Source organism: Nonomuraea polychroma (assembly GCF_004011505.1).
Taxonomy (GTDB): Bacteria; Actinomycetota; Actinomycetes; order Streptosporangiales; family Streptosporangiaceae; genus Nonomuraea; species Nonomuraea polychroma.
In genome coordinates this window covers 4,036,855-4,091,304 of record NZ_SAUN01000001.1, presented here as the reverse complement: position 1 = coordinate 4,091,304, position 54,450 = coordinate 4,036,855, and the positions used below count along the sequence as shown (strand labels likewise).

The following is a 54,450-nucleotide window of genomic DNA, read 5'->3' as shown; positions in this document are numbered from 1 at the left end:
TCTCGTCCTGTTCTACCTGGAGGATCTGCCGGTGGAGGACTGCGCGCAGATCTGCCAGGTGCCTGTCGGCACGGTCAAGTCGAGGCTCAATCGTGCCCGTCGGCTGCTGCGTGAGCGTCTGGAGGAGAAGGGGTACCGGTCATGACTGAGGAGGAGCCGCGTCTGTCGGCGCAGGAGATGATCGAGCGGCTGTCGCCGGTGTTGTCGCTGGGGTTGCGGGTGCGGGCGGTGGCGGCGTTGGTGGTGGGGCTTGCCGGTGCGGTGTTCGTGGCCGCGTTGTGGTGGTCGGAGCCGGGTCCGCTGCCTGGCCGCACGCATGTGGCGTTTGCGCTGTTCACGGTGTTCTGCCTGGCCTGGGCGGGGTATGGCGGGTGGCTGCTGACGCGGCGGGTGCCGTTGTTCGCCGGCGAGCAGGTGGTCGCCGCCTGGATCGCCCTGGTGGCCTCGGTGGTCACTGCGGTGGTCGTGGGTGTCGTTGCGGTCCAGCGTGGGACGGGCTTGGGTCTCGCGGTGGCGGTCGGTGGCGTGTTCGTCGCGGCGGCGTTGGTGCTGGCCGTGCGTGCTCATGCTCGCCGGGCGGCGTTGCTGCGTCGCAGGCGTGAGCTGACCGGCGGGCGGGAGGAGGTGTGAAGCCGCGGTTGCGTTGGCCGCCCGGGCCGTCGCGCTTCTGCTGTTCTGCATCACCTTCCTGGCGATACGACGCCGGGGTGACATGAAAGGGGACCGTGATGGTGCACAACGCGAAGCTCATCCGCCGTCGATTCGGCAAGACGCCTCTGGTCGTGGTGGTCGTTCTCGTGGCCGCGCTTCTGGGGGCGGGCGTGATCATGCTGTTGGCGTGAGGCGCCTCTCCGGCGAGGGGCGGGCCTGGTTCCACTCGCGGGCGACCGCCCAGCTGTCCGCCACCGGACCGATGTGTCTGAGTTTGTCGGGGTTGATGACGGCGCGGATCGTCTGGATCCGTCCGTCGAGGATGTCGAGTGCGAAGGTGTTGAGCACCTTGCCGTCCCGGTCGCGGAAGATCGCGCCCGGCTGGCCGTTCACCTCGTGTGGTTCCACGACGATGCCGATCCGGACGAGCGGCGCGGCGACCGCGGCGAGCACTTGCGCCACCTTGTCGGCGCCGATGATGGGCTTGGTCCCTGCGGGGGCCTTGCCGCCGCCGTCGCCGACCATGTGAACGTCGCCGGCCAGCAGTTCCCGCAGCCCGTCGGCGTCGCCTTCCCTGAAGGCGTCGAAGAATCGTCCGGCGAGCTCCTCGCGCTCTCTCCGGCCGGCCTCGAACCGGGGCCGGCCGGTGTCCATGTGGCGGCGGGCTCGCACCGCGAGCTGGCGGCACGCCGCTTCCGACCGCCCCACGGTCGACGCGATCTCCGGGAAGCCGAACCCGAACACCTCCCGCAGGACGAAGACCGCGCGCTCGATCGGGGTCAGTCGTTCGAGCAGAGCAGTGCCGCCATCGACAGCGAGTCGGCCAGCTCCGCCGACCGCTCGGGGTCCTCGTAGGGGTCGCTCAGCAGCGGCGGCTCGGGAAACCACGGCCCGACGTACTCCTCCCGCCGGCGGCGGGCCGACCGCAGGACGTCGATCGAGATCCGGGTGACCACGGCCGAGAGGAAGGCCTTGGGTGAGGTGGGTTGTGTCGAGGAGACCTCGTTGCGCAGCCAGGTTTCCTGGACCGCGTCCTCGGCCTCGCTCACGCTGCCGAAGGATCCGGTTGGCGATCGCGAACAGCAGCCGGTTCGTCGCGGACGATGGTGGACTGTTGCGTGGTCAGGAGGGTGGCGCTGGCCGCGTCGTGGAGGTGCGCCCGCGAGCTGTAGCCGGTGCCGCCCTCGTCGAGCGGGAGAGGGTGGATCGGCAGTGCCCGCGTGCGCGTTGTCGTCTCCTCGTGCGGATTCAGCGGATTCAGCGGGTCCTCCTTGGTCTTCACCCATCCGCCCTGGCGGATTCCGTTCCTGTTGGTGTAGCTGTGTGTGGCGAAGGCGATTGCGGTCATCTGGTGCATGATCGTGGCCGCCGCCTCACTGGCCGACACCGTATGGATCTTGCCGGCGTGCGTGGCGTTCTTGGAGATCGGTGGAGCAGGCAGGGCCACAAGGCGGCGTATAGCTTTCGTCAATGATCTGTTTGCGGGCCGGTGCTAGCTTCGTGCGCCATGTCCAGACACGAGATCTCGGTAGAACGAACGTATATACCCGGGCACTCCGAGGCTGACACCTCGCGTTCCGAAAGCGCCGCGTCCGCCTCCCCGGAAGAAGAGAGCGACAGCGGCGTTCTCGGACTGCTCGAGCGCATCGGCTCCGTCATCATCCCGATCGGCGTGGCGCTCTACGCGGTGCTCTATCTCGGCGTCGAAGAGATGTATGGCATCTTCGGCATCAGTCCGCAACAAGCGGGGATCGACCAGTCCGTCCTTCTCGGCCGGCTCATGGGCACCCTGATCCTGGTGCTCCTGATCGGCATCCCGACGCTCGGCCTCATCGTCGGATGCTGCTGGGTGGCCGACAAGCTGACCCGCGGCGCTCTCGGCAGGCTGGTCCAGGCCATCCGGCGGCGGCCCTGGATCTCCGCCCTGATCGCCGCGCTGTGGTCCGGCGCGACCTACTGGGGGCTGTTCGATATCCTCGGCGACCTCGACATCGCCATCATGGTCGTCACTGCGGTGGGGCTGGGTGTGTTGACGTTCCTTGTCCCGTTCCGGCTGTTGCGCCGCAGACCGGTCGGCCGCGCCGGGACGAAGATCCTGGTCGGTGGCCTGACCGGCGTCGGCCTGGGTTTCCTGCTGATTCTGGCGATGGTCCGGGGCGCGGTCGAGGTCCAGGAGACCGGGCAGGCCAACGAGCTGCTCGGCTATGTCGGCTTCCAGGACCAGTGGACCGTCATCAAGAACGCCGAGGACGACAAGCCGCTCTACGACGGCCGCTGGATGATGTTGCTCGGCGAGAGCGACGGCACGTACGTCTTCTACGACTGCGACAAGCTCGAAACCTTCCGCCGGCCCATGGAGACCACCAACCTCAGCGACATCCAGCTCGACCCGGAACGGGAGAAGGGCTTTACCTGCGGCAGCCTCGCGGAGGAGAACTCGTAGCCACGCCGGGGGAGCCTCAGCGGGACGGCGCAGCCTGGACTTCGTGCATCGAATGCTCCGGTGTGGCGGCCGAGGGCGCACACGTGTTCATCACCGGCCGGCGCAAGACCGAACTCGACGCGGCCGTCGAAGTGATCGGCTCAGCGGCTACCGCGGTGATCGGCGACATCTCGGACCTGGCCGACCTGGACCGGCTCTACGAGACGATCCGCAGCCGGGGACGGGGCCTGGACGTACTGTTCGCGAATGCCTCCGTCGCCGCGTTCGTGACGCTTGAGCAGGTCACCGAGGAGCACTTCGACCCCCTCTTCGGCATCAACGTCCGGGGCACGCTGTTCACTGTTCAAAAGGCGCTGCCCCTGCTCAACGACGGCGCCTCGGTGATTTTGAACGGTTCCACCGACGTGGACGTCGGCGCGGAGGCGTTCGGCGTGTACGCGGCGGCCAAGGCCGCCACCCGATCGTTCTCCCGGACCTGGGCCAACGAACTCAAGGGACGCGGCATCCGGGTCAACACCATCACGCCCGGCCCGACCGATACCCCTGGTTTGTCGGGGCTCGCTCCCGACCCGGAGCAGGCCGCCGGCCTCAGGCAGCACGTGGCTGCGCAGGTGCCGCTGGGCCGGCTCGGGCGCCCGGAGGAAATCGCCGCCGCCGTGACCTTCCTCGCCTCCGCGCTGAGCAGCTTCATCACCGGTTCGCATCGGCCCACCCTGGAGCGGCTCAAGCGAGAGGCGGCGTCGTCGGGCCGATCCCTGGAGGAGGTCGTCAAGCGGTACGCGACCCGGGTGGCTGCTACCTCGTCGCCCAAGCCGACGGACTTCGAGGGGTACGACCCTGCGGTGACCGACCCGGACGTGGTGATCGACGGCATTCCCTACGCCGAGCTGGTCGACCTCGGGGCCATCGCCAAATCGGAGGGCATCTCCTACGAGGAGGCCATCGACTGCTTCGGCTCACAGTCGTCCAACAGCCGGGTGATCGACAAACTTGATGCGGAGTTCCCTGACGAGATCTCCGGCGTCAGATACGTCGACGACCAGCGGGGGCTGCGCGTCGGTTTCAAGGGTCCCATCCCGACTCGCGCGATCGAGCTGGCCAGGACCCTCCCCATGGAGGTCACCCTGATCGGCGGCAAGGGATTCTCGGCCTCGGAGCTCCGGCGGGCCCAGGACAGGGTCGTCTCCTGGCTCCGATCCCGTCCTGAGGTGGCCACGATGACGGCGCACTCAGATGAGGAGACTGGCCAAGTCAAGGTCACAGTTCAGCCGAAGGTGATGCCGGACGATGCCGAGGAGTTCAAGCGTGGGCTTCAGCTCCCGCAGCTGGACAATCCGCACATCACCGTCGAGGTCACGCTCTCCGCCGATTCGGTCGCCGTTCGGCCGCAGTGAGAGCTACCGAAGCGCCCGGCGCGCACACGGCCCGAACTCAAGCTTGATCCTTCACTCCGCTACCTGGCGGCTGGGTACATGTTCGGGAGCGGAGGGCCGTTATGCCGTCACCGCAACATCACCGGGCCTGCGGCTATGGTCGGAAACGCTCGCCCGACTTACCGACTGACATTTCATGCCCAGCCGTAGGCACCCTGAGGTGCGGGTGATCGACCCGGTGATGTTGCCCGGTGTCGCCGGCGATGCGCACGGCTTCGGTGGCCGATGCCTTCGCATCCTGGAACCGGCCCAGGTAGAGCCGGCTGGTGGCGAGGTTCTGCAGCGCGTGCGGCAGCCAGCCGATCATCGCCTGTGCCCGGCAGTTGTCGGCCAGCCGGACGGACAGGTCCATGGACGTCTCGTCGTCGCCTGCCATGAAGGCCATCGACGCGATGATGAGCCTTTCTCCGGGGTCCGCGAACACTGGGATCGCCTGGCGTCGGCGAGTGCCCGTGGATGGGCGTCAGCCCGCGGGCGGCATCGCCTGCAAGCGGGGCGGCCAGTCCGGTCATCGCGGTGATGACCGGTCGGAGGGGTCCCTGTGGTCCCGGGGAAATGTCGGTCGGATCTGCCTGACCTGCGCTGAGACAGGGAGGTTCCGGTTGTTGATCACTTCCGCTACCGTTCGTACGGTCCTAACCGGGCCGATGCCGGCGCGCTCGCGCGGGCCGGGAGCGAGGGCGCACTACCGCAGCGAGGGCACCGAGAACGCGATCATGGGGACGGTCGGGGGAGTCCTGTCGTGGTGCTGCCTGCAGGGACGGGTGCCACCGACGGCGGCGGGCGCGCTGAGCCGGTCGAAGGGTCTGTGATTCCTGCCTGTGGGGTTCGATGCCGGTGGGGACGGCCGGAACCGGACGGTGATGGCCCCACGATCAAGTCCCGGGTCGCGGTCCGGGGCTATGAGCGGCTGACGGATGAGGAGATCGGAGAGCGCGCCCGGGTGGGCGATCGGCGGGACAGCAGGCATCCAGCCAGCGCGGCGGCGAGGCCGGCCAGCCCGGCCGCCGCGAACCCGCCCGCCGGCACGGAGACGTCGATCGCCACCCCGACGATCGGGGATCCGAGCGCGAAACCTGCGCTCTGCGCCGAGGATTGCAGACCTGTCGCCTCACCCCGCACACTGGCCGGAGCCAGCCGGCTCACCGCGTCGGCCACCGCGGAAAGAGTCGGCGCGGCGAGCAGCCCTGCACCGACACCGGCCACGCACAACCAGGGCCAATCGTGGGCCAGCCCAGCGGGAATGGTCGACAGCCCGAGCAGACCGAGCAGCAGCCACGTGGGCAGCGGCCGGGGGAGCGCACCGTACACCAGCCCGCCGACGATGGAGGCCACGCCGTACACTGCCACGACCACGGCGGCCCAGGACACCTGGCCGGCTTCTTCGAGGGTGGCGACGATGGCCAGGTCGGTACCGCTGAGCAGCATCGTGGTGCCGAACGCCATCACCAGCACGGCGATCATGCCCGGGCCCAGCCACTCCCGGCGACGGGGGTGGCCGACCGTGTCGGCATCCGCCTCGTTCTCGGCACGCAGCGGCGGGTTGAGCAAGGCGATGCCCGCTCCACCCGCGACGATCGCGGCGCCGACGCTCCATGCCACCATGCCAGGGGACACCTTTGCCGCGTACAGGATAACGATGGGCGGGCCCACGATGTACGACAGCTCGCCCTGCACCGATTCCAGCGCGAACGCGGCCCGGCGCTGTCCCGCCGTCGTCATCGCGGCGATCGCCTGCCTGGTCACCGGCTGGGCCGGCACCATCAGCAGACCCGCCGCGAAGGCGGCGCCCATCAGGATCCCGTACGGCAGGATCGGCACGCTCAGCCAGAACACGGCCTGCAGCACGACAGTCACCAGCAGCACGGTGCGCAGGCCCCGCCGGTCGATCATGCGGCCGAGCAGCGGCCCACCCAGCGCCATCCCGGCGGTCAGAGCCGCCGCGACACCACCCGCTGCCGCGTAGCTCATGTCCAGGCCCAGCACGACATGCATCGTCAGCGCCATCACGCTAGCCGTGATGGCGGCACGGGCGAGCAGCGAAACGCCCAGCAGCGATGCCATCCCTGGCACGGCGAGTAGCTGCCGGTATCTGGTCACCTGCGTGACGCTAGATCATCCGTCACGCCATAGGAAGTGGTTAATTCGTTGGAGCTAGCATAATGAATTGTTATGGCCAGGGATCTTGAGACCGCGTTGCTGCGGTCGTTCGTCACCGCCGTGCGGGCGGGCAGCATCAGCCGCGCCGCGACCGCGCTCGGACATACCCAGCCTGCGCTCAGCCAGCAGTTGCGCAAGCTCGAGAGCGTTGTCGGCCGTCCGCTGCTTCACCGTTCGCCGTCTGGCGTCTCGCCGACCCGGGCGGGTGAGGAGCTCCTGCCGTACGCCGAACGCATTCTCTCGCTCTCCGCACAGGCACTGACCGAAACCGGGCGCGCGCTTACCGGCCACTGCGGCGTCGGATTGCTCGAAGACCTCGCCGCGTCCCGGCTCCCGCAGGCCCTCGCCGACCTCGCCCGGCTGCACCCCGGCGCGACACTGGAGGTGCTCAGCCTCTCCAACGCCGCGATGCAGGAGGCCTACGACGCGGGCCGCGTCCACCTCGTGCTCGACGCGGTGCCAGACGTTCCCGGGCCGCCGCGCTGGACGGTACGCCGCTCGCTGGTCTGGGCGATCGGCCAGGGTGTGGACGTGGCTGCCGATCCGCTGCCGGTGGTGCTGTTCTCGAACCCGTGCTCGTGGCGTACGTCAGTGCTGGAAACCCTGGAACGTACCGATCGGCGCTGGCAGGTGGCGTTCGAAAGCAACAGCCTGGTCGGTGTGCTCGCCGCAATACGGGCCGGGCTCGGCGTCGCGGCGCTCATGCCCGCCAACCTCGAACCGGCCATGGCCTGCCACGACACGGACGCCCTGCCCACCCTGCCGGACGTCGAGCTCGGTCTCGCACGACACCCACGGACCGAAGGCGATCCGCTGATCGATGCCGTGGAGACCGCTCTACGACGCATGATCTGAGTTTCACGGCTGGTCAGCGCGCCGCTCGCCGAGCCGGTGGCAGGTTGACCAGGGCCCATCGCTCCTCAACGACCCCCGCCGGCCATACCCTGCGCGCCGTGCGTGGCAAGCAGGACGCCGGGGCCAGGTTCCAGCGCGCCCAGCGTTGCAGCGTTGCAGCGTTGCTCGCTCCTCGTCAGTGAGCGTCACCGGAGTCTTCGGTCGTCCCGTCCGCGCCATAGGGGGTCCCGGTAGCAATGAAGAAATTTTCAACGAAGTAGCGTCTGAGCTGCGGTAACGGAGGAGTTTGACCGCCTGTGGCGGGTTGATGATCACTGCCGCTACGTTCGTTCCGGTTTTGTCCGGTACGGCACGTGGAGTGATGCGTTGTCAGAGAAGATGTTCTCCGAGGAGCAGTTGGAGCAGCTGCGCTCGTTCCCGGAGATCAGCGCAGATGAGTTGATCCGGTATTTCACGCCGACGGCGGCTGACGCGGCGTTCGTGAGTCCCGGTGGGCGGGGCCCTGTCGATCGGCTGGGCATGCTGGTCCAGCTCTGCACGCTGCCGTGGCTCGGGTTCGTGCCCGACGATGTGGCCTCGGCACCGCCGGCGGCCGTGGCCCGGGTCGCGGAGCGGCTGGGCGTGGCGCCGGCGGCGCTGCGGCTGTACGGCAAGCGCGATCAGACCCGCTCGGACCATCTGGGCCTGATCGCCAAGTATCTGGAGTGGCAGACCGCTCCGGCGGGCAGCCAGGCGATGAAGGAGCTGGAGCAGTTCCTACTGGACCGGGCGATGGAGCACGACTCGCCCACGTTGCTGTTTAACCTGGCGCGCGAGTATCTGATGGCGGCCAAGGTGATCCGGCCCGGCGCGCTCATCTTGGCCAAGATGGTCGGCACGGCCCGCAAGGCGGCCTCCGATCTGACCTCGCAGCTGGTGGGGCACCTGCTCACGGCGGAGGTCCGCACCGATCTGGAGCGGATGCTGCTGGTGGATGCGGGGCTGGGGATGACCCGGCTGGAGTGGCTGGTCAGCCCGGCACGGGATGCCTCGGCGACCTCGGTGAAGACCGCGATCGACAAGCTGACGTGGCTGCGCGCGATCGACGCCCACCAGATGGATGTGTCGGTGCTGCCGAACGAACGCCGCCGGTTCCTGGCCCAGGTTGCGCGCCGCTCGACCAACCAAGGGCTGGAGCGGCGCAAGGAGCGTAAGTTCCCGATCCTGCTGGCGTTCGTGGCCCAGGCCGCGGTCGACCAATTGGATGAGGTGGTGGCCCTGTTCGACCAAGCGGTGTCGGCGCGGGAGTCGCGGGCGAAGTCCAAAACGGATGAGGCGCTGGTCGAGCGGGCCAAGAAGGGCGAGGCCCGGCAGCTGGTGATGGAGATGATCCTGCCGGTGCTGGCCGACCCGTCGATCCCCGACGATGAAGTGGGCGGGATGCTGCGCGAGCGGATCGGCATGCAGCGCCTGCGGGAGATCACATCCGATGCGTGGAAGCCGCTGCCCCGAGATCACGGCCGGCTATCGGAGCTGGAATCCTCCTACACCTACCTGCGCCAGTTCACGCCGAACGTACTGGCCGCGATCGACTTCCAGGGCGGGCCGGGCACAGCCGAGCTGATGGAGGCGGTGGCCGTCTTGAAGGAGATGAACCGGCTCGGTGGCCGGAAGGTGCCCGCGGGGGCGCCGAGCGGCTTCATGCCCGCCAAGTACGCCGACTATCTGGCCACGGCTCGCAGGTCCGGGGAGGACACCGCCTACCGCCACTACTGGGAGCTGTGCGTGATCTTGTGCCTGCGGGACAGGCTGCGCAGCGGGGATGTCTTCGTGCCGGGCTCGCGCCGCTACGCCGACCCGGCCACCTACCTGTACACGCCCGAGCAGTGGGCGCCCCGGCGAGGAGAGTACTGCCGCCTGGTGGGCAAGCCGCCGAACGCGGCCGAGGCGCTGGAGCAGGGCAAGGAGGAACTGCACGCCGCCCTGCAGGAGCTGGAGACGACCCTGGCCGGCGCCGCTCCCGACGACACCGGCATGGTCCGGCTGGATGAGGACGAGCATCTGGTGGTGCCGCCGCTGTCGGCCGAGGACGTACCGGCCGAGGCCAAGGCGCTGAGGGACGAGCTGGCCGCGATGCTGCCGTTCGCGCCGATCGCCTCGCTGCTGATCGAACTGGACGCCCGCACGCACTTCCTGGACTGCTTCACCCACGCCGGCGGCCGCAAGCTCACCACGTCCGTGGAGACCAAATGCAACATCCTGGCCGTGCTCATCGCGATGTCCACCAACCTGGGCCTGGCCCGCATGTCGGAGGCCTGCGGGGTGTCCTACGACGTACTGGCCTGGCCCATGGAGTGGTACGTGCGGGAGGAGACGCTGCGCGAGGCCAACACGGTCATCGTCGACCACCACTACGGCCTGGAACCGGCCAAGGTGTTCGGCGGTGGCACCATGAGCTCATCGGATGGCCAGCGGCTCCCCGTCCGCGGCAAGACCCTGACCGGCCGGACCATGGTCATTCACGGCGGTCAGGTGCTCTCCACGTACACCCATGTCTCCGATCAGTGGTCGACGTACGGCACGAAGGTCATCGTGCCGACGGCGCGGGAGGCGCACTTCGTCCTGGACGACTTCCTCGGCAACGCAACCGACCTCCCGATCGCCGAGCACGCGACCGACAGTCACGGAGCCACACTCATCAACTTTGCGTTGTTCGACCTGGTCGGCAAGGCGTTGACTCCGCGATTGCGGGACCTGACCCGGGTCACCCTGGTACGGGACGACACCCCGACCGAGATCGCCAAGCGCTACCCGCACGCCGGGCCGCTGCTAGGCGCGCGCTGGAATGAGAACCTCATCGCCGACTGCTGGCCGGACCTGCTGCGCATGGCCGGATCGCTGAAATACGGCCAGCCCACCGCCTCGCTGATCGTCGGCAAGTGGTCGGCCGCCTCCCGGCAGAACACCCTGGCGGCCGCCTTGAAGGAATGGGGCGTGCTGCGCAGGACCGTCCACCTGGCCAAATACCTGTCGGACCCGGCCTTCAGAAGGAAGATCTCGCGGCAACTGAACAAGGGGGAAAGCCTGCACGCACTGCGCCGCGACCTGCACTACGCCCAGCAGGGCACCATCACCCGCCCGCATCTGGAACAGCAGACCGAGCAGGCGTGGTGCCTGACGCTGCTGACCAACTCGGTGGTCGCATGGACGACCGAATATTATTCTAGGGCGGTGCTGGAGCTGCGTTCCCAGGGCCGGGAGGTGAGCGACGAGATCCTGTCGCACATCTCGCCCGGCCACAGCGACAACATCAACTTCTTCGGCGTCATCAACGTGGACGTCGAGGCGGAACTGGCCAAGCTCGACACCAGCGGATGGCGACCGCTTCGGCCCGTCCAACTGCGCCAGCTGGGGCTGACCCCGTGACCTGAGTCCCTCGAAGAGGGGCAAAAGCCCCGCACCTGCCCGGACGGAGCGAGGCCGGCGGGCCAACGGCGCGGGGTTATCGGTTTGTCGGTTGGCCCGCGGTCAAGGGCGCGGTGGACTTGCGGTGGTGAGAGGCGCGGGCTTTGGCGCGGTTGCCGCAGATGTCCATGGAGCACCAGGTCCGGCGCCGATTGCGGGAGTGGTCATAGTAGGCCCATCGGCAGCTCGGCTCCCGGCAGGCCTTCAGCCGCGTCCACGTGCCTTCCGCCACGGCCTCGGCCACGACGGCGAGCAGCCTGGCCAGCGCCGCCTCCACCGGCACCCGGGCGCGGGCGACCAACCGGGGCGGGGAAACGGTCACGTCGAGCATCAGCGGGAAGTCGCGGGTGAGATCGGCGAGTTCGGCGCGAGCGGCGGGGTTGAGGCCGTCCGGGCGCGGGCTGGAGACCGGCTCGGTGTTGTTCTCGGCGATCAGCGCGCGTAGTCCCTCGCGGATCCGTTCGGCACGGTCGCGCTGCTCGTCGTTCACCACCGTGTCGGCTGACATGAGGCCGCGGGCGTGCAACCACGTCGCCAGCTGTTGCGGGGTTGCGATCTCATCGCCGTCCCGGCGGCGGGTGTTGATGAACTCCTCGATCACGCGCAGCGGCATCGGCGCCGTCCCGGCTGCGAGGTTGTCCGGCACAGGCTCGGCAGCACGCTCATCCATCACGCCTCGAAGCCTACCCGGCTATCAGCGATGGTAGGGTACTTAACCGACGTAATTGGTACGTCAGTTAGATCAAAAGGGGTCGCTGGTGAGCATCAGCATTGGCAACATCTGCATCGACACGAACGACCTGGCCGGCAGCACCGCCTTCTGGCAGGCGGTCACCGGATACCAGGTCGCGTCCTCGGACGAAGGCGCCACCTACCTGGAGGACGCGAACAAGAGGGGCGTGGGCCTGTCCCTGCAGGCCGTGCCCGAGGGCCGGGAGGGCAAGAACCGGCTGCACCTGGACTTGTCCACTGATGACCTGGCAGGCGAGGTCGGCCGGATTCGGGCCCTTGGCGCGAGTGAAGTGCGGCGCTTCGACGGCTGGGTCGTGCTGGCCGACCCCGAGGGTAACCAGTTCTGCGTCGTCGCCGCATAGACGCACCCGCCACCGCGCGACACCAGTTCCCACCACTACAGAAGAGACAGATATGGCCTCCGTGCACAAAGAGATCATCATCGATGCCGACCCCACGGCCGTGTGGGCGATCATCAGTGACTTCACCGACGGGCCCGTCCGGATGGCGCCGGGCTTCGTCACCGACAGCCGGCTCGACGAAGACGAACCGGACGTCAGGGTCGTCACGTTCGCTGACGGAATGGTGCTGCGGGAGCGGCTCATCGCGCTCGACGATGAGCCGCGCCGGCTCGTCTTCTCGGTCATCGGCGGCACCATGCAGCCGGAACACGACAACGCCTCGATGCAGGTCGTCCCGCATGGTGACGGCGGCAGCCGGTTCGTCTGGATCCACGACGTGCGACCGGACGACCTCGCCATCCCGATGGGCGCCGGAATGGACCACGGCCTGAGCATCTTCAAGCAGACGGTGGAGTCCTCCAGCGAGCACCTCGGCTAGGTCAGCCGCGTCATTGCTGGTCGCGGTCCTCCCCGTGAGGACTGTGACCAGCTGCGTGACCGGACGGGGCTGCCCCGCCATTCGGCGGCAGGCGGCTCTTGCCTGCTCCGGCGGCCAGCCGCCCCCGCCAACTCGTGGCCGGTTGCCCGATGGCTTCCGGAGCCCGGCGGGGAGCCGGCGGTGTTGTGGTCATGCGGCGGCGGGCGCTCACCCGGTCCGATCACCTGGTGCAGACGAGGTGATCGTGCGGATGTATCGGTGGGCGAGACGGTGCAGGTGCGTGAGAAGTTCCGGCGGCCCGGTGACGTCGAAGTCTGCGCCGAGCAGGCCCAGATGGACGGCGAGGGTCTCGACGGTGTCCGCGCCGGTGTGCAGGACGCAGGTGCGTTCGTCGAGGCGTTCGACCGTGCCGGCGGCCGGGCCGATGCGATCGGCGATGATCTCGGCCGGCGCGTGCACGGTGACCTGCGCCCGGTAGCGCCAGGCGGCGGCGGACACCCGGCGTGACACGTACGCGGCGACGTCGTCGGGCAGGTCGCGCGGTGTGAAGCGGGGGCCGGTCGGGGTGCGGGGTCGTATCCGGTCGACGCGGAAGGTACGCCAGTCGCTCCGCTCGACGTCCCATGCCAGCAGGTACCAGCGGCGGCCCCAGATGACGAGCCGGTACGGCTCGACGGCGCGCACGGTGGCCGCGCCGGCGTGGTCGTGGTAGTCGAAGCGGAGCCGTTCCCGGTCGCGGCAGACCGCGCTCAAGGCGGCCAGGACCGCCGGGTCGACGCTGGGGCCGGCGTCGTCGCGGGGCACCGGCACCGTGTAGGCCTGCAGGGTGTTGACCCGACGCCGCAACCGGGACGGCAGCACCTGCTCCAGCTTCGCCAGCGCCCGCAACGACGCCTCCTCGATCCCCGCGATGGCGCCACCGGTCGCGGTCCGCAGGCCGACGGTGACGGCAACCGCCTCCTCGTCGTCGAGCAGCAACGGCGGCAGCACGGCACCGGCGCCGAGCCGATAGCCGCCGGCAGAACCGCGGGTGGCCAGCACCGGGTAGCCGAGGGTGCGCAGGCGCTCCACGTCGGTACGCACGGTCCGCCCGCTCACCCCGAGGCGCTCGGCGAGCTCGGCGCCGGTCCACTCGCGCGGGGTTTGCAGGAGAGAGAGCAGCCGCAGGAGGCGGGCCGAGGTGTCCAGCATTCGTCAAGCATGCCGGACCATTAGGAGCGGTATCGTCCTAATGGTCCGGCAGGGTCGACGCCATGACCGAGATCGACACGGCCGAGATCCGTGATTTCCGTATCGATATCCCGCAGGCCGACCTGGACGACCTGGCCGAGCGCCTGGCCCGGGTCCGCTGGACCGACGAACTGCCCGGCGCCGGCAACGACTACGGCGTGCCGCTGCACTACGTGCAGAGTCTGGTGCAGCGGTGGCGCGACGGCTACGACTGGCGCGCGTGGGAGGCGAAGCTTAACTCGTACCCGCAGTTCACCACGGGCATCGACGGGCAGAACGTGCACTTCCTGCACGTGCGCTCGCCCGAGCCGGACGCCACGCCGCTGCTGCTCACGCACGGCTGGCCGACCACCGTCGTGGAGTTCCTGGATGTGATCGGCCCGCTGAGCGATCCGCGCGCCCATGACGGCGACCCGGCCGACGCCTTCCACCTGATAATCCCGTCCATCCCCGGTTTCGGCTTCTCCGGTCCCACCGCCGAGCGGGGCTGGAACCGGTACCGGATCGCCAGGGCGTGGGCCGAGCTGATGCGCCGCCTCGGGTACGAGCGGTACGGCGCGCATGGCAACGATTGCGGCTCGGAGATCTCACCGGAGGTGGGCCGTTGCGATCCCGGGCACGTGATCGGCGTGCACGTCACCCAGGTCTTCTCGTTCCCGTCCGGCGACCCGGCCGAGCTGGCCGGCCTGTCGGAGGAGGACCGGAAGAAGGTCCAGTTCCTGCAGTGGTGGACGGACAACAGCGGTGCCTACGACAAGCTGCAGTCCACCGCGCCGCAGACGCTGGCCCATGCGCTGGCCGACTCGCCGGTGGGGCAGCTGGGCTGGAACGTGCAGCTGCTCGGCCCGAACCTCGACCCGGACTATGTGCTGACCAACACCATGATCTACTGGCTCACCAACACCGCCGCGTCGGCCGCGCGCCTGTACTACGAGGACTTCCACGCCACCGACAAGCCGGCCGAACCCACCACCGTGCCGCTCGGGCTGGCGAACTTCGCCTGGGACTTCCAGTCGATCCGCCCGTTCGCCGAACGCGACCACAAGAACATCCTGTCCTGGAACGCCTACGACACGGGCAGCCACTTCGCCGCGCACGACGTGCCCGGCCTGCTGGTCGACGACATCCGCGGCTTCTTCCGCCAGCTGCGCTGAACCGTGCCGACCGGGTGGTACGCGCGGCGGGCACCCTGCCGCGCGCACCCCTGAATTGAACTTCCAGGAGTACCGTCATGCAGATCCTGACCCGCCGAGCCCTCAACCGCGCCACCCTCGATCGGCAACTGCTCCTGCGCCGCGCCGACCTCACCCCGCTGCAGGCCATTGATCACCTGGTGGGCCTGCAGGCGCAGACCCCGCACACCTGGTACGTGGGACTGTGGAGCCGGCTCGCCGCGTGCCGGCCCGAGGATGTCGCGGCGCTGCTCACCCAGCGCCGGGCCGTGCGGATCGCCCTCATGCGCTCGACGATCCACCTCGTCGGCACGGCCGACGCGCTCGCGCTGCGTCCGCTTGTGCAGCCGGTGCTGGACCGCGACCTGTTCGCCAACCACACGCACGGCCGGGCGATGCGCGGGCTGGACACCGGCCAGGTAGTGGCCGCGGGCCGGGAGCTGCTCGACGAGCGGCCCCGCACGCCGGGCGAGCTCGGTCGGCTGCTGGCTCAGCGGTGGCCGGACCGCAACCCGGCGAGCCTGGCCTACGCGGTGCGCAACCTCCTGCCGGTCGTACAGACCCCGCCACGCGGGGTGTGGGGCGCCGGCGGCCGGACCGTCCACGCGCCTCTCGAGTCGTGGGCAGGCGCGCCGCTGCGCGCCGACCACACGATCGACCAGATGGTCCTGCGCTACCTGGCCGCGTTCGGCCCGGCGACCGTACGCGACGTGCAGACCTGGTGCGGCCTGACCCGGCTGGCGGAGGTGCTCGACCGGCTCCGGCCCCGCCTGGCCACGTTCCGCGACGAGAACGGCGCGGAACTGTTCGACCTGCCCGACGCGCCCCGGCCCGATCCGCAGGTCAGTGCGCCCGCCCGGTTCCTGTACGACTTCGACAACCTGCTGCTGTCACACCACGACCGCTCCAGGGTGATCACAGACGGCCTCCGCCGGCAGAACTTCAAACCGCACGGCCCCGTCCCTCGCCTGGTGCTCCTCGACGGCTTCACGGCAGCGACTTGGACGTTCGGCACCGCACACGACACGGCGACACTGACCGTGCACCCGTTCGCACCGCTGTCCGCGCGCGACCGCGACGCGTTGACCGTCGAGGGCGGCGGCCTGCTGGACTTCCTCGCTGCCAAAGCGTCACACGAGATCCGCTTCACCGCCCCAGGTCACCGAGACCATAGTGATCCCAGCAGCCGGTAGCCGGAGGAGTCCTCGCTGCCTCGGAACTCGCCCCCTTGCCATGGCTTGCTCCGCCGCGTCCTCCGCGACCACGACACCAGCATCGCCGAGCTGGGCGCCGGAGCCGACGATGCGAAGCAACGGCCGTAGTCCCTGGCCGGTACCCGAGCCGCGAACTGTCCGTGGCGTCATGATCCAACACCGTGATCAAACCGAGACGCCAGTCGGAGGCTCCTGCGTTATTGCAGGTCAGACGCTACTTCGTTGAAAATTTCTTCATTGCTACCGGGACCCCCATAGAGGCCGCTCTAGACTTAGCTGACGAATTTCAAGCGCAGGACACTAGTGCGGTGACCACCGAGGTTCGCCGAATCTGATGATCATGCGTTTGCTGATGGGCGGCCCAGCGACGGGGGCGCGGGGTCAAGAAACGCAGAGGCAAGCCAAGCGGCGGACGTCGGCGCGGATAGACCGCCGCAGCAACCACCTCAGCGCCGGCTCCAGCAACCTCTCGGAGGTCGCGCGTGGGGTGACGCGCACGTGGAAGGTGAAGCGGCACCGGTCCTCGCCGAGCGGCTCGACGAGCCTGCCGCCCTCGGCGTCGATCCCCGAGGTGGTGCGCCAGGCGAACGAGCGCCCCGGCTCCACCTGGATGACCTCGCCGCCGTTGCGGTAGGTCCGGCCCGCGAACCGCATCACCTCGGCGGTGGTGGTGCCCACTTGGACGATGCCTTCAGGGCGCGGCGCCATCGTCTCGACGCCCTTGCGCCAGCGTGGGTCCTGGCCGTAGTCGGCGACGACCGCCCACACACGCGCGGCCGGGCAGGCGATCTCCCCGTCCTCCTGAAGCTCGATCACTCAGCGATGATATGGGTGGGTCGCGAGATCGGCTTCGCCTCCCTGCACGAACGGATCGACACCACTACCCCGGGCGGCGGCGTCTATCTCTTCGACGGCACGATCGAGGAGCACGTGCGTCTCGGCCGTCCCGGCGCAGGCGTTGCCGAGGTGCGGGCGGCAGCGACCGCGGCGCGGCTGGACGAGGTGACCTCCGCACTGGACCCGGCGAACGAGGCGGCCGTCCACGACGGTATCGAGCGCCTGATGGCGGGCCGGACGGTGGTGATGGTGGCGCAACGGATGCGGACCGTCCAACGCGCCGACCGCATCGTCTTCGTGGACGAGGGCCGGATCGTGGAGGAAGGCAGCCACGACGAGCCGCTGCGCCACGACGGCCGCTACGCCGATTTCTGAAACATGTCCCTGACACCGGCAGCGAGTGAATGAGCCGGCATGTCGTTCGACACTGCGGTACGACCGGCGCCGGCCGTACCGCAGCGCTCTCACCTTGGTGAGAGCCACAAGCCCCTCTCAGGCCCTCAGCCGGTGACGCGACATAGTCCGGTCGAGCAGGATGGGCACCGTTGTGAGCACTGCCAGGCCCGCACCGAGCCACGGAATGGCGGTGATCCCGGCGTCGGCGTCGAGCACGACGGCGGCCAGCCCGGGGACGAGGCTGATGCCGAGCTGGAATGCGGAGACGGTGGTGGCCCCGGCGAGGGTGGGCGCGTGGGCCGCGATGGCGAACACCCGCCCGTAGATGGCCGGATTCAACACGAATCCAGCGATCCCCAGAAGCAACACCAGGGGGACGACGGCCAGCGCGTGCCGGGCGAAGACTCCGAGCAGGACGGAGCTCGCCAGGATCCCGAGAGCGCCGGCCAGGAGCGCGTGGGTGGGCAGCCGGTCGGCGATCCTGCCCCCGATGGACAGGCCGATGAAGGCGCCGGCGCCGAACAAGGTCAGGATCGCGGGAATCCAGATCCCGGGGATTCGGGTGACGTCGGTCAGGAACGCGGCGAGATAGTTGAACGTGATCATGTAGGCGGCCGTGCTCAGGAGGGTGGCGGCGTAGACGACCCACAGCTGGGGTCGCCTCATGGTGCGAAGCTCACTTCTCACGCTGGTCTCGCCGCGCGCGCTCGTGGCGGGCAGCGCCACGAACGTCAGGACCGCCCCCGCGACGGTGAGGCCGGCCACGGCCCAGAAGCCGCCCCGCCACCCGGTGAAGTAGCCGATCAGCGTACCGGCTGGGCCACCAGCCACCATCGCGAGGCTGAGGCCGCTGACGACGACGCCGGAGGCGCGCGCGGCGCGTTCGGGCGGGACCAGGCTGATCGCGGTGACCGCGGCGACCGCCCAGAACCCGGCGTAGGCGAGGCCGCTGAGGAAGCGAGTGACCAGGAGCACCGCGTAGCTGTCCGTGAGGACGCCGATCACCACGCAGGCGGCGAAGATCGCCTGCGTGATCACCAGCGTCGTCCGCCGTGGCCAGCGGAGGGTCACGATGGCCAGCGGCGGGCCGCCGACGACGACGGCGACGGCGAACGCCGAGATCAGCGCTCCGGCGGAGGACAGCGTGATCTCCAGGTCATCGGCGATGGCCGGAAGGACGCCGGCGAGCAGGAACTCCGCGCTTCCCATCGCGAACAGGCTCAATGACAGCAGGTAGACCGCCAGGGGCAGTCTGCCGCGAGTGGCCCGCTCCTGCTGCCGGGCGGTGTTGACGCTCATCGGCTCTCACGCCCGTCCCGCAGGGTCGTGGTCAGCTGGTGGTCCAGAACGTGCTGAGGGGCCGCGCCGGTCCAGGAGCCGATGGACCGGCCACCGGCGTAGACGACGAAGGCGGGAACGGCGGTGATGCCGTGGCGGGCCGCCAGCTCGGGCTCCTCGTCGAGGTCGATCTTGACGACGTCCACCTCACCGGAGCGTTGTGCGGCCAGGCTCTCGACGATCGGGGTGACCATCCGGCACGGAGGGCACCATGTGGCCCAGAACTGGATCAGGACGGGCCGTTTCGCCTGCAGGACGCGTTCGGCGAAGGTCTGCTCGGTGACACTGTCCACCGAGCCCGGAGCATGCGCGGGCATGGGTGAGTCTCCTTGGTGGGGATGAGAGGGTGTGCTGGCGTTTGTGCGGGTTCCGGATGGCTACCTGTCCGCGGCACCCGTAGCGCGGCGTTGCTCGATGGCGTGCTGGACGTCCTCGTCCACCAGGTCGGCGTTGATGGCGAAGGCGGCGGCCGACCCCATGCCCGCCGCGGTGACGACCTGGGCGCGTGGGTCGATGACGTTGCCGGCGGCCCAGACACCCGGCACGCCGGTACGGCCCGTGCGGTCGGCGACGATCCAGCCGGTGTCGTTCTTGGCGCAGCCCAGGCGGGTCAGCAACTCGTCTCGCGGCACCATACGCGGGAAGAGGAAGACGGCGGCGCGGGGGACGGCACGGCCGTCGGCAAGCTCGATGCCACGGACCCGATCGCCCTCTACGACGATGTGGCCGATCGCCCCCTCGACGATGCGCACACCGCGGCCCTCAAGGCGTTCCCGATCTTCCGCCGTCAGGCTCAGCGTGTGCTGGAGGAAGATCACGTCGTCGCTCCACTGGCGCAGCAGCAGGGCCTGGTGCACCGCCCCGGGATGCGTGCCGAGGACGGCGAGGGGCTGGTCGCGGACCTCGTAGCCATGGCAGTAGGGACAGTGCAGCACGTCCTTGCCCCACCGCTCGCGTATCCCGGGGAGGTCCGGCAACTCGTCGCGCAGGCCGGTCGTGACCAGGACGCGGCGGGCGTCGATCACCTCGCCGCCCTCGAGACGCACGGAGAAGCCGTGATCGATCTCTTCCACCCGGCGCCGGAGGAACCGCACGCCGTACCGGGCGATCTCGGCCCGTCCGAGTTCGAGCAGCGTCGCAGGGGGCAGGCCGTCGCGGGACAGGAAGCCGTGCATGTGCTGGGCCGGGGCGTTGCGCGGCTCGCCGGCATCGATCACGACCACCTTGCGCCGCGCCCGCCCCAAGAGCAGGGCGGCGTTCAGACCGGCCGCTCCGGCACCGACTACCACAACGTCGTGACCCTGGTCATCGGCCATGTGCCGCGCGCCGGCGTCATCCCTGTTCATCGCCTTCATCATGACGATCACCTCCGGGCCCGATGGTGCGCCTGCCGGGTGCCGGCTGACAACTTCTGTTGCCATTTCTGGAACAGTGGAGGTGAGCAGTCTTTCGAACATTGACGACGGGATGGGAACCATGGAGCAGCAATCCTCAATAGCCGAGACGCTGGCGCAGATCGGCCCCCGGCTCAGACGCATCCGTACCGGGCGTGATGTGAGCCTGTCGGCACTGGCCGAGGCCACCGGCATTTCCAAGAGCACGCTCTCGCGGCTGGAGTCGGGCCAGCGCCGCCCCAGCCTGGATCTCCTCCTGCCGATCGCGCAGGCGCACCAGGTGCCGCTCGACGAGCTGGTCGGCGCACCGGAGATCGGCGACCCGCGCATCCGCTGCAAACCCCTGGTCCGCAACGGGCGGACCGTGATTCCCTTGACCACCCAGCCGGGGCCCCTGCAGGCGTGGAAGTCGATCATCCCTGCCGAGCAGAACCAGCCGCAGCCGTGCACGCACGAAGGCTACGAGTGGATGTACGTCCTGTCCGGACGCGTGCGGCTCATCGTGGCCGACCACGATCTGACCTTGGGACCGGGAGAGGCAGCCGAATTCGACACCCGCCTGCCGCACTGGTTCGGCCCTGTCGGCGACTCTCCGGTGGAGGTCCTCAACCTGTTCGGCCGCCAGGGCGAACGCATACACGTGCGCGCCAAGCCCCGCCCTCGCGAGGACCCGGCCTCCTGACCGGAGACCGGCAGCCCGTCAGCCGGCCCGGTCGTGGCGCCGGGCGCGTGCTCGCGGCAGTCGAAGTGTACGTCCGGTACGCGGACAGGCGACCGGCTCCCATGCCTGCCGCTGACATGTGACTGCTCTGAACCCGCTAATCCTGCGGGCTCTCAGGCGAAACAGGCGCAAGGCGTGATCGTGTCAGGAGCCCTCAGGACAGGTTCGAGCGGCCGTGTTGCGTTTGCCGTGGTGCAGGGCTTTTGTGGTGATATGGTCGCGCGGAAATGATTCTCGTTTTCTGGAGTGGAGTCCTTGAGATCGTTGTCCGAGTCAGGGCCTCCGGCCCCTGACGTGCATGCCCCAGCGGCTGTCCCCGCGACCGAAGGCTTGCGATCGTCAAAGACGTTGCCCATGGTTTTGATCGTGTCTTTGCTGGTCGGTGTCCTTGCGGTGTCGGTGCTGCTGGCGATCGGTTCAGGCGCCGCGGCCGTGCCTCCGGGTGAGACGCTTCGCTTTCTGTGGGCGGCTGTCAGCGGCGGGCCGATCACAGCTGAGGAGGTGACCGCGTACCAGATCATCTGGCAGGTCCGTACCCCGCGCGTGCTCCTGGCGGTGCTGGTGGGGGCCGGGCTCAGCGTGGTCGGTGTGGCGATTCAGGCGATGGTGCGCAATGCGCTGGCCGATCCGTTCGTCTTGGGCGTGTCGTCGGGGGCATCGGCTGGGGCGGTGCTGGTCAGTGTCTCCGGCGCGCTCACCGTGATGGGGATCTATGCGGTCTCGGCCGGCGCCTTTCTCGGGGCGCTGCTGGTCTCCGCCCTGGTCTATCTGGCCTCGCGCGGTGCCGGAGGTCTGATGCCACTGCGGCTGGTGCTCACAGGGGTGGCGATGGCGTTCGGCTTCCAGGCGGTGATGAGCCTGATCGTGTACTTCGTCCCGGACGGAGAGTCGACCAGCACGGTGCTGTTCTGGTCGATGGGCGGCTTCGGCGCGGCGACGTGGGGAGCCCTGCCGGTTGTAGCGGCCGTCACGACCGTCACCGTCGTGGTGCTGCGCCGGCTCGGCCGGAGCTTGGACGTGCTCGCTCTGGGCGATGAGGCGTCGGTGAGCCTGGGTGTGGACACGGTCAGGCTACGCCGGGGCCTGTTCGTGCTGACGTCGCTCGCGACGGGCGCGATGGTGGCGGTCAGCGGCGCGATCGGATTCGTCGGGCTGGTAATGCCGCATCTGGTGCGTCTGTGGGTGGGAGCGGCGCATGTGCGCGTGCTCACGGTCGCCCCGCTGGTCGGCGCCATCTTCATGGTATGGGCCGATCTTGTGGCCAGGACCCTGGTGGCACCGCGGGAGCTCCCGCTGGGTGTGATCACCGCGCTGGTGGGCGTCCCGGTGTTCGTCACGCTGCTGCGACGCCGCAGCTACCTGTTCGGAGGCCGATGACGATGAGCCTGCTGCTGGATGACATCTCGCTCTCCATCGACGGCGCTACGATCGTCCAGGACTTGGCACTTGCTGTCGAGCCCCGTCAAGTCGTGGGTCTGATCGGTCCCAACGGCTCGGGCAAGACGACGGCCTTGCGATGCGTGTACCGGGCGTTGCGGCCCACGGGCGGCGCCGTCTGGATCGACGGCAAGGAGCTGACGCGGATTCCCCTGCGTGACAGCGCACGCGTGATCGCCGCGCTCACCCAGGACGGGCGGGCAGATCTCGACTTCACGGTCGAGGAGATCGTCGCCCTGGGCCGCGCTCCGCACTTGCGCGGCAATCAGGCGCTCAGCGCGCGTGAGCTGGAGCTGTGCCGCCAGGCCATGGCGCAGATGCAGGTCCTGCACCTGGCACACCGTGGCGTGCTGTCGCTGTCCGGCGGGGAACGCCAGCGGGTGCTGGTGGCCCGGGCTCTCGTCCAGGAGCCGCAGGTGCTGGTCCTGGACGAGCCGACCAACCATCTCGATCTCCACCACCAGATCCGGCTGCTGTCGATGCTCAAGGACTCCGGGTTGAGCGTGCTGGTCACCCTGCACGATCTCAACCTCGCCGCCTCCGCCTGCGACCGGCTGGCGGTGCTGTCCCAGGGGAGCCTTGTGGCCTCCGGACCGCCTCAGGAGGTCCTCACCGAAGCACTCCTGCGCGATGTCTTCGGCGTCGAGGCAAGCATCGTTCCGCATCCGCTCACCGCAGTCCCTCAGATCCTCTACGACCTGGGCTCGGCCACCCCTAGGGAAGGAACCCCTGCGTGATCACGCGTTCTCCGTCCTTCTCCCGCCCGCTGGTCGCCTCTGTCGTGGTGGGGATGCTGCTGCTCGCCGGTTGCGGCGCGCAGGTGGAGGAGGGCGCCGCCGCCGTGCGAAAGGTGACGGTCAAGAGGTGCGGGCAGGAGGTCGAATACATCACGCCACGCCGAGCCGTCGTCTACGAGGGCGGCAGCGCGGACAAGATGTTCGCCCTCGGGCTCACCCAGCACGTCCACGGCTACGTGATGCCGCCTGCCAATCCGCCGGTCCAGGAATCGCCCTGGGCGGCCGAGTACGCCAAGGTCAAGTTCCTCAGCGACGACCTGCTCAACCGCGAGCTGGTCGTCGAGGCCAAGGCCGACTTCGTGCTCGCCGGATGGCGCTCGGGCTTCAGCGACCAGCGCGGCATCACCCCGGCCATCCTTGACGGCCTCAAGATCCAGAGCTTCATGCACACCGAATCGTGCTTCAACTACCCCGGCTACCCAGAACGGGTCCCCCCTTTCGAAGGCCTCTACACCGACCTCGAACGGCTCGGGAAGATCTTCGGGGTCGAGGACAGAGCCCGTTCCCTGATCGCCGATTACCGCAAGCGCGTCGAGGCGGTGCAGGCCCGGGCGCCCAAGGGAGATCCGACCCCCGTCTTCCTCTACGACTCTGGCACCGACAAACCCTTCACCGCCGGCAGCCAGGTGCCGCCCAACGACATCGTCCGCTTGTCCGGCGGCAGGAACATCTTCGGCGACCTGGACGCCCGCTGGAGCGAGGTCACCTGGGAGGCCGTCGTCCAAGCCAAGCCGGAGGTCATCATCATCCTCGACTACGGCGACAAGCCCGCCCGGGAAAAGATCAAGTTCCTGAAGGAATTCCCCACCACCAGCAAGCTGCCCGCCGTCGTCAACAACCGCTTCCACATCCTCGACTACAACGAGGGCATCAGCAGTCCACGCAACATCGACGGCCTGGAAGGCTTCGCCGCCTATCTGCGCGAGCTCAGGAAATGACCGGCTGAAGCCACGAGAGCAACCTCTCATGACCCCGTCCTCCCGGGCGCGAGCCGTGCACCAGGTGCTTGATCGCGGCCTGCCGGGGGCGCTCGTTCCCGCCCTCCGGGAGCGCCTGCTCGAACTGGGGGTGTTCGGCGGCGTCCGGCCCATCCCCGCTGGACCTGCTGGCCGCCCCTGTGGTGGGAGACGGCCGGCCTGTCGCGCGCGGAGGCCGAGCACGCGCTGACCGAGCTGGGCGAGCGCGGCCTGCTCGCCCGCGCCCCTGATCGGGACGCGGTCCTGATCCCCGACGCCGTACGCGCCCACCTCCGGGCGGCCATGGTGCCGGACCTCGCCCGCCGCGCGAACCGCGCCATGGTGGAGATCGGCCCGCCGGGCGACGCCTTCTCCGACGAGGCCGTGACGTACTACTTCGAGCACTTCGCCGACCACCTCAAGGCGGTCGGCCGCAGGCTCGGAGAGCTGGTGTGCCAGGCGTCGTGGCTGGCCGCGAAGCTCCTGGAGAATGGCCCGGCCCTGGTCCAGCGGGAGCTGGAGAGAGCCGGCACGGAGGAGGCGGAGCAACTGCACCGCACCCTGTCGCAGAGCCTGCACCTGCTGGGCGAGCCGCCCTGCTCCGACCTTTCCGTGCTGGCCACGCTCGCCGGCCGGCTGCACCACCTGCCGAGGCTGGGGGAGGAGCTGCGCGACTTCCTCAACGCCTTGGGGGTGCCGTGGCTGGAGTGCATGTGGACGCCGCCCGACCTGCCGCATCCGTCGTTGCGGCGTACGTGGACGGCGCACGAGGACGAGGCGTCCAGCGTCGCGATCAGCCCGGACGGCACATGGCTGGCCACCGCGGGCATGGACGGCCCGGTGCGGCTCTGGAACCGCGACGGCACCCCGCGGGCGACGTTGGAGGCGCACGTCGGTTCGGTCGACGCGACCCCAGTGCGCACACGAAACCGCCTCGGGACACTCCCATGAAACGATCGGGGGGTGAGCGACGGCGACTTCCAGCGCGTGGAAGCCTCCGACTGCCCGATGTCCTCCTGTGCCGCCCCGGCTGGCTCGCCGTGCCGCACCGGCCGGGGCAAGGTGGCCGCCCAGTACCACACCGCGCGCTTCCGGCTGGTGCCCTCCCTGGCCAGGGCGCTCAACGTGCCGACGCCCGCGCTGCGCAAACCAGGCTCGGCCTGGATCGAGCTGCCCCGCCTCGCCGCATCCGGCACCACCTCCGGGCACGCCAAGATCGGCTACGCCCGGGCCTCGACACTCCGCCAATCGCTGGATACCCAGCTCGACTCCCTCAAGGCGGCCGGGGTCAGCCTCCACGCCGACTGACCAGCCATCACACGGCGTGACCGCCTCACAATAATCGGATTGGAACCGCTTCTTCATGGCCGCGGTCAGGAGCCCGCGCCTACGACGCCTCGACAGTGCTGGTGGTCGCGGTATCGCGTGTTCGGCGCTGTGCGCTCAGTACAGAGTCGAGCAGGCCGGGGAACAGTGCGTCGAGGTCCTCTCGGCGCAGCCGTACCAGCCGGGATCGGCCCTGCACCTTCGTCCACGTCACGCCGGCCTCGCGCAACACCCGGTAGTGGTGCGACAGCGTCGTCTGATGCACGTCGATTTCGGCGCCGATCGCGTTGCAGAAGTCCTCGCCCATCCGGTCGAGCCGCAGGACGAGGTCCAGCCGCACCGGATCGGCCAGAGCGCGCAGCACCTCCACCAGCCGGATGGCCTCGGTCGCCGGCTGTGACACCTCACGCATCGCCGCCCCCTGTGTTCCGCACACCCGCCACGCTACCAACCTATGGATATATGGACAAGCATCCATATATTGCCTAGGGTTCCCCTCTGTACTTCTCAGGTTCCTCTGGAAAGGCGGCACCACCCGGTGTTGAAACGACTTCTTCCGCTGGCCCTGGCGACCTTCGCTGTCGGCACCGACAGCTACGTCATCGCGGGCTTGCTCCCGGCCATCGCCACCGACCTGCAGGTCTCCACGCCCGCCGCCGGGCAGCTGGTGACGGTGTTCGCCCTGGTGATGGCCCTTTCGGCGCCCGTCATGGGCGCGCTCACCAGTGGACTGGACAGGCGGACCGCGCTGCTGATCGCGTTGAGTATCTTCGTGGTCGGCAACGCTGTCACCGCCCTGGGCACCAGCTACGAGGTGGTGATGATCGCCCGCATCGTCACCGCGGTCGGGGCCGGGATGATCAACTCCGCCGCCTCCAGCACTGCGGGGGCCATCGCACCCCCGGAACGCCGAGGCAGGGCCCTGGCCTTCGTGATGGGCGGCCTCACGTTGGCGACGGCGTTGGGCCTTCCTCTCGGCACGCTGATCGGCCGGACCGACTGGCACATCACCCTGTGGGCCGTCGCCGGGATCGGCCTCGCCGCGGCCCTCGGAATCGCCGCCGGCCTGCCCAAGGTGACGCTCCCCGCCGCCTCACTGGGCGACCGGCTGCGCCCGCTCGAGCAGGGCCGGGTCCTCGCGCTACTGGCCGTCACCACGCTGGTCTTCCTCGGCGCCTACACCCTCTACACCTACATCGGCCCGGCCCTGCAGGATGCGACCGGCGGCTCCGAATCGCTGCTCGCCGTCATACTGCTGGCCTGGGGAATCGGCGTCCTGGCCGGAAACATGATCGCTGGACGGCTGGTCGACCGGCACGACCCCGCGCACGTGTTGACCGGGCCCCTCACCATCGCCGCCGTCGCCCTTGCCCTCACTTCGGTGGCGACCGCCACGCTCGTGTCCACCCTGGCATGGGCCGCGATCTGGGGCGCGACTCTGGGTGTCATCGTCGTGCCCCAACAGCACCGGCTCATCGCCCTCAGCCCGGCCGCGGCACCGATTCTGCTCGGCCTCAACTCCTCGGCCATCTACGTCGGGATTGCCCTCGGCGGCGGACTGGGCGGACTGGCCCAAGAATGGTTTGCCATCGTGCCGGCCGCGCTGGGGCTGCCGGCCGCCGGTGTCACGACCCTGGCGCTGCTCTACCACCTGACAACCGCACGCCACCGTGCGCCCGCAGCACCCCAGCCGACTCCCTCCCCCGCAGAGAAGGCCGAGGCGTAACGCCGTGGGTTCGCGCCCCAACCCTGAACACGCCGCCCGCAACGGCAGGCACGGCGGCCGCCCACCCGTCATCACCGACGACATGCTGCACACCGTGCTCCGCCGCCGCGCCGCCGGTGAGTCCGTGGAGTCGATCCAGCCCAATCTGATCATCCCCACCGGCAAGCGCAAGGGCCACAACCCCAGCCTGGCCAGCATCTACCGCGCCCTCGCCGAACACGACAAACGCCAGGCATACTCCGAGGCCGTCGAGGCCGCCCGCGCCGAGTTCGGTGCCCTGGGCACGTCCCCGTGATCAGCCGCGTTCACGGCGCCCGCCGGTCAGTCCGCCCGGTTCGACCATGACGAATAGCGATCCCAAAATCACGTCATCATGCGATCCAAGTCACAGACGTGGGTGATGTAGGGCGAGATGGTGGCCAGGTCATCGAGGTCGACGGGGTGGCCGTCGGCGGCGATGGCGTTGGCCGCGTCCGTGATGTCCTGGGCGGTCGAGTAAATGACGCAGTCGGCCAGCAGCTCGTTGAACTTGATGATCTCCTCTTGGTAGTCGGGGTCGTTGTGGCCGATGAGCTTGCCGGCGGACATCAGCCAGCCGGCGAAGTTGTGGAAGGACTCGTTGCGGTTGGTGACCTGGGTGATCTGCTCGCGAAGGTCTGGATCCGACGAATACCGCAAGAGCGTGATCGTCCTGACCGCGCGGCCGAGCTCGCGAAAGGCTCGGAAGAGCCGGTTCTTGCGAGAGTGGTTGCCCAGGCGGCGCAGCAGAGTCACTGAGGACAGCCGGTTCTCCCGGATCGAGATCGCGGTACGGAGCAGGTCCGTCCAGTGGGTCTCGATGAGAGTCGTTCTTCAGCCGCAGGACCACACCGGCGCCTACTCCTTCAGCCGGGCCGACCTCGGCCTCACCGGCATCCGCCGGCATCATGATCCCGACCAGGGCGACTGGGGCGAGGACACGCTGGAGAGCGGGCAAGGCCGAGCGCGCGGCGGGGATCGGCTGTTCTGGCCTGTCTCATCCGGAGCTGACGGCAGCGCCGAACCACTGGGGCAGCCGGCTGAGCAGATCCCGCTGGTCGTCACCGATCCACGCCACATGGCCGTCCGGCCGCAGCAGCGCCGCGGGGACGTCCAGCTCCTCGCTGCCGTCGACGACATGGTCGACCCGATCCGCCCAGCCCTCCACCGAAAGCCGGCCGGTCTGGTCGAGCAGCAGTCCGCGGCCGCCGTGCATCAGCTCGTAGAGGCGCCCTCGCTTCAGCCTGACGTCCCGCAGCCGCCGGCCGAGCAGGTCATGCCCCTCACCGAAGTCGTAGCGGACCCCGATCGCAGTGATCTTCTCGATCAGGTACCGCTTCACGTCCTCGAAGTCCATCAGTTCCGACACCAGCCGGCGCACCGCCTGCGGCCCCGGATCGAGGGACATCAGCTCGGCCTGCGCGCGGGTGTTGTTCAGCACGTCGGCGGCCACCGGGTGCCGTTCGGTGTGGTAGCTGTCCAGCAGCCCCTCCGGTGCCCAGCCGCCGACCGCGGCGGCCAGTTTCCAGCCGAGGTTGAACGCGTCCTGGATGCCGAGGTTGAGCCCCTGCCCGCCCATCGGCGGGTGGATGTGCGCCGCGTCGCCGGCCAGGAGCACCCGGCCGACCCGGTAGCGCTCGGCCAGCCGGGTGGCGTCGCCGAAGCGGGAGAGCCAGCGCGGTGAGTGCACGCCGAAGTCGGTGCCGGCGATCACCCGAATCTGCTGCTTCAGCTCGTCCAGGGTCGGCGGGACCGTGCGGTCCTCGGCCACCCCCTCGGCGGGCACGACAACGCGGTACGCCCCGTCCCCGAGGGGCCCGGCGCCGAACCCTTTATGGGTCTTGCGGAGTTCGGCCACCACGGCCGCCAACTCCTCCGGCAGCACGGCCACCTCCACCTCGCCCAGCAGCCACTCGACCCGGGCGGACTCACCGGGGAAGCCGACGCCGACCAGCTTGCGCACCGTGCTGCGGCCGCCGTCGCAGCCGACGAGGTAGCGCGAGCGCAACTGCGTGCCGTCGGCCAGCTCGGCGCTCACCCCGTCCTCGTCCTGGCTCAGCCCGACCAGTTCACAGCCGCGCCGGATCTCGGCGCCGAGCTCGGCGGCATGCTCGGTCAGCAGCCGCTCGGTGGTGGTCTGCGGGATGGCGAGGACGTACGGATGCGCGGTGTCCAGCCGGTCCGGCGCCGGCTTGCTGATGCCGGCGAAGAAACCACCGACCGGGTACTGCTGGCCGAGCGCGAGGAACCGGTCCAGCAGACCCCGCTGGTCCATCACCTCGATGCTGCGCGCGTGCAGGCCGAGCCCGCGGACGATCCTGCTCGGCTCCGCGTCCTTCTCCAGCACGAGCGCGTGCACGCCGTGCAGCCGCAACTCGCCGGCCAGCATCATGCCGGTCGGTCCGCCGCCGGCAATGATCACGTCAATCATGGAACCCCATTCAACGAGTGACTTTGGGCCACCTGCTCCGCTCAGTCCGGCGGCTCACACACCCCCACCTCCGTGCGGAGTCCCCGCTACCGCACCGCCAGCCACAGCGGCGGTTCGACGTCTCCCGAGACCCATGGATCCGACAGCGCACGTACGTCGCGATCCCTGAATTCCCCAGGTTCTGGCCTCGGCCGACGATTCTGCAGCACGACCCGGGTCTTGCCGCAAGCCCCCCGGTCCGCTATACGTTGAGAGTGGCAAGGAGTGAGCAATCTCCTTGCCTTTGCCTTTTGGGCCCCGGCGTTGATGGTCCGCTTGGGGACGACGAACCGCAGCCCGTCCACCGAGGCCCTTCGCCCCCGAGGCGCCGACTCGGTCGCCCCATGATCGGCCCGGCGGGTCGAACCGGTGTGCTGAATCGAACGATGCTCAACATCCCCACAGCAGTGTCCATCGACTCCGGCAGCGCAGCCTCCCCGACGGCCAATCCACTCCTCCCTATGCCAAGATGGCGACAATGGTTTTCATTCTGACATTGGGAAGGGGAAGCCCGTGTCCGTTCCTGTCGTCCTGGTCGCCGGCCTGCATGGGACCGCCCGCGCGGCCGTCGTCGACCGGCTGCTGGCCGACCACCCCGGAGCGGTGGTGATCCGCCACGAGCCGCGGGCCGGCCTCGATGAGCTGGTGGCCGGGCTGCGGCGCCTGGCTCCGGCGGCGGCGCTGCTGGTGGTGGAGGTGGGGGACGCCGGCGAGCCGCGGGTGGTCGCCGAGGCGGTCATCGGGGGCGGGCTGCGGCTGACCGGCGTGCTCGCCGCGCTGGACGCCCGGCACATGCCCATCGACATCATCCGGGGCGACCGCCTCGACCCGGTGCAAGCCGGGCAAGGGCTCGGGCCTCACGTGGCCGAGGTGCTGGCACGGCAGATCGAGTACGCCACCTGCCTCGCGCTGGCGGGCGGCGATGCCGAGGACGTGGAGCTGGCGGCGGCGGTGCTCGCCCACCTGGCCCCCTGCACCCCTGTCCATCACCTGCGTGACGGCCTTCCCCGCCTGACCGGGCCGGCGCTGTGCCCGCGGGAGCTGGCCGCCCGGGTCGATCCCGGCACCGCCTTGCTGCCCTGCGACGCCCAGACCGGCGCGGTCACCACGGTCGTGTGGCGGCGGCTGCGCCCCCTGCACCCGGCGCGCCTGTACGCCGCCGCCGGGGAGCTGGCCGCCTGCACGGTACGCGGCCGGGGCCGTTTCTGGCTGGCCAGCCGGCACGAGCGGATGCTGGCGTGGGACGCCGTCGCGGGCCAGGTGACGGTACGTGACGCCGGCCTGTGGATGGCGGTGTTGCCCGAGGCCGCCTGGGACGCGCTCGACCCGGCCCGCCGCGCGGGCGCAGCCCTCGACTGGAATCCGATCATCGGCGACCGCGTCCAGCACCTCGTCTTCACCGGCCCTGACCTGGATCGCGACCGCATTCACGCCCTGCTGGACGCCTGCCTGCTCACACCGCCGGAGGCGCTGGCGGGTTCGGCGGCCTGGCGCGCCTACGACGACCCGTTCGCCCGCGCGTACGGCACGGAGGCCGTCGTGTCGCGCTGACCGGGGGAGATCCCTCGGCAGGCGGCCGGGTGCCGCGGCCTCGCTGGCACCGGCTCCGGAGTGATGGAGCCGGCCGGCCGGCCCAGCTCAGTCCTGCGGCTTGCGCCAGACGATGCTTTGACGCGCGCCCCGGCGTGAACGCCGGGGATTCAGCCTGTGCTGCGTGGTGTCACGCGGCACTTCTGTGGCTTCCTGTTTCATCGACCGTGCCTTCGCGCTCGCCCCGAGGAGCGGGCGCAGGGGTCTTACCGGTCTCCGCAGGCGTTTTCCGTCTCCGCTTCCCGCCCATCTCAGGCACGGGTTTCCGTCCAGCGGCGACGATCCGGCGCCCTTCGGCCCGGATGTTGATCTCGGCGTTGACATCCCGGTCGTGGGTGACCCCACACGGGCAGGTCCACCGGCGTACGGCCAGCGGCATCTGTTCGGCCAGCGCCCCGCAGGCCGAACAGAGCTTGGAGGAGGGGAAGAACCTGCCGATCTTCACGAACGTCCGGCCGTACAGCTTCGCCTTGTACTCCACCATGCCGATGAACGACGCCCAGCCCGAATCGTGCACACTCTTGGCCAGCCCGGTGCGTGCCAGTCCCTTGACCGCCAGATCCTCCACATAGATCGCTGGGTTTTCGCGGATCAGCTTCGTGGACAACTGGTGGTGGAACTCGCGGCGCGCGTCGGCGACCTTGGCATGCCGGCCGGCGACCCTCACCCGGGCCTTGGCCCGATTCTTGCTGCCTCTCTCCTTACGTGACAGGGCTTTGTGTGCCCGCTTGAGATTCTTCTCCGCTCGGCGCAGGAACCGCGGGCTGTCGATCTTCCGTCCGCCCGACAGCACCGCGAAATGCGTCAGGCCGAGGTCGATCCCGGTCTCGGCCTCCGTCGCAGGCAAGGGGGCTTCCGCGGCTTCGACCACGAACGAGGCGAAATACCTCCCGGCGGCATCCTTGACCACGGTGACGGAAGAGGGCTCGGACGGCAAGCGCCGTGACCAGCGCACCGCCACATCGCCGATCTTCGGCAGCCGCAACTTGCCGACCGCGGTGATGGCGAAACGGGCGTTGCGCGTGAAGCGGATCGCCTGCCGGTTGTCCTTGCGGGACCGCAAACGCGGCGGCCCCAGCTTGGGCCCCTTGCGGGTCCCGGCCAGGGAGGCGAAGAAGTTCCGGAACGCCACGCACGCGTCGGCCGGCGCCTGCTGGAGCACCACCGCCGACACCTCGCCCAGCCAGCAGCGTTCCGGTGTCTGCTTCGCCTGGGTGATCACCAGACAGGACAGTTCCGCGTCGGTGATGAACGGCAAGCCCTGCTGGCGGGCGTGGTTACGCAGTGCGACCGCGTCGTTGAACACCACCCGGGCGCACCCGAACGCCCGCGCGAGCGCGATGCGCTGGCCGGGGGTCGGGTCAATGCGGAAGGCGTACCGCAACTGCACACGATCATCCTACGGTTCGGGTCATGGCCGAGTACGGCGATATCAGGACCGGCAGACATGGCGTTTTCGTGCTGCACACACATGTGGTTTTCGTGACGAAGTTCCGGCATCGGCCTTTCACCGGCGAACACCTGACCCGGCTGCAAGAGATCACGAGATCCGTGTGCGCCGACTTCGAAAACCGAGCTGCGCCAGTTCAACGGCGAAGACAACCACGTCCACCCGCTGGTCAACTTCCCACCCACGGTGGCCCTGTCCAAGCTGGCCGAAGCCGCGATGAAGGGCCACCGCGTCCGCTACACCGCGGCCACCAAGGAGGTCATCGATGTGGCTATCGTTCTTTGCCGTGACCGAATCGACCTACCTGCATGCCACCCGAGTGGCCTACGACACCGTCGCTGCCGACTACGCCGAGCTCCTCCGCGACGAACTGGACACCAAACCGTTCGATCGGGCCATGCTGGCGGCGTTCGCCGAACTCGTGCAGACCCCCGATGCCGGGGAAGTCGCCGACCTCGGCTGCGGCCCGGGCCGCATCACCGCCCACCTGCAGTCTCTCGGGGTGAACGCCTTCGGCATCGACCTGTCTCCGCAGATGGTCGCCGTCGCGCGCCGAAGCCATCCGGATCTGCGCTTCGAAGTGGGATCGATGACCGCTTTGGACCTGGCGGACGAGGCTGTCGGTGGCGTCGTCGCCTGGTACTCGACCGTCCACACACCGCCGGAGCTGTTGCCGACCGTGTTCGCCGAAATTCATCGGGTGCTGGCCCCCGGCGGCCATCTGCTGATTGCGTTCAAGGTCGGCAATGAGCGTCGCCACCTGGACAAAGGCTACGGCCACGAGCTGTCGCTCGATGTCTACTGGATGCCCCCCGAGCACATCGCCGAACTGGTGAGCACAGCCGGGCTGGTCCTGGACGCTCAGCTGATCCGCGAGCCCGATGAGAGCGAAAGGCCCCGCTCAGGCCGACAAGCCTTCTTCCTCGCCCACAAGCCCCGCGCGTCCTAGCCCGGAAGGTCTCACTTCGGGGAGCGTTTCCGTCGATCACATCGATTCATCCAGACGCCGGTGGGCCGGGCGCCCGTCGGCGAACGCTGGTGAGGCGGATGAGGTCTCTGCGGGGTTGTGCGGGCCTCGGTCCGCTGAGCGCCGCTGCCGCCGGCTCCTGCTGAGCGGGACCGGTCACGCTGTTTCGGCGCTGAGGGTCTGTGCCACGGGTCGGCGCGCCGCCAGGCGTGCGGGCAGGGCGGTGAGTGCCGCCGTCGCCGCGAGAGTCGCGAGTGCGGTGCCGAGCAGCCAGGAGGAGGGGGGTTCCGCCGCATTCCTGGCGGCGAAGAGCGAGAGCAGGCCGATGCCCAGAGGGAGGCCGATGATGGCGCCGGGCAGGCTGGGCAGGAGCTGGGCGGTGGACAGTCCCGCGGCGATCTGTCCGGGGGTGGCGCCGAGCGTACGGGCGATGGCCATGTTCGCCCGGGCCTCTATGGCAGTGGTCCAGGTGAACGTGATGGTGTTCACGACGGCGAGTGCGATCAGCAGGATGGTGACGGCGAGCATCAGCTGGCGGTCGTGCTCGCCCCGCAGGTTGGGCAGGGCGGAGGAGCCATCCAGGCCGTAGCCCCTCTCCGGCTGGGCGTAGAGGGTCAGCAGGGCGACGATCGCGATCACCGTGGTGGCGGTGGAGCACGCCTGCAGCACGGCGCGGCCCGGCCGGCGGGCGGTCAGCCGCAGCCCGAGCAGCAGCGGCGTGGGCAGCAGCGCGGACAGCGCGGTGAGCAAGGGTCGGTGACGGGGCTGGTGCGCGGTGGCGGACAGCGCCGTGACGGTCGCCGTACGCATGGCCCGCAGCGTGGGACGCAGCGTGGACAGCACCGCCACCGCCACGGCGAGGACGGTCGCCGCGGCAACGGTGGCGCCGGTCAGCTCGGCGGCGTCGCCGATCCGGCTGGCGGTGGGGCTGGCGATGGCGGGCACGGTCAGGCGGGCGATCATCATCCCCAGCGCGTCGCCGACGAGCGCCAGCGCCAGGTACTCGGTGAGCAGGACGGCGGCGATCAGACCCGGGGTGGCGCCGACGGCCTTGAGCAGCCCGGCCCGGCGCGTCTGCTCGACGGCGCGTCCCGCGGCCAGCGCCGCCACTCCGGTGATGGCCAGGAAGCTGAGCAGCCAGCTGCCGACGACCAGGATCGGCTGGCTGTTCCTGAGGATGACCATGTCCTGTTCGGCTTTGAACTGCCAGGAGTGGAAGGTGATCCTGATGGTGGGGTCGCTGTGAGCGTCGAGAAAGGCCTCGGTCGCGGCGGGATCGCGCAGCTTGAGGTCCAGGGCCAAGGTCACCGGGAGATCGTGGGACGACGCCAGTGTCCGGGCATCTGATCGGGTCATCCACGCCAGGCCGCTGTAGTCGCTGGGGCCGCCGCCCGGGCCGATCTGCGCCGCCCAGGGGTAGATGGAGGTGGCCGCGGTGACGGCGATCCCGACGACGGGGTACGGCCGGCCGGCGATGGTGACGTGGTCGCCGACGCCGACGCCCAGCGCGGTGGCGAAGCCGCGTTCGAGGACCGTGCCGCCGGAGCGTACCCACTGACCCGAGGTCACCAGCGGCCGGTTGACCGCGCCGGGCGTCTCGGCGAAGCCGTGCACGACCACTGGGGACGACGTGGAATCGCGCGTGGTGAGGCCGGCGTAGACGATGCGATAGGGGCCATGGTGGGCGACTACTTCGGGAGCGTCCGCCAGCGAGGCCAGGGCCGAGGTCACGGCGGGGCCCGTGTCGCCGGAGAGTGCCACCACGTCCGGCCCGGCGGTGGCCGCGCGGGTCTGCTCGTACAGCGCGTCGCTCACGTCGCGCAGGGACAGTCCCAGCGCCATCGTGGCGGTGGCCACGGTCACCGCGAGCAGGAGCATCGCGGCCTGGTTCTTGTGCCGCCGCACGTCAGCCAGCACCAGGCGCACGACGAGCACGATGGAGCCCATGACGTTCAGCCCTCCAGCCCGATCAGCCCGCCGAGCCCGCGCGTGTGGGAGCCGGCCAGCCGGGTGTCGTCGACGAACATCCCGTCGCGCATCGAGATCAGCCGGTCGGCGGTGGCCGCGACCCTTTCGTCGTGCGTGACGATCACGAGGGTCTGCCCCGCGGAACGCAGGTCCTCGAAGATTCTGAGCACGTCGAGTGTTGCCGCGGTGTCGAGGTTGCCGGTCGGCTCGTCGGCCAGGACGACCAGCGGGTCGTTGGCCAGCGCGCGGGCGATGGCGACCCGCTGACGCTGTCCACCGGACAGTTGCGACGGCAGATGCCGGGCACGGTCGGCGAGCCCGACCCGTTCCAGCAGCAGGCTCGCGCGCCGCCTGGCCTCGCGCCGCGAGCGCCCGGCCAGCAGCACGGGCAGCTCCACGTTCTCGGCCGCCGACAGCTCCTCCACCAGATGGAAGGCCTGGAAGACAAACCCCACCGACCGGCGCCGCAGCCGCGCCAAGGCCCGCTCGCTCAGGGTGTCGATGCGCCGACCGGCCAGCCACACCTGCCCACCGGTGGGCCGCTCCAGGCCACCCAGCAGGTGCAGCAGGGTAGATTTCCCGCAGCCGCTGGGCCCCATCACCGCCAGGATCTGCCCCTGCGGCACCTCGAGGTCGACGGCGTCAACCGCGCGGACCCGGCTCTGTCCCTGGCCATGATCCTTCACCAGGACTCGGGCCTGCACCACGCCACTCAACACGTTCATCCACCCTCAGCTCTGTCATCGCCCTTGGACCAGACTCGCACGCACGCCGCCAGCCAGCGCAGGTCCGCCTGCAGTCGCAGGACGACCCCTTCCAGCAGCAGGCCGGCGGCCGACCCCGCCGGCTCGGCCAGCGCCGCCTGCTGCACGTCACGCAAGCGGCGCAGCAACTCACGGCGCTGCGCCGCCACCAGCTCCACCGGGTCGGCCAGCCGGGCCGCGGCGGCCGCGGCGAGCTTGAGATGGAACTCCGCCAGGTCCGGTTTCGGCCAGCCCACCTCGGCCAGCCAGGCGGCCACCCGCTGCTGCCCGGCCGGCGTCAGCGCGTAGACCTTGCGCTCCGGCCGCTCGGGAAGGCCGACCGCCCGCTCGCAGACCACGAGCCCCGCTCTTTCCAGCCGGGCCAAGGTCACATAGATCTGACCGTGGTTCATCGACTCGCCCAGCGGGCCAAGACTCTGCCGCAGCCGGGCGCGAAGGTCGTACCCATGCGACGGCTCTTTGGCGAGCATCGCCAGCACTGCGTCCTGCACTCCACCCCCTAACGGTTAGCCAATAGATAGCGGTTAACCATGCGAGGTGTCAAAATGCGGCCTGCCAGTAGGAACGGAACGGCGAACCGGGTTTGGTGTCACATCTGTTGATGCTGTGCGGGATGATGATCGATCGAGCATTTATGAGAACCAGCCCCTTGTCAGGTGCCGGGCGGCTGCTCGCTCCTTGAGCCTCCCGAGCTTGCTGGCCCTACTTGATCGGCCGGTCGCATCACTTCGTCACGACAAAAGGGATTCTGGACTTCCAACCCGGGGACCTGCCGCCGGTGCAGGTCATCCTGCGACCGTGAGCACGATCTTTCCGGTGGTACGGCCGGTCTCGCCGAGCTCGTGAGCCTTGGCCGCCTGCTCGAACGGCAGGACGGTGTCGACCTCGACGCGCAGCCGCCCCGTCTCAATGAGCTCGGCGATCCTTGCCATCGCGGCGTTGTCGGGTTCGACGAGGAGGGAGCCCGCCCAGATGCCGCGCTCCCCGGCCTGCCGAAGGAGGTCCTCGTCGGGCTCCGATGCGAGTTGGACAAGGGTGCCACCGTCGCGCAGCGTCCGCAGGGAACGCATCCCATAGTCGCCACCGATGCTGTCGATGACCAGGTCGACGTCGCGGACCGTCTCGGCGAAGTCCCTCTCGGTGTAGTCGATCACGTCGTCGGCGCCCAGCTCACGCACGAAGGCGTGCTTGGGCGTACGAGCGGTACCGATCACGTACGCGCCGAGATGCTTGGCGAGCTGGACGGCCAGATGGCCGACCCCGCCGGCCGCGGCATGGATCAACACGCGCTGGCCCGGCTGCACGTTCGCGGTGTCGTACAGGACCTGCCACGCGGTGAGCGCCGCCAATGGCAGCGCCGCGGCGTGCACGTGGTCGAGGCCGGCCGGCTTACGAGTGAAGTGCCGCGACGGGGCGGTCACGTACTCCGCGTAGCCGCCCGCTTTGTGCGGGAAGCGCGGCATACCGAAGACCTCGTCACCCGGCCGGAAGCGGGTGACCCCAAGGCCCACCGCCTCGACCACCCCGGACACGTCCCAGCCGAGGATGGCGGGCGGATCGTTCAGCAGCCTGCCGTGCGTCCGTGACTTCCAGTCCGTGGGATTGACGCCGGCCGCGCGCACCCGGACCAGGACCTCCGTCGGCATCGGCTCAGGACGGTCCACCTCGGCCAGGGTCAACACCTCGGGGCCGCCCGCAGACTCCTGGATGATCGCGCGCATCCGTGCCGCCGTCGTTGTGTCTTCGCTCATGAGAGAACGCTCCGTCGATGCCGGGATGAGTGCGCCGCCGATTGCAGCGCCGGTGACCAGCCTCCGCGATGAACAGGCGTGGAAGAAGTGGCATGATTGCCATTGTGCGCAAGGATCACGCCATGCATCGCGTCGTCGTACTCGCCCTCGACGGCGTGATCCCGTTCGAGCTGAGCATCCCGTCCCGGGTCTTCGGCATCGCCGAGGGCCCGGACGGCGAACCGCTGTACGAAGTCATCACCTGCACCGTCGACGGTCGCCCCGTACGGACCACGGCGGACTTCAGCGTCGCCGTCGAGCATGGAGCCGAAGCCCTCGCCACGGCGGACACCCTGATCATCCCCGCCGCCTACGGTGCCGGGATGATCCACGAACTGGGAAGGCTGACGGACCCGCTCCGCGCCGCGCTCGCGACCGTGCGGCCCGGCACCCGCATGGTGTCGATCTGCGTCGGATCGTACGTGCTGGCGGCCATGGGTCTGCTCGACGGCCGTCCGGCGACTACGCACTGGGGCCATGCCGAACACTTCCAGCGGCTCTTCCCCCGTGTACGGGTGGATCCAGACGTGCTGTTCGTCGACGATGGCGATGTGCTGACCTCGGCGGGTGCGGCGGCCGGGGTGGACTTGTGCCTGCACCTCGTCCGCCGCGACCACGGCAGCGAGGTGACGAACAAGGTGGCTCGTGGCTGTGTCGTTCCGCCATGGCGCGAGGGTGGCCAGGCCCAGTACATCGAACGGCCCGTCCCGGCGCCGTCGACGGCCAGTACCGCGCCCACCCGCGCCTGGGCCCTGGAACGCCTGCACGAGTCGCTGCCGCTGCCGGAGTTGGCCGCGCATGCGCGGATGAGCGTACGCACGTTCATCCGCCGCTTCCGCGAGGAGGTCGGCATGCCGCCGGGACAGTGGCTGATCCGGCAGCGCGTGGACAGGGCCCGTCATTTGCTGGAAGCCAGCGACCTGCCCGTGGACCTCATCGCCCACCAGACCGGTTTCGGCACGACATCCTCGCTCCGCCACCACCTGCACGCGGCGATCGGCGTCTCGCCGATGGCCTATCGGCGCACCTTCCACACGCACGAATCGCCACCCGAGCACGCAGCTGAGCTGCCGCAAGTTCGCCCCGGCCGCCCGTAAGTGCACCGTGGCCCTGCTGGTCGCGGACGTCGGTGAATAGAGGTAAGGGGTCGGTCGGCGGGCGGCGGCCGCCAGCGGACCAGCGAGCGGAACCGCACTGCCGGCGCACTCTTCGGCGACTGGGCGGCGCGTGCCCCGCAGGAACGGCACCATGCGGATGATGCACTCGCTGACGGGAGAGCTGACGCCGGACGGCAGGCCGGCCTGCCGGAAGTTCTATCCGAGGCTCGCCGGCAGCAGGGCGCGGATCGCGGAGCGGACGGCCTCGAGGTCCACCGCCTCGGGAGCGACCCGCCACTGAGCATGAACGCCGATCACGGTCCCCACCAGCAGGACCGTGAACGCCTCCGGGGTCGTGCCCGAGGGCAGCGCGTGTGCCGGTATCCGCGCCTGCACCGCCTGCCGGAGCGCCGCGTGAAGCCGCGCGTAGTGCTCGCGGATCGGCGAGTCGACCTCCACGGCCTCGGCGAGCAGGGTGATGAACAAGCGCGTGACAGGCAGGCGAATGAAGCCCATGACCTCGTCGAGCGGATCACCGCCGCGCTGCCGGTCGGCCGGGGCGAAACCGGTCAGCACGGCCCGGAGCTGGTCGTCGACCACTGCTTCCAGCAGGCCGAGTTTGTTGCCGAAGTGCCAGGGGATGGAGCCGCGGCTGATGCCGGCCTTGTCGGCGATGTCGATGAAGCTCGTCTGCCGGTATCCCTTCTCGGCGAAGAGCCCGGCGGCGGCCGCCACCAGCAGCCGGCGGCTCTCTTGAGTCCTCTCGATACGTCGCGTGGCCATGCGGTCCATCTAACCAGGTATGCCGGACGACAGAGCAAATGTTGGCTGATATAGCCTGTGTTGACCAACATAGAAAGGGAGGTTCTCCATGCGTTGGATGACCTACGCGACGGACACCGGAGACCGCGTCGGAGTGATCGGGAAGAGACCGCGGGCCGACCGCAACCATGCGGGGGTGGAGTGCGGAGAAGGGACGTCGCGATGAACTCCAGAAAGCGGCTGCTCCGCTGGGCAAGCGGGATCATGCTCGTGCTGGGGACAGGGCACCTGTCCTTGCTGGCGCTCGTCGCCCGCGAGCACATCACCGGCTGGGCGGATCGGGGGATGTGGGCAGCCGTCCCGCTCGCCCTCACGGACGGGGACGCCGCTCAGACCGTGGAGTCCCTTCAGAACAAGGTCACCTTCTGGGCCGGTCCGGGAAGCTTCGCCGTCCCCCTCATTCTCCTGGGCTGCCTGACATGGCACCTTGCCGGACACGGGGTGGCCCTGCCCGCCGGAATCGGCTGGGGCCTCGCGACGTGGTGTGCGTTAGGCGGTGTCCTTCTTGTGCCGTCCCCGTTCTTCGCCGGGATCATCTCCGGGGCACTCATCATCGTGGCAGCGCGGAAGGACGATCGGCCGCAAGCATCCCGCGGCCGGGAGAGGGACCTGGCGTGATGCGCACCCCCGCTGGCGGATGCGTGTCGGGTACGTCGCCGGGCTCAGCGGCTCACCGTGGTCTCCCGCTCCATATGTGACAGCTTCTCGGGGTTGCGCACGGCGTAGAGCCCGGTGATGACGCCGTCGTCGATGCGTACCGCCAGGACGGTGTCGACCTCGCCGTTGAGCTGGATGATCAGCGCCGGGTAGCCATTGACCTGCGCCGACCGCAGCGACGCCGTGCCGGCGATCTTGCCGAGCACGTCGGCCACCCTGCCGGCCCCCACGACGGGCGCCAGCGCGGCCAGCTTGATGCCGCCACCGTCGGTCAGGAGGACGACATCGGGCGCGAGGATGTCGAGCAGGCGTTGCAGATCGCCCGTTTCGACCGCCCGCTGGAACGCCTCGAACGCGCCGCGGGCCTCGGCCGGAGAAACGGCCCCGCGCGGTCGGCGCGCCGCGACATGTGCCCGTGACCGGTGGGCGATCTGACGCACCGCGGCCGGGCTCTTGTCGACGGCTTCCGCGATCTCGTCGTAGCCCAGATCGAACACCTCGCGCAGCACGAACACCGCCCGCTCGGTCGGCGTGAGCGTCTCCAACACCAGCAGCATCGCCATCGAGACGCTCTCGGCCAACTCGACATCCTCGGCCACGTCCGGAGCGGTCAGCAGCGGCTCGGGCAACCAGGGGCCGACGTAGGACTCCTTGCGCCGGCCGAGCGTGCGCAGCCGGACGAGCGCCTGGCGGGTGGTGATCCGGACCAGGTACGCGCGCTGATCCCGCACGGTGCCGAGGTCGACGCCCACCCACCGCAACCAGGACTCCTGCAGGACGTCCTCGGCGTCGGCGGCCGAGCCCAGCATCTCGTAGGCGACGGTGAACAGCAGGTTGCGGTGGGCGAGGAACGCCTCGGTGGCGGAGTCCGGGCGGTGGTCCTGGCTCATGTCGTCGCCACGATCTTCGGGCGCGGGCTGCGGCGTGCCGGCCATGGCTGGCTCCTGTTCACTTCTCGAGGCTGTCACACCCACCAGACACCGGGTCCCGCCGTTTTGTGACAGCGAGACGGTAGCCGATCCTTGTCGTCCGCTGCCGGATGACGTGACGCCGAGGCAATGTCGTGAGCTGCCCGGGGTGCCAGGTTCCACCGGTGGAGCCATCTGCTTGTGACGCACGTCACGTAACCGCGCTGTCACAAGGATCGGGTCGCCGGCATCTTGTGCTCGTTCAGCGCCACACGCGACAACACAAGGGAATGCATCATGGAACCTCGCTTGAACCTCGCAGGCAGCCCGCTCGCAGCCAAGTCGATGAAGTACATCGCCTCGGCCAGCAGGGTGATCATCAAGGAGTCGACGCTGCCGCCCGCGACCCAGGACCTGGTGATGCTCCGCGCCAGCCAGATCAACGGTTGCGGCTTCTGCACCGACATGCACACCAAGGACCTCGCGCATGCCGGGGAGACCTCGGTGCGCATCAACCTGGTCGCGGCCTGGCGGGAGGCCACGGTGTTCACCGACGCCGAGCGCGCCGCCCTGGAGCTGACGGAGCAGGGCACCCGCATCGCTGATGCCGCCGGCGGCGTCACAGACGAGGCCTGGGCGACTGCCGCCAAGCACTACGACGAGGAGCAACTCGCCGCCCTGGTGTCGCTCATCGCCCTCATCAACGCCGCCAACCGCCTGAACGTCATCGTCCAGCAGCCCGCCGGCGACTACCAGCCCGGCCAGTTCGGATAACGAGAATTCCCCTGTGGGGAAGGAACGTCATGAGCTCAGCGCTCGAAAACCCTTCGCCGTGACTTCGGCGGCGACACCATCGAACCGGGCGGAGCGGCAGCCATCGTCGGGGTGTGAGCGATCTCGACATTGCCGGCCTCGGCCCAGTCCGCGGCCCGGCGGCACCGCTTGGCTGGTCCGAAGCGGCGAGTCGTTGTCGTACGGGATCGCGATGCGCTTCCCGGCGGGGTGCAGGGAACGCGGCTCACGGAAGAACTCCAGGAATGAACGCGCCGATCGGGAACGGATCCCGATCGGCGCGTCGCAGGCCACAGGCGGCGGTATCAGCCCAGATGCCGGGCGAAGAACTGCAACGCGCTGTCCGCCTCAAAGGCCGGCACGTCCCCGTGCTTGCCGGGGTTGGCGTGCAGCGTCTTCTCAGCCGAGGCCAGAGCGTCGAACAGCGCCAGGGCCTCCTCGCGCGGCACCCGCTCGTCGTCCCACTGCACCAGGAACTGCACGGGGACGGTGACCCCGGCGGCGGCCTCGGCCGAGGCCAACGACGTCCCGTTCAGTCCCAGCACCGCCGCGCGGATCCGTGGCTCGGCGGCGACCAACGGAATGCCGAGAGCGCAGCCCAGTGACGTACCCCAGTAACCCACTGGGCCCAGATCCCCGACCGCGTCCAGGACTGAGCGCCACTCCGGGACGGTCTGGGCGGCGAGCAGCGTGTGGAGCTCGGCCAGCAGCGGGACCGGGTCGCCCGCGTCGGCCATGCAGGCCCGCATCTCGGTGATGATCCGGTCGTGTTCGGCGGTCTTGGGCCGGTCGCCGTGAGCCGGGGCGTCGATGGCCGCCGCCGCGAAACCGCACTCGGCCGCCAGCCGGAGGGCGCGGCCCACGACGCCAGGAGCCTGCTTGTGCTGGCCACCGCCGTGTCCGATGAGGATCAGGGCACGGGGTTCAGCGTCTTCCGGCGTCCACAGCACGCCGGGGATCTCGCCGAGGGTGAAGGATCGTTCGGTGACGCCGTCGGTCGACGTTTGCGAGGTGAAGCGCATGCGCGTTTCAAGCCTTTCGGGATGCCTTGTGCGGGCGCTCCCTAGGCAATACGGGGGAGGGAGGCCCGACCTGTCACAGCGTTGATCGGTCTCACCTCCTCAGTTCGCAGCAGTACACGGCGACGCCGAACGTACCACAAGCGGCTCCATCTCCGTGGTGGTGGGGTAAGTCCGGCCCATGTTCTGCGGGCCAAGAGCGTCGGGGCGTGGAAGCAGGTGTTCGGATTTCGCCGGCTACGGGCTGCACGCCGACAGCGACGAGAGCATCACCCCCGCCCTGAAGGAGGTCGGCGAGCCGGCCGCCGGAGGCCGGCTACGACCGGTGATCGACAGCGGGTTCGCTCTCGAGGACTTCGAAGACGGCTATGCCCGTCTCGCCTCGTCATCGTCGTCGAGCTCTGAGCGCCGAAAGGCCCGGACGCCCGATCCGGGCACGACGGAGGGCATGCGTTGCGCTAGAGGGCGTGGTCATAGGGGGGTTGCTGGAGAAAGATTGCGGCGCAGGAAGTCCAGCTCCAGCAGGAGCAGGTTCTCGGCGACCTCCTCTTGGGCGGCCATGTGCGAGACGCCCGACAGCGGCAGGACGGTGTGCGGGCGGCCCGCGGCCAGCAGCGCGTCGGCCTGGTCATCCAGCGCCGCGCTCAGCTTGTCGAGGTGGATGGCCCGCTCCCAGGCCGGCCCCCGGCCCGGTGTGCCCCGCCCGTCCACGACCAGGACGGCGAATCCCTGGTCGGCGAACCACTGCGAGACCGCGAAGTCGTCCAGTCCCCGCAGGACCAGGGCGCCCCCCGGTCCGGCATACGGGGCTAGCAGCACCGGCAGCCGCTGCGAGCCCGGCACGTGCCCCGTCGGGAACATGATCGCGCCGCGCAGCTCCCGCTTGCCCAGCGACACCAGTTCCACCGTCGGGCGCAGGACCGGGATCGCGCCGTTCGAGGCGATCCGCGTGGCTGCCCGCCCGCCGGTGACCGTGACGCGTACCCCGTGCTCCTCCAAGGTACGGGTGACGACAAGCGTGACGCCGCCGCCACGCGTGCCCGTGTGCACCCCTGGCTCGGAGGTGACCCTGACCAGCCCTTCGGCCCTGGAGTAGCTGTACAGGTGGCGTTCGGTCGACTCGTCGCAGCACTGCGCGAGCACGGTGTCGCCGTCCACCGCCAGGATCTGCAGCACCTGCAGGCCCGGAGGCGTGACCAGGTCGTCTCCCACCATCAGGCGGCGGGTGTCGTCCCGGTCCACCGTCCAGACCAGCTCCCCACCGGCTGTGCGGGCGGGCGTGCCGGGCACCAGCTCCAGCCAGGCGTCGTCGGTGTCCTCGCGGAGCAGCGTGGTGGCGCCCGTCCCGGGGTCGACCTGCAGAACTCGGGTGGTGCGCTGGTCACGGCTCTGCACCAGCACCAGCAGGCCCTGCCCGGTCCACGACACCGCCGCGACGTACTCGAACGCCGTCCTGTCCCAGATCACTTCGGTACGCTCTCCGGCCGGCGTGGTCAGCCAGAGCGTCACATCGGCATTGGCGGTGCCGGCCGCCGGATAGGCCATGGTTCTGGGCGGCCTGCCCGGGTCGGCGGGCTCGGACAGGTGCCACTTGCTCACCCCAGTGTTGTCCACGCGCGCCACCAGCAGGCGCGTGCCGTCGGGCGCCCACCAGTAGCCCCTGTGCCTGGCCATCGACTCGGCCGCCACGTGCTCGGGCAGTCCCCAGGCCACTTCGGGGCCGTCGGGTGTCAGCACCGGCCTGCCGTCGACGTACAGCGCGCCGTCGGACACGTGGGCGACGTGGTGCCCGGACGGGTCGAGCCGCGGGTCGGAGCCGGTCGCACCGAGCGGGGTGATCGCGCCGGTCAGCAGGTCGACGGTGTGCAGCTCGCCGTCGAGCGCATAGACGGCTTTGGTGACGGCGGCGTCGGTGGCGTAGGCGACGATGCCGCTCGCGCGTTCGCGGGTGCGTTCCCTGCGTGCGCGCTCCGCCTCCGGCAATGTCGCGCCCGACGGGGTGCCGGGGTCCACGAGCAGACGTTCCTCCCCGGTGGCCACCGTCAGCGTCCAGAGCCGGTTCACCGGGTCGTCACCGGCCGAGGACCGCAGGAAGACCACCCGGGCGCCATCCGGGGAGATCGTGAAGTCCCGCGGGATGCCGAGCTTGAAACGGGCCGTGCGGGCATGCTGGCGGGGAAGCGTGAGGGGAGGCATGGGGGATCATAGGCATGGCTGTCAAGCCCGCCGCAAGGCTGAGGTCAAGGCGTGGGTCCGGTACACCCGCTGAAGTCGAGCTCGTGACAGGCGCGGGCGTCTGCGGCCGGCAAGAAGATCACAGACGCCCGCGCTCCCGTCGTCAGCGCGAGGTCACGAAGGTACGCGGCCTAGCGCGGCTGCTGCTGCTGCGGTGCGCTCTGGCTGGGCGGACCAGTGGTCGCCGACGTCGGTTCGAGCTGGGGCATCAGGGCTTTGAGTGCCCGCTCGGTTTCGCGGCAGGCCTCTGCGCAGATGCGGCAGTGCTCGTGCCGGCTGCTGTGCTCGGAGCAGGAGTCGCCGCAGGTCTTCGTCGCCTGGATCGCGGCCTGTACCTGGGCGCGCGAGAGGTTGGCGTCGTAGCCGGTGTGCCGCGACAGGACCGCTGCGGTGGTCGAGCAGATGGCGGCGCAGTCGAGGTTGTCGCGAATGCATCGGCTGAGCATCGGCAGCCGGTCGGCGGGCTCCGACAGGCACGCGTCGGCGCAGGCCGTACATGCCTGGGCGCAGGCTTCGAGCGCGTCGATGACGGATGCCAGCTGCCTGTGGTCGATATTGATCTCGGCCGGGTAGGCGTCCAGCATCTTCTCGGTATAGGTCATGGTGACCTCCTTGGTATCGGGTGTCCGGAAACGCCTACCCGCGGCGGCCACATGCAGGCCTGGATATGGCATTTTGAGAGGTCGCCGTAGTACTCGAGAAGAATCGGGTGATGAGCGGGGTGCCGCCGTGTCCGCGAGGGCCGGCTGCGTCAAGAAACTCCCTCCAGCCCCACTTGGGCGCGCACCCGGCCTGGTCAAAAGGTTTCAGCCGCAGTGGACGTTGTTCAGCTCGGTGATCTTCCAGGCCGGCACCGTTGCGCCGACGTCAATGCACTGGCCAGGCGCCGAGACGTACACCGGGCCGGCGTAGTACTGGTAATAGTCGGCATCGGTGTCTTCCTGGCTGCCGTCGGCTCTGGAGATCGAGACTCTCTTCCAGCTCATGGTGTTGGCGTAGGCGCCGTAGCCGTAGGCCAGGGCGCAGTTCTTTCCGGTGCTGGAGCCGTAGTACACCTCCAGCGTGCCCGTGCGGGTCCCGCTCTGGGGGCGCCGTATGTGGCCCCAGTTCGTGATCACGATGAGCTTGATCTGGCGTTAGCAGTGGCCCCGCAGTGCTCGTGACGGCCCTGCGCCGGCCGGAGGCCGAGCCGAGAGCTGGAGCGGCACCTTGGTCTCGCCGATGTGAGTGGCGCCTGGGTGGCGCAGCTGGTGGGGGCGAGGCGAGGTGAGCTCCATCAGGACGCGGACGCGGTCGTAGCCGACCCGTAACCGCCTAGCCGGGACGGTGCCCGTCGAGGGTGGTGCGCAGGGCGGTGATGAAGGCGGTGGTGGCGGGCGGGTCGGGTGGCTCGCCGAACGCCGCCAGGTGGATCCGGCGCCGCACGGCGGTCAGTTCGGTGGCCTTGACCCCCTCCGCGTGGTGGGTGCGCAGGGCCAGTCCCGGCATGGTGGTGACGCCCAGCCCGGCGGCGACGAATGCCTGCTGGACGAGGATGTCGTCGCTGCTGTACGCGATGCGCGGGGTGAACCCGGCAGCCTCGCAGATCCGGACGAGGTCGCCGCGGCAGTTCGGGCACCCGGCGATCCAAGCCGAGTCCCGGTGGTCGGTGAGGGCCTGCCCCGACTCGCGGCTGAGCAGGTACACCGGGTCGTCGAGCAGGTAGGAGTAGCGGATGCCGTCGTCCGGCATCGTGTCCTCGTACGAGAACACGATGGCCAGGTCTGCCGATCCCTCGCGCAGCATCCGGCGGGCGGCCGTGGGATGGGCGTCGCCGAGGTGCAGTTCGATGTTCGGGTACGACTCGCGCAGGGCCACGGCCGCCGGGAGGACCAGGACGCTCAGGGCGGAACTGAAGGCGGCGAGCCGGACCCGGCCGGTCTGCAGCCCGAGCTGGGCGGCCAGTTCGGCGCCGGCGGCGTCGACCCGGCCGACGATCTCCGTGGCGCGGCGGGCGAGCAGTTCTCCTTCGGGGGTGAGCCGGATGCCGCGCCCCACGCGCTGGATGAGCCTGGCGCCGGTCGCCGCCTCCAGCCGGGCCAGGTGGTGGCTGATCGAGGGCTGCGAGTAGTGCAGGACCTTGGCGGCTTCGGTGACCGAGCCGTGGGCGGCGACCGCGGCCAGGACGCGCAGCCGGACGATATCGAGCATTCATCAAAGATATCAATGGATTTTCGCCAAGAGTGGCATTAGACGCATGTGACCCCCATGGGCAGACTCGGAGTTGAGATCACCTGGAGGTTCGCCGATATGTACACGTACCGGGAACTGTTCCGCACGCCCGAGTTCACGCCGCTGTTCACGGCCTCGTGCGCGCAGGTCGCCTCGACCACGCTGAACGGGCTGGCGCTCGCCACGCTGGTGTACGACCGTACGGACTCCGCGCTGCTGGCGGCGCTGGCCGCGTACGGCTGGCGCGGTACGAGGACAGCTACCGGCTCTGCTACGTCCGCGGCCCCGAAGGGATCATCGTCGGACTGGCCGAGCAGCTCAGCTGACGACGCATCGCGGCCGACCTGCGACCAGATCCGCTTTTGGGCCAAGAAAGACCACAACGAGAGGGATGACCGTGCAACCGTACGAGATCACTGAGATTCTGAACCGACGATCAGTCAAGAACTGCTGGCCCGCGACGTGACCCGCCTGGCCTACGTCGCCAAGGACGGCACACCCCGCAACGTCCCGATCATCTTTGCCTGGAACGGCGCGGAGATCGTCATGTGTACTCCGAAGAACGCTCCGAAGCTCCAGGCTGTTGAGCGAGAACGCCGCCTTCAGTTCTTCGGCGAGGGTGACCAGGTCGATGCCGCGGCCGAGCCGCTTGTGCTAGTGGACCACGAGGGTGACCTCGACACCGGAGGCCCGCAGTTCCCGGGTCAGCGCGACGGCGCGTTCGAGCTCGGGTCGCCTCGTGGCGCGGGTGGAGATCTTCTCGGAGAAGATCCGGGTGACGCCGGCCTTCGTGAGGGAGTCGAGCTGAGTGTCCAGGGACTGGCGCAGCATGGAGGCGCGGGCGTACCCGATCCGTACGTGCCCGGCCGGCTCGACGCCGGCCGCTACAGGGCAGGGCAGTTCGCCCCAGACCGTCCCGGGCTTGCGCACGGCCGGGGTGGGGACGTTCAGCGCTTTAGCGAGCGAGGGCACGAGCCGGAACCGGGCGGTGTGGTAATGGATGGCGACCTTGCCCTGGGCGGTGCAGCAGGGTGAGCCGGCCGGGGCGGCGCAGGATGAGAAACACAGCTTCGTTCCATGCGGGCGATCATGTCGGGATTCACAAATGGGTTCTGCCTCCGGCGGAGGATGCACTGCCTTGATCGATTCCCGTATGAGAAGTAATCGTTTCCCGAACTCTGCCGGGTAGTTCTGCATGTCCCGAGATGTGCCAAGCAGGGGATATCAGAGGACGGTTACAACTCGCGAACCGCCCACTTAGATCGCAAGTCAACTGAAGGCGAGCGTTACCATCCAGCACAGCAGCGCGCCGAACACGGTGATCAACCCGACCCGGATCCAGTGCGTGGCAAGCAGCAGGCGCAGCAGTCGGGGGTCACGTCGACGGCTGAGGCGCACTTGGAGCGGCGCCCAGTACGCCGCGGTCGCGGCCAGCATGACCGCCTCGATGGCGAACGCGAGCCAGGCGGCCCAGCCTGGCACATACAAAGGCCGCAGCACGATGAGCAGCAGGGCGCCCAGGATGGCCAGTCCGTGCGGGATGAAGGCCGTACCCGGCAGGCGCCGCTTGTGGGCCTCGTGGTAGGCGCTCCATTCTGATTCGCCGACCAGCGCCCAGACGGGATAGACCACGACCTGCGTGAGCCAGATGACCCCGACGTTGAACATCGCCGCAGTCAGCGTCGCCAGCAGCACGATCTCGCTCGTGTTCATCCGTGTCTCCAATGCTCAAGAAGTGCCCTCTTCACTGCGCTGACTCGGCGCGTCCTGCGATGAACTGCGATCACGTGTTCGACCGATAGCCGTCGTAGTCCCGCCAGCTGGGGCTCTGGGCCATGAGTTGCTCCCAGGTAGGCCAGGTCACCTGGGTCTTTTGGCGAAGGAGTTCGCCGGGCATGGTGAACGGCGGCGCCTTGTGCGGCTTGTCGAGTGCCTGACCGACGATCGTGTCCTTGAGCACGGCCGCGGCGTGCAGGCGCGGGAGTACGGCATGGACGCGGTCGGCGTAGCCGGCGGGAAGGGTGTGCGGCCCGACAGGGCCGAGGTCGAATCCCGAGCCAGCCGTCACCAGCGCGATTTCGGGTCGCTTGCGCCCGGCGATCCCAGGGTACAGATGCAGGGCGATGGCGTCCCAGACGATCTCCGCCTTCTCCGGTGCCAGCCCGTGTTCGGTGAGGAAGGCGGCGGCCAGGTCAGCGCCGTCGAGGTCGAAACTCTGCTCGCCGTTGCCTTGGTCGCTGAGCCCGGCATCGTGCAGCACGCAGCCCAGGAACAGCAGTTCGTCATCGTAGTCGCGGCCTGGTCGCAGACCTTCGCGCTCGCCGAGGAAGCGTGCGTAGAGATAGGACCGCATGCTGTGGTTGAAGATCGCCCGGTCCTCGATGCCGCGGGCGAAACGCAGGGCGGCCAGTGCCAGCTCAGTGCGGGGGATCGGCAATTCGTGGAATGTGTCGTTCACGTCAGTCTCCTTGGGGTTGCCGGTGAGGGATTGCTTGCTCGGGAACGGTCACGGAGTTGCCACAGTGCGAGCAGTCCGCCGATGGCGGGGATGGCGGCGCGCCAGCGGGCGCCGGATGAGGCGGTGGCCGGGGCCAGCACCGTGGCCGTAATGACGACGAGGTAGGCCATGCCGTGCAGCGGACCGACCAGAGAGGAGATCGCTTTGATGTGGGTGGCGAACAGGTTGATCAGCAGAACCATCAAGGAGACGGCCTCAACGACGGCCGCGATCCGCAGCGTACGCACTCCAGATCACGCTCCCGCGCCCGGACGTACGATCATCAGAACAACGACGACCACCCACAGGAGGTTGTAGAGGCCGGCGAGCATGGACAGCGTGCGCAACCGGTCGCGGTCGCCGGGTTCGGCGAGCGCGTCGCGCTGGCGCGGATAGATCTGCAGCGCCAGCAGGAGGCCCGCGGCGGCGGTGAGGACCATGGCAAGGGTGATCCAGATCTCGCCACTGCGGCCTTGGACGAAGCCCAGGACGATACCGGCAGCCGGCACGATCAGACCCAACGCGCTATAGCCACGGGTGATGCGGTGCAGTGAGACGGCCACAGCGCGGTTGCGCTCTTCCGTCGCTTGCGAGGTTTCGGACGGCGGGGTGCCAGGGGCGTCCGGCTCGCCCCCGCCGACCGGAACGTCGGCGATGAGCGGGACGTAGCGGGGAAACAGGCTCGTCGCGACCGCCGAGCCTCCGACGAACACGATGCCGGCCACGACATGCATCGACAGCAACAAATACTCCATGGTTCTCTCTCTAACTTTCAGAGTGTCTGAAGCTCAGCAGGCAAGCATCAGGCTCTGAAGGAAGTCGGGGTAGCGAAATCATGCACGTGACCAGCACCAGGGGGGGTGAGGCCCACTGCCGATGGATCAGCATGGATGCTCACCGTGTGCATGGTGTTGTGCGTTCATCTGACATATGACTGCGTCGATCCGAAGCAGCCACGTTTGGTCATGAGATCGGACAACGGCAGCGACTCAATGGGCCGAGAGGTGCCGTCAGTCGTCCCAGCCGCTGGCGTCGAGGAAGCCCTCCCAGGAGGTGTAGGGAGCCTCAGGGTGCCGCTGATGCAGGATCTCGCCGGGCAGGGTCATGGGCGGCGCCGTTCTCGCGGATCGGCGAGGCCCTGCGCGATGACGGCGTCGGTCAGTGCGCGGGCGCCACCGTGACGGGGGTAAACGGCGTGCACGCGATCGGCATATCCGGCGGGCAGTTGGTCGGGCCCGCCGGTCAGGTCGATGCCGATGCCGTCCTGGGCGATCGCGATCTCCGGCGGGCGGCGCCGGGCGAACACCGGCGATGGGTGGAAACCGTAGGAGGTGTGCAAAGCGATGCCGTCCCAGACGGTGTCGACGCGGCCGTCGGTGATGCCGTGCTTCTCCAGGAACCGGGCGGCGAAGTCGGCCCCGTCGATTTCGCACCGCTGGCCGGTGTCGGCGCGTTCGGTCAGTCCCATGTCGTGCAGCACCGCAAATGAGGAACATGACTTCGGCGTTGTAGTCCCGGGCCCGGTCGGCGTCCGGCCTGGGCGGCGGCAGCTCGTCCGAACACGAAGCTGCGCAGGCTGTGATTGCGAAGGTACGGCTCCTGTGCGTCCGTCACCAGCCGGTGGGCCGCCCGGGCGATACGTGTTGTGGGAAAGGAGAGGTCGGCGTACTGATCGCCGGTGTCGGCGGCTGAAGCGGAAGGCGTGCCGACCGCCAGGCCCGCTGCGCCGGCGAGGCCGGCTCCCAGTAATGTCCGGTGGGGCAGGAACGAGCTCATACGGTCTCCTTGAGACAGTCACGTCATTTGACGAACGAGATGGCGTGGGATGTGCGGAAGCGTTGGCGATAAGCGGTCGGAGTCGTGCCCAGAACCTGCAGGAACGCCCGGCGCATCGTCTCGTCGGACCCGAAACCACAACTGCGGGCGACCGAGGCCACGCCGACAGCACTGGTCTCCAGGAGGACCTGTGCCGCTTCCACCCGGACCCGCTCGACGTACTGACTGGGGGTGAGCCCGACCTCGCGACGGAACAGCCGGGTCAGATGTCGCTCGCTCACCGCGACACGCGCCGCCATCGTGGCGAGACTGTGGTTCGACGCCGGTTCGGCCACGACCGCGTCCAGGAGCCGGCGCAACGCGGCGTGACGTGGCGTGGCGATGGCCCCGCGAACGCTGAATTGCGACTGGCCGCCTGGGCGTTGCAGGAACACGACCAAGTATTTGGCCACCGTCCGCGCGATGTCCGGACCGTGGTCCTCCTCGACGAGGGCGAGCGCCAGATCGATTCCGGCGGTGACACCGGCCGAGGTCATCACCAGCCCATCACGAACGTAGATGGCATCGGGTTCCACGGCGACCCGCGGAAACCGGGACGCCAGATCAGCGCAGGCGGCCCAGTGTGTCGTGGCTCGCCGCCCATCGAGCAGACCCGCCTCCGCCAGCAGCAATGCGCCCGTGCACACCGATGCCACCCGACGCGCGCGATGGCTGATGTCGCGCAGCCGGCCCAGAAACGCCGCGTCAGGGCGGTCACCGTCGGGGTACGCGTAACCCGGTATCAGCAACGTGTCGACCGGGCCCTCGACATCGCCCAAAGCCAGGTCGCTCCCTAAAGGCATACCGATATCCGTGTGCACGGACCGTCCGTCGACCGAAGCAAGCCGGATGCGGTAGCCGCCGGACCCGTGCAGAGCCTGCACCGGTCCGGCCACGTCCAGCAGCACCACCCCGTCATAGACGGCCACAATTACATCTCGCACCCCACCAGCCTCGCCGCCCCCGCAAAAGTCCACAAGGACCACTAGCCCACAAATCCGGACATTGACGGCTGCCCGGCCTGCCCCAGACCGCCAACTGCACCGGCGACGCCAACGGCAAGGGCTGCCATCTCACCCTGTTGCCCGAGCTGAATGCATCGAACGTGCGGGCGTGCATTCCGCAAGGTCACCAAGGAAGCGGGGATCGGAACCGCCTGGAGTCGCCGCGCCCTGGTCACTCGTTCGTCTCCATCATGAGTGACCAGGGCGTGCCCATCGAGACCATCGCCGATCTCGCCGGGCACGCGGGCACCAGCGTCACAGAAGCGGTCTACCGGCACCAACTTAGACCGTGACTCATTTGGGGATTGATCGTTAGTTCGATCATGGATGCGTTCCTTCGACGGCTGGTGCCCGATGAGTTGTGGGAGTTGTTCCAGCGGGTGGTCCCGCCGGCGCCGACGCGACCGCAAGGTGGCGGGCGGCGCCGGGTCGACGATCGGGTGATCCTTGCGGCGATCGTGTACGTGGCCACCACCGGGTGTGCGTGGCGTCAGTTGCCGCCGGTCTTCGGTGCCTCCTGGCAGACGGTGCACCGCCGCTTCACCGAGTGGAGTACCGCCAGGGTGTGGGCCAAGCTGTACCGGATCCTGCTGGACGAGCTCGGCGCGCGAGGGGAGCTGGACTGGTCACGATGCGCGATCGACTCCGTCAGCGTGCGAGCGATGAAAGGGGGGAACTGACAGGCCCGAATCCTGTCGATCGCGGTAAGAATGGGTCGAAGATCCACCTCATCACCGAGCGGACCGGTCTGCCCCTCGCTGTCGCGATCAGCGCCGCCAACGTCCACGACAGCCTCGCGTTGGAACCGCTGGTACGCAGCATCCCGCCAATCCGCTCCCGTCGCGGGCCACGACGGCGCCGGCCGGGCAAACTCCACGGCGACAAGGGCTACGACTTATCCCCACCTACGGACCTTCCTGCGCGGCCGGGGCATCATCCCGCGCATAGCCCGCCGTGGGATCGAGTCCAGCCAGCGCCTGGGACGCCACCGCTGGGTCGTCGAAAGGACGGTCTCGTGGCTGGCCGGCTGCCGCCGCTTACACCGACGGTACGAGCGCCGCGCCGATCACTTCGCATCCTTCGTGGCCATCGCCGCCGCCCTCATTTGCTACCGCCGACTCACCAAATGAGACGTCCTCTTAGACCGATGATCACCGAGGGAGCCCAGACCATGAACACCATCTTCGGCGACAGCCGATACGGGTAGAGAGTCCGAGTGAGATGGCTCCCCGATCGGCGCCCATCCACTCCAGACATGGGAAAGGGGCTCCGGA

General features: G+C 69.2%; 61 protein-coding genes and 1 pseudogene (1 of these 62 only partly in view). 28 read left to right on the top strand and 34 right to left on the bottom strand.

All coding sequences use genetic code 11. From position 1 onward, the window contains the following. Window positions 1-145, top strand: partial view of an RNA polymerase sigma factor gene (locus EDD27_RS18675; RefSeq protein ID WP_127933553.1) — the 3' portion only. 380 nt of this gene lie to the left of the window's left edge; only the last 145 of its 525 coding nucleotides appear in the window; its start codon lies off the left edge, out of view; the stop codon is at window positions 143-145. Then, window positions 142-630, top strand: a complete 489-nt coding sequence (locus EDD27_RS18670) for a hypothetical protein (protein ID WP_241564116.1) — start codon at window positions 142-144, stop codon at window positions 628-630. Before EDD27_RS18675 ends, EDD27_RS18670 begins: the two co-directional genes overlap by 4 nt. A 195-nt stretch (window positions 631-825) precedes the next feature. Here the strand turns inward: EDD27_RS18670 and EDD27_RS56625 are convergent, their stop codons facing one another. Genes EDD27_RS56625 through EDD27_RS56615 form a run of 3 tightly spaced genes read right to left on the bottom strand, consistent with a single transcriptional unit; the run spans window position 826 to window position 2,098 of the window. Further along, window positions 826-1,395 (bottom strand): sigma-70 family RNA polymerase sigma factor family protein, encoded by a 570-nt coding sequence (locus tag EDD27_RS56625; RefSeq protein WP_241564115.1) that lies wholly within the window; start codon window positions 1,393-1,395, stop codon window positions 826-828. A 35-nt stretch (window positions 1,396-1,430) separates the two neighbouring features. After that, window positions 1,431-1,700, bottom strand: a complete 270-nt coding sequence (locus EDD27_RS56620) for a sigma factor (protein ID WP_241564114.1) — start codon at window positions 1,698-1,700, stop codon at window positions 1,431-1,433. Then, window positions 1,697-2,098, bottom strand: a complete 402-nt coding sequence (locus tag EDD27_RS56615) for a hypothetical protein (protein WP_164903381.1) — start codon at window positions 2,096-2,098, stop codon at window positions 1,697-1,699. The genes EDD27_RS56620 and EDD27_RS56615 overlap by 4 nt, the downstream gene beginning before the upstream one ends. A 60-nt stretch (window positions 2,099-2,158) precedes the next feature. Between EDD27_RS56615 and EDD27_RS18660 the strand changes: the two genes are divergently transcribed. Beyond that, the gene (locus EDD27_RS18660) at window positions 2,159-3,094 is read left to right on the top strand and encodes a hypothetical protein (protein WP_241564113.1); all 936 of its coding nucleotides are present in this window, start codon (window positions 2,159-2,161) and stop codon (window positions 3,092-3,094) included. Between the two features lie 62 nt (window positions 3,095-3,156). After that, a complete protein-coding gene (locus EDD27_RS56610) occupies window positions 3,157-4,488 on the top strand; it encodes an SDR family oxidoreductase (protein ID WP_241564112.1) in 1,332 nt (443 codons plus the stop codon). 133 nt (window positions 4,489-4,621) lie between these two features. Here EDD27_RS56610 and EDD27_RS18650 read toward each other — a convergent pair whose 3' ends face one another. After that, window positions 4,622-4,951 (bottom strand): hypothetical protein, encoded by a 330-nt coding sequence (locus tag EDD27_RS18650; RefSeq protein WP_127933552.1) that lies wholly within the window; start codon window positions 4,949-4,951, stop codon window positions 4,622-4,624. Window positions 4,952-5,174: 223 nt separating this feature from the next. Between EDD27_RS18650 and EDD27_RS54330 the strand changes: the two genes are divergently transcribed. After that, window positions 5,175-5,339 (top strand): hypothetical protein, encoded by a 165-nt coding sequence (locus EDD27_RS54330; protein ID WP_164903680.1) that lies wholly within the window; start codon window positions 5,175-5,177, stop codon window positions 5,337-5,339. Between the two features lie 88 nt (window positions 5,340-5,427). Here the strand turns inward: EDD27_RS54330 and EDD27_RS18645 are convergent, their stop codons facing one another. Beyond that, window positions 5,428-6,627 (bottom strand): MFS transporter, encoded by a 1,200-nt coding sequence (locus EDD27_RS18645; protein WP_206641499.1) that lies wholly within the window; start codon window positions 6,625-6,627, stop codon window positions 5,428-5,430. Between the two features lie 72 nt (window positions 6,628-6,699). Here EDD27_RS18645 and EDD27_RS18640 point away from each other — a divergent pair, with 72 nt between their 5' ends. Both EDD27_RS18640 and EDD27_RS18635 read left to right on the top strand, forming a co-directional pair. Beyond that, window positions 6,700-7,542, top strand: coding sequence for a LysR family transcriptional regulator (locus tag EDD27_RS18640; protein ID WP_127933551.1), 843 nt, complete (start codon window positions 6,700-6,702; stop codon window positions 7,540-7,542). Between the two features lie 366 nt (window positions 7,543-7,908). Continuing rightward, a complete protein-coding gene (locus EDD27_RS18635) occupies window positions 7,909-10,947 on the top strand; it encodes a Tn3 family transposase (protein ID WP_127933550.1) in 3,039 nt (1,012 codons plus the stop codon). A 76-nt stretch (window positions 10,948-11,023) separates the two neighbouring features. Here EDD27_RS18635 and EDD27_RS18630 read toward each other — a convergent pair whose 3' ends face one another. Beyond that, window positions 11,024-11,656, bottom strand: a complete 633-nt coding sequence (locus EDD27_RS18630; RefSeq protein WP_241564813.1) for a CGNR zinc finger domain-containing protein — start codon at window positions 11,654-11,656, stop codon at window positions 11,024-11,026. An 88-nt stretch (window positions 11,657-11,744) separates the two neighbouring features. Between EDD27_RS18630 and EDD27_RS18625 the strand changes: the two genes are divergently transcribed. After that, window positions 11,745-12,080: a VOC family protein gene (locus tag EDD27_RS18625; RefSeq protein ID WP_127933549.1), complete on the top strand. Its 336-nt coding sequence runs from the start codon at window positions 11,745-11,747 to the stop codon at window positions 12,078-12,080. 52 nt (window positions 12,081-12,132) lie between these two features. Beyond that, window positions 12,133-12,558 carry an SRPBCC family protein gene (locus EDD27_RS18620; RefSeq protein WP_127933548.1) on the top strand — a complete coding sequence of 142 codons (426 nt, stop codon included), beginning with the start codon at window positions 12,133-12,135 and terminating at the stop codon, window positions 12,556-12,558. Window positions 12,559-12,765: 207 nt separating this feature from the next. Here the strand turns inward: EDD27_RS18620 and EDD27_RS18615 are convergent, their stop codons facing one another. Continuing rightward, on the bottom strand, window positions 12,766-13,749 hold the full coding sequence (locus tag EDD27_RS18615; protein ID WP_164903679.1) for a helix-turn-helix transcriptional regulator: 984 nt from the start codon (window positions 13,747-13,749) through the stop codon (window positions 12,766-12,768). Between the two features lie 62 nt (window positions 13,750-13,811). Here EDD27_RS18615 and EDD27_RS18605 point away from each other — a divergent pair, with 62 nt between their 5' ends. Together EDD27_RS18605 and EDD27_RS18600 are read left to right on the top strand one after the other, a co-directional pair. Continuing rightward, window positions 13,812-14,942, top strand: a complete 1,131-nt coding sequence (locus tag EDD27_RS18605; protein ID WP_127933546.1) for an epoxide hydrolase family protein — start codon at window positions 13,812-13,814, stop codon at window positions 14,940-14,942. A gap of 77 nt (window positions 14,943-15,019) precedes the next feature. Beyond that, window positions 15,020-16,153 carry a winged helix DNA-binding domain-containing protein gene (locus EDD27_RS18600; protein ID WP_127933545.1) on the top strand — a complete coding sequence of 378 codons (1,134 nt, stop codon included), beginning with the start codon at window positions 15,020-15,022 and terminating at the stop codon, window positions 16,151-16,153. A 402-nt stretch (window positions 16,154-16,555) separates the two neighbouring features. Here EDD27_RS18600 and EDD27_RS18595 read toward each other — a convergent pair whose 3' ends face one another. Further along, on the bottom strand, window positions 16,556-16,990 hold the full coding sequence (locus EDD27_RS18595) for an SRPBCC family protein (RefSeq protein ID WP_127933544.1): 435 nt from the start codon (window positions 16,988-16,990) through the stop codon (window positions 16,556-16,558). A 6-nt stretch (window positions 16,991-16,996) separates the two neighbouring features. Between EDD27_RS18595 and EDD27_RS18590 the strand changes: the two genes are divergently transcribed. Then, window positions 16,997-17,386 (top strand): hypothetical protein, encoded by a 390-nt coding sequence (locus EDD27_RS18590; protein WP_241564111.1) that lies wholly within the window; start codon window positions 16,997-16,999, stop codon window positions 17,384-17,386. Window positions 17,387-17,503: 117 nt separating this feature from the next. Here the strand turns inward: EDD27_RS18590 and EDD27_RS18585 are convergent, their stop codons facing one another. The 3 genes from EDD27_RS18585 to EDD27_RS18575 are packed head-to-tail and all read right to left on the bottom strand — an operon-like array spanning window position 17,504 to window position 20,091. Continuing rightward, window positions 17,504-18,706: an MFS transporter gene (locus tag EDD27_RS18585; protein WP_127933543.1), complete on the bottom strand. Its 1,203-nt coding sequence runs from the start codon at window positions 18,704-18,706 to the stop codon at window positions 17,504-17,506. Continuing rightward, window positions 18,703-19,062: a thioredoxin family protein gene (locus EDD27_RS18580; protein ID WP_127933542.1), complete on the bottom strand. Its 360-nt coding sequence runs from the start codon at window positions 19,060-19,062 to the stop codon at window positions 18,703-18,705. Before EDD27_RS18580 ends, EDD27_RS18585 begins: the two co-directional genes overlap by 4 nt. Before the next feature lie 60 nt (window positions 19,063-19,122). Continuing rightward, on the bottom strand, window positions 19,123-20,091 hold the full coding sequence (locus tag EDD27_RS18575; protein ID WP_241564110.1) for an NAD(P)/FAD-dependent oxidoreductase: 969 nt from the start codon (window positions 20,089-20,091) through the stop codon (window positions 19,123-19,125). Between the two features lie 130 nt (window positions 20,092-20,221). On the opposite strand from EDD27_RS18575, the gene EDD27_RS18570 reads away from it, so the two are divergent. The 6 genes from EDD27_RS18570 to EDD27_RS18545 all read left to right on the top strand — a co-directional run bounded on the left by EDD27_RS18570 (window position 20,222) and on the right by EDD27_RS18545 (window position 25,358). Beyond that, on the top strand, window positions 20,222-20,821 hold the full coding sequence (locus tag EDD27_RS18570; protein WP_206642160.1) for a helix-turn-helix domain-containing protein: 600 nt from the start codon (window positions 20,222-20,224) through the stop codon (window positions 20,819-20,821). A 393-nt stretch (window positions 20,822-21,214) separates the two neighbouring features. After that, complete coding sequence (locus tag EDD27_RS18565) at window positions 21,215-22,237, top strand: FecCD family ABC transporter permease (protein WP_127933540.1); 1,023 nt, start codon at window positions 21,215-21,217, stop codon at window positions 22,235-22,237. A 2-nt stretch (window positions 22,238-22,239) separates the two neighbouring features. Continuing rightward, a complete protein-coding gene (locus EDD27_RS18560) occupies window positions 22,240-23,034 on the top strand; it encodes an ABC transporter ATP-binding protein (protein ID WP_127940780.1) in 795 nt (264 codons plus the stop codon). Between the two features lie 53 nt (window positions 23,035-23,087). Further along, complete coding sequence (locus EDD27_RS18555; RefSeq protein ID WP_127940779.1) at window positions 23,088-24,032, top strand: ABC transporter substrate-binding protein; 945 nt, start codon at window positions 23,088-23,090, stop codon at window positions 24,030-24,032. A gap of 321 nt (window positions 24,033-24,353) precedes the next feature. Further along, a complete protein-coding gene (locus EDD27_RS18550; protein WP_127933539.1) occupies window positions 24,354-25,001 on the top strand; it encodes a hypothetical protein in 648 nt (215 codons plus the stop codon). A gap of 12 nt (window positions 25,002-25,013) precedes the next feature. Continuing rightward, window positions 25,014-25,358, top strand: coding sequence for a zinc finger domain-containing protein (locus EDD27_RS18545; protein ID WP_206641498.1), 345 nt, complete (start codon window positions 25,014-25,016; stop codon window positions 25,356-25,358). Between the two features lie 79 nt (window positions 25,359-25,437). Here EDD27_RS18545 and EDD27_RS18540 read toward each other — a convergent pair whose 3' ends face one another. After that, the gene (locus EDD27_RS18540; protein ID WP_127933538.1) at window positions 25,438-25,788 is read right to left on the bottom strand and encodes an ArsR/SmtB family transcription factor; all 351 of its coding nucleotides are present in this window, start codon (window positions 25,786-25,788) and stop codon (window positions 25,438-25,440) included. Between the two features lie 129 nt (window positions 25,789-25,917). Here EDD27_RS18540 and EDD27_RS18535 point away from each other — a divergent pair, with 129 nt between their 5' ends. Both EDD27_RS18535 and EDD27_RS18530 read left to right on the top strand, forming a co-directional pair. Beyond that, on the top strand, window positions 25,918-27,102 hold the full coding sequence (locus EDD27_RS18535) for an MFS transporter (protein WP_206641497.1): 1,185 nt from the start codon (window positions 25,918-25,920) through the stop codon (window positions 27,100-27,102). Between the two features lie 4 nt (window positions 27,103-27,106). Next, window positions 27,107-27,397 carry a hypothetical protein gene (locus EDD27_RS18530; RefSeq protein ID WP_206641496.1) on the top strand — a complete coding sequence of 97 codons (291 nt, stop codon included), beginning with the start codon at window positions 27,107-27,109 and terminating at the stop codon, window positions 27,395-27,397. 68 nt (window positions 27,398-27,465) lie between these two features. Here the strand turns inward: EDD27_RS18530 and EDD27_RS18525 are convergent, their stop codons facing one another. Together EDD27_RS18525 and rox are read right to left on the bottom strand one after the other, a co-directional pair. Further along, window positions 27,466-27,942, bottom strand: coding sequence for a Tn3 family transposase (locus EDD27_RS18525; RefSeq protein WP_206642159.1), 477 nt, complete (start codon window positions 27,940-27,942; stop codon window positions 27,466-27,468). A gap of 175 nt (window positions 27,943-28,117) precedes the next feature. After that, entirely contained in the window at window positions 28,118-29,551 is a 1,434-nt protein-coding gene (gene rox, locus EDD27_RS18520; RefSeq protein WP_127933536.1) for a rifampin monooxygenase, read from the bottom strand. 552 nt (window positions 29,552-30,103) lie between these two features. Here rox and EDD27_RS18515 point away from each other — a divergent pair. Continuing rightward, the gene (locus EDD27_RS18515) at window positions 30,104-31,141 is read left to right on the top strand and encodes a GTP-binding protein (RefSeq protein ID WP_127933535.1); all 1,038 of its coding nucleotides are present in this window, start codon (window positions 30,104-30,106) and stop codon (window positions 31,139-31,141) included. 169 nt (window positions 31,142-31,310) lie between these two features. Here EDD27_RS18515 and EDD27_RS18510 read toward each other — a convergent pair whose 3' ends face one another. Next, window positions 31,311-32,570: an RNA-guided endonuclease InsQ/TnpB family protein gene (locus EDD27_RS18510; RefSeq protein WP_241564109.1), complete on the bottom strand. Its 1,260-nt coding sequence runs from the start codon at window positions 32,568-32,570 to the stop codon at window positions 31,311-31,313. A gap of 23 nt (window positions 32,571-32,593) precedes the next feature. On the opposite strand from EDD27_RS18510, the gene EDD27_RS58720 reads away from it, so the two are divergent. Continuing rightward, window positions 32,594-32,920, top strand: a complete 327-nt coding sequence (locus tag EDD27_RS58720) for a transposase (protein ID WP_421915438.1) — start codon at window positions 32,594-32,596, stop codon at window positions 32,918-32,920. Further along, window positions 32,896-33,579, top strand: coding sequence for a class I SAM-dependent methyltransferase (locus tag EDD27_RS18500; RefSeq protein ID WP_127933534.1), 684 nt, complete (start codon window positions 32,896-32,898; stop codon window positions 33,577-33,579). Before EDD27_RS58720 ends, EDD27_RS18500 begins: the two co-directional genes overlap by 25 nt. Before the next feature lie 174 nt (window positions 33,580-33,753). On the opposite strand, the gene EDD27_RS18495 is transcribed toward EDD27_RS18500, so the two are convergent. The 4 genes from EDD27_RS18495 to EDD27_RS18480 all read right to left on the bottom strand — a co-directional run bounded on the left by EDD27_RS18495 (window position 33,754) and on the right by EDD27_RS18480 (window position 38,080). Continuing rightward, window positions 33,754-35,544, bottom strand: a complete 1,791-nt coding sequence (locus EDD27_RS18495) for an ABC transporter permease (RefSeq protein ID WP_127933533.1) — start codon at window positions 35,542-35,544, stop codon at window positions 33,754-33,756. A 5-nt stretch (window positions 35,545-35,549) separates the two neighbouring features. Continuing rightward, window positions 35,550-36,290 carry an ABC transporter ATP-binding protein gene (locus EDD27_RS18490; RefSeq protein WP_127933532.1) on the bottom strand — a complete coding sequence of 247 codons (741 nt, stop codon included), beginning with the start codon at window positions 36,288-36,290 and terminating at the stop codon, window positions 35,550-35,552. Continuing rightward, a complete protein-coding gene (locus EDD27_RS18485; protein WP_127933531.1) occupies window positions 36,287-36,820 on the bottom strand; it encodes a PadR family transcriptional regulator in 534 nt (177 codons plus the stop codon). Before EDD27_RS18485 ends, EDD27_RS18490 begins: the two co-directional genes overlap by 4 nt. 294 nt (window positions 36,821-37,114) lie before the next feature. Next, window positions 37,115-38,080 carry an NADP-dependent oxidoreductase gene (locus EDD27_RS18480; RefSeq protein WP_127933530.1) on the bottom strand — a complete coding sequence of 322 codons (966 nt, stop codon included), beginning with the start codon at window positions 38,078-38,080 and terminating at the stop codon, window positions 37,115-37,117. A gap of 122 nt (window positions 38,081-38,202) precedes the next feature. On the opposite strand from EDD27_RS18480, the gene EDD27_RS18475 reads away from it, so the two are divergent. Further along, entirely contained in the window at window positions 38,203-39,216 is a 1,014-nt protein-coding gene (locus tag EDD27_RS18475; RefSeq protein ID WP_127933529.1) for a GlxA family transcriptional regulator, read from the top strand. A gap of 216 nt (window positions 39,217-39,432) precedes the next feature. Here EDD27_RS18475 and EDD27_RS18470 read toward each other — a convergent pair whose 3' ends face one another. Continuing rightward, window positions 39,433-39,999, bottom strand: coding sequence for a TetR/AcrR family transcriptional regulator (locus tag EDD27_RS18470; protein WP_127933528.1), 567 nt, complete (start codon window positions 39,997-39,999; stop codon window positions 39,433-39,435). Window positions 40,000-40,200: 201 nt separating this feature from the next. On the opposite strand from EDD27_RS18470, the gene EDD27_RS18465 reads away from it, so the two are divergent. Next, entirely contained in the window at window positions 40,201-40,656 is a 456-nt protein-coding gene (locus EDD27_RS18465) for a DUF6463 family protein (RefSeq protein WP_127933527.1), read from the top strand. Between the two features lie 44 nt (window positions 40,657-40,700). On the opposite strand, the gene EDD27_RS18460 is transcribed toward EDD27_RS18465, so the two are convergent. Continuing rightward, window positions 40,701-41,630 carry an RNA polymerase sigma-70 factor gene (locus EDD27_RS18460; protein WP_127933526.1) on the bottom strand — a complete coding sequence of 310 codons (930 nt, stop codon included), beginning with the start codon at window positions 41,628-41,630 and terminating at the stop codon, window positions 40,701-40,703. Between the two features lie 270 nt (window positions 41,631-41,900). Here EDD27_RS18460 and EDD27_RS18455 point away from each other — a divergent pair, with 270 nt between their 5' ends. Continuing rightward, window positions 41,901-42,377: a carboxymuconolactone decarboxylase family protein gene (locus EDD27_RS18455; RefSeq protein ID WP_127933525.1), complete on the top strand. Its 477-nt coding sequence runs from the start codon at window positions 41,901-41,903 to the stop codon at window positions 42,375-42,377. 323 nt (window positions 42,378-42,700) lie between these two features. Here EDD27_RS18455 and EDD27_RS18450 read toward each other — a convergent pair whose 3' ends face one another. From EDD27_RS18450 to EDD27_RS18430, 5 genes are all read right to left on the bottom strand, one after another. Next, window positions 42,701-43,417, bottom strand: coding sequence for an alpha/beta hydrolase family protein (locus EDD27_RS18450; RefSeq protein WP_127933524.1), 717 nt, complete (start codon window positions 43,415-43,417; stop codon window positions 42,701-42,703). Between the two features lie 468 nt (window positions 43,418-43,885). After that, on the bottom strand, window positions 43,886-45,610 hold the full coding sequence (locus EDD27_RS18445) for a DPP IV N-terminal domain-containing protein (RefSeq protein ID WP_127933523.1): 1,725 nt from the start codon (window positions 45,608-45,610) through the stop codon (window positions 43,886-43,888). 170 nt (window positions 45,611-45,780) lie between these two features. Then, window positions 45,781-46,251, bottom strand: coding sequence for a four-helix bundle copper-binding protein (locus tag EDD27_RS18440; RefSeq protein WP_241564108.1), 471 nt, complete (start codon window positions 46,249-46,251; stop codon window positions 45,781-45,783). 204 nt (window positions 46,252-46,455) lie between these two features. Next, window positions 46,456-46,767, bottom strand: a complete 312-nt coding sequence (locus EDD27_RS18435; protein WP_127933522.1) for a hypothetical protein — start codon at window positions 46,765-46,767, stop codon at window positions 46,456-46,458. 196 nt (window positions 46,768-46,963) lie between these two features. After that, window positions 46,964-47,839, bottom strand: coding sequence for a LysR family transcriptional regulator (locus EDD27_RS18430; protein ID WP_127933521.1), 876 nt, complete (start codon window positions 47,837-47,839; stop codon window positions 46,964-46,966). Between the two features lie 57 nt (window positions 47,840-47,896). Here EDD27_RS18430 and EDD27_RS55570 point away from each other — a divergent pair, with 57 nt between their 5' ends. Then, a complete protein-coding gene (locus EDD27_RS55570; RefSeq protein ID WP_206641495.1) occupies window positions 47,897-48,280 on the top strand; it encodes a hypothetical protein in 384 nt (127 codons plus the stop codon). 234 nt (window positions 48,281-48,514) lie between these two features. Here the strand turns inward: EDD27_RS55570 and EDD27_RS58715 are convergent, their stop codons facing one another. The 8 genes from EDD27_RS58715 to EDD27_RS18385 form a co-directional block, all read right to left on the bottom strand. Continuing rightward, on the bottom strand, window positions 48,515-49,057 hold the full coding sequence (locus EDD27_RS58715; RefSeq protein ID WP_127940778.1) for a recombinase family protein: 543 nt from the start codon (window positions 49,055-49,057) through the stop codon (window positions 48,515-48,517). Between the two features lie 72 nt (window positions 49,058-49,129). Beyond that, entirely contained in the window at window positions 49,130-49,573 is a 444-nt protein-coding gene (locus tag EDD27_RS18410; RefSeq protein WP_127933520.1) for a hypothetical protein, read from the bottom strand. Window positions 49,574-49,643: 70 nt separating this feature from the next. Next, window positions 49,644-50,318, bottom strand: coding sequence for an HD domain-containing protein (locus tag EDD27_RS18405; protein ID WP_127933519.1), 675 nt, complete (start codon window positions 50,316-50,318; stop codon window positions 49,644-49,646). Beyond that, window positions 50,315-50,605 (bottom strand): DUF3817 domain-containing protein, encoded by a 291-nt coding sequence (locus EDD27_RS18400; RefSeq protein ID WP_127933518.1) that lies wholly within the window; start codon window positions 50,603-50,605, stop codon window positions 50,315-50,317. Before EDD27_RS18400 ends, EDD27_RS18405 begins: the two co-directional genes overlap by 4 nt. A gap of 6 nt (window positions 50,606-50,611) precedes the next feature. Further along, a complete protein-coding gene (locus EDD27_RS18395; RefSeq protein WP_127933517.1) occupies window positions 50,612-51,112 on the bottom strand; it encodes a hypothetical protein in 501 nt (166 codons plus the stop codon). Between the two features lie 347 nt (window positions 51,113-51,459). After that, a complete protein-coding gene (locus EDD27_RS55560; protein ID WP_206641493.1) occupies window positions 51,460-51,825 on the bottom strand; it encodes a hypothetical protein in 366 nt (121 codons plus the stop codon). Then, window positions 51,816-52,133, bottom strand: a complete 318-nt coding sequence (locus EDD27_RS55555; RefSeq protein ID WP_206641492.1) for a hypothetical protein — start codon at window positions 52,131-52,133, stop codon at window positions 51,816-51,818. Before EDD27_RS55555 ends, EDD27_RS55560 begins: the two co-directional genes overlap by 10 nt. Before the next feature lie 23 nt (window positions 52,134-52,156). After that, entirely contained in the window at window positions 52,157-53,101 is a 945-nt protein-coding gene (locus EDD27_RS18385; RefSeq protein ID WP_127933516.1) for a GlxA family transcriptional regulator, read from the bottom strand. A 398-nt stretch (window positions 53,102-53,499) separates the two neighbouring features. Between EDD27_RS18385 and EDD27_RS18375 the strand changes: the two are divergent. Further along, a pseudogene (locus EDD27_RS18375) lies at window positions 53,500-54,306 on the top strand (IS5 family transposase). Window positions 54,307-54,450: the final 144 nt, after the last annotated feature.

Excerpts from the sequence above, each read along its gene's own strand:
- EDD27_RS18670 (WP_241564116.1), top strand. The coding sequence starts at position 142 with ATGACTGAGGAGGAGCCGCGTCTGTCGGCGCAGGAGATGATCGAGCGG.
- EDD27_RS18660 (WP_241564113.1), top strand. The coding sequence starts at position 2,159 with ATGTCCAGACACGAGATCTCGGTAGAACGAACGTATATACCCGGGCAC.
- EDD27_RS54330 (WP_164903680.1), top strand. The coding sequence starts at position 5,175 with ATGCCGGCGCGCTCGCGCGGGCCGGGAGCGAGGGCGCACTACCGCAGC.
- EDD27_RS18640 (WP_127933551.1), top strand. The coding sequence starts at position 6,700 with ATGGCCAGGGATCTTGAGACCGCGTTGCTGCGGTCGTTCGTCACCGCC.
- EDD27_RS18630 (WP_241564813.1), bottom strand. The coding sequence starts at position 11,656 with ATGGATGAGCGTGCTGCCGAGCCTGTGCCGGACAACCTCGCAGCCGGG.
- EDD27_RS18620 (WP_127933548.1), top strand. The coding sequence starts at position 12,133 with ATGGCCTCCGTGCACAAAGAGATCATCATCGATGCCGACCCCACGGCC.
- EDD27_RS18615 (WP_164903679.1), bottom strand. The coding sequence starts at position 13,749 with ATGCTGGACACCTCGGCCCGCCTCCTGCGGCTGCTCTCTCTCCTGCAA.
- EDD27_RS18605 (WP_127933546.1), top strand. The coding sequence starts at position 13,812 with ATGACCGAGATCGACACGGCCGAGATCCGTGATTTCCGTATCGATATC.
- EDD27_RS18600 (WP_127933545.1), top strand. The coding sequence starts at position 15,020 with ATGCAGATCCTGACCCGCCGAGCCCTCAACCGCGCCACCCTCGATCGG.
- EDD27_RS18590 (WP_241564111.1), top strand. The coding sequence starts at position 16,997 with ATGATATGGGTGGGTCGCGAGATCGGCTTCGCCTCCCTGCACGAACGG.
- EDD27_RS18585 (WP_127933543.1), bottom strand. The coding sequence starts at position 18,706 with ATGAGCGTCAACACCGCCCGGCAGCAGGAGCGGGCCACTCGCGGCAGA.
- EDD27_RS18580 (WP_127933542.1), bottom strand. The coding sequence starts at position 19,062 with ATGCCCGCGCATGCTCCGGGCTCGGTGGACAGTGTCACCGAGCAGACC.
- EDD27_RS18575 (WP_241564110.1), bottom strand. The coding sequence starts at position 20,091 with ATGAACAGGGATGACGCCGGCGCGCGGCACATGGCCGATGACCAGGGT.
- EDD27_RS18570 (WP_206642160.1), top strand. The coding sequence starts at position 20,222 with ATGGAGCAGCAATCCTCAATAGCCGAGACGCTGGCGCAGATCGGCCCC.
- EDD27_RS18565 (WP_127933540.1), top strand. The coding sequence starts at position 21,215 with ATGGTTTTGATCGTGTCTTTGCTGGTCGGTGTCCTTGCGGTGTCGGTG.
- EDD27_RS18560 (WP_127940780.1), top strand. The coding sequence starts at position 22,240 with ATGAGCCTGCTGCTGGATGACATCTCGCTCTCCATCGACGGCGCTACG.
- EDD27_RS18555 (WP_127940779.1), top strand. The coding sequence starts at position 23,088 with ATGCTGCTGCTCGCCGGTTGCGGCGCGCAGGTGGAGGAGGGCGCCGCC.
- EDD27_RS18550 (WP_127933539.1), top strand. The coding sequence starts at position 24,354 with ATGGTGCCGGACCTCGCCCGCCGCGCGAACCGCGCCATGGTGGAGATC.
- EDD27_RS18540 (WP_127933538.1), bottom strand. The coding sequence starts at position 25,788 with ATGCGTGAGGTGTCACAGCCGGCGACCGAGGCCATCCGGCTGGTGGAG.
- rox (WP_127933536.1), bottom strand. The coding sequence starts at position 29,551 with ATGATTGACGTGATCATTGCCGGCGGCGGACCGACCGGCATGATGCTG.
- EDD27_RS58720 (WP_421915438.1), top strand. The coding sequence starts at position 32,594 with ATGGCCGAGTACGGCGATATCAGGACCGGCAGACATGGCGTTTTCGTG.
- EDD27_RS18500 (WP_127933534.1), top strand. The coding sequence starts at position 32,896 with ATGTGGCTATCGTTCTTTGCCGTGACCGAATCGACCTACCTGCATGCC.
- EDD27_RS18495 (WP_127933533.1), bottom strand. The coding sequence starts at position 35,544 with ATGGGCTCCATCGTGCTCGTCGTGCGCCTGGTGCTGGCTGACGTGCGG.
- EDD27_RS18490 (WP_127933532.1), bottom strand. The coding sequence starts at position 36,290 with ATGAACGTGTTGAGTGGCGTGGTGCAGGCCCGAGTCCTGGTGAAGGAT.
- EDD27_RS18480 (WP_127933530.1), bottom strand. The coding sequence starts at position 38,080 with ATGAGCGAAGACACAACGACGGCGGCACGGATGCGCGCGATCATCCAG.
- EDD27_RS18475 (WP_127933529.1), top strand. The coding sequence starts at position 38,203 with ATGCATCGCGTCGTCGTACTCGCCCTCGACGGCGTGATCCCGTTCGAG.
- EDD27_RS18470 (WP_127933528.1), bottom strand. The coding sequence starts at position 39,999 with ATGGCCACGCGACGTATCGAGAGGACTCAAGAGAGCCGCCGGCTGCTG.
- EDD27_RS18465 (WP_127933527.1), top strand. The coding sequence starts at position 40,201 with ATGAACTCCAGAAAGCGGCTGCTCCGCTGGGCAAGCGGGATCATGCTC.
- EDD27_RS18460 (WP_127933526.1), bottom strand. The coding sequence starts at position 41,630 with ATGGCCGGCACGCCGCAGCCCGCGCCCGAAGATCGTGGCGACGACATG.
- EDD27_RS18455 (WP_127933525.1), top strand. The coding sequence starts at position 41,901 with ATGGAACCTCGCTTGAACCTCGCAGGCAGCCCGCTCGCAGCCAAGTCG.
- EDD27_RS18450 (WP_127933524.1), bottom strand. The coding sequence starts at position 43,417 with ATGCGCTTCACCTCGCAAACGTCGACCGACGGCGTCACCGAACGATCC.
- EDD27_RS18445 (WP_127933523.1), bottom strand. The coding sequence starts at position 45,610 with ATGCCTCCCCTCACGCTTCCCCGCCAGCATGCCCGCACGGCCCGTTTC.
- EDD27_RS18440 (WP_241564108.1), bottom strand. The coding sequence starts at position 46,251 with ATGACCTATACCGAGAAGATGCTGGACGCCTACCCGGCCGAGATCAAT.
- EDD27_RS18430 (WP_127933521.1), bottom strand. The coding sequence starts at position 47,839 with ATGCTCGATATCGTCCGGCTGCGCGTCCTGGCCGCGGTCGCCGCCCAC.
- EDD27_RS55570 (WP_206641495.1), top strand. The coding sequence starts at position 47,897 with ATGGGCAGACTCGGAGTTGAGATCACCTGGAGGTTCGCCGATATGTAC.
- EDD27_RS58715 (WP_127940778.1), bottom strand. The coding sequence starts at position 49,057 with ATGCAGAACTACCCGGCAGAGTTCGGGAAACGATTACTTCTCATACGG.
- EDD27_RS18410 (WP_127933520.1), bottom strand. The coding sequence starts at position 49,573 with ATGAACACGAGCGAGATCGTGCTGCTGGCGACGCTGACTGCGGCGATG.
- EDD27_RS18395 (WP_127933517.1), bottom strand. The coding sequence starts at position 51,112 with ATGGAGTATTTGTTGCTGTCGATGCATGTCGTGGCCGGCATCGTGTTC.
- EDD27_RS55560 (WP_206641493.1), bottom strand. The coding sequence starts at position 51,825 with ATGGGACTGACCGAACGCGCCGACACCGGCCAGCGGTGCGAAATCGAC.
- EDD27_RS55555 (WP_206641492.1), bottom strand. The coding sequence starts at position 52,133 with ATGAGCTCGTTCCTGCCCCACCGGACATTACTGGGAGCCGGCCTCGCC.